Here is a 56,754-nt window from a genome sequence, read left to right as displayed (position 1 = left end):
AGCTTTGACACGCAGTTCACCTTCGCCCAGTCCCTCACCGAGACTGCGAAGGCCGTCCCCGGTGTCCTCGTAGTGATCTCTATTCCGGCTTCCTCCGACGCGGCGACAACGGAGGGCGCCGACGGGGTGAGCGACGAGGAAGTGGGCGGCGACAATGGCCGGGAGGCACTTCGACGTCTTCAGAACGTGGTGCGTCGGACAGCAGACCAATGGCGGGCGGCCAGCGCGGACGAGAGCTTCGAGATCGTGCGACGTCGGTTGTTTGCCACTCCGGACGGCACACAGCTCGGCCAGATCTCGGCAACAGCCGATGCCATGATCGCCTTCTACCGCAAGCATTCTGGAGACTTTCCCAATTCCGTCTCGGACTCGGCCTACGGTGATCGCATCCGACGTTCCTACCCCGTGCACCCGGAGCTTTTCGACCGTCTCTACGAAGACTGGTCCACGCTCGACCGCTTCCAACGCACTCGCGGTGTGCTGCGCCTGATGAACACGGTCGTCGGCCAGCTGTGGCGTGAGGGCGATACGGCCCCGCTCATCATGCCCAGCTCCGTCCCGCTGGATACCGACCAAGTGCTGACTGAAATCTCCCAGTACCTCGACGACAGATGGAAGCCAATCGTCGATGCCGACGTGGACGGCCCCACCTCCGCCCCGGCTCAGGTAGACAACGAACAGCCGTTGCTCGGGGCCCGCCACACCACCCAGCGACTCGCCCGAACCGTCTTCATGGGTGCGACCCCGACTCTTAGCACAGCTCACAAAGGTCTTGACCGAGCGCGGCTCTTCCTCGGCACCGCGCTCCCTGGCGACGTGCCCGGCAACTTTCACTCCGCCCTCAACCACCTGGCCAACCGGGCGACCTACTTCTACAGCTCTGGGGCCGCCTACTGGTACGACACCCAGGCCAACACCACCCGGACTGCTCGCGACTACGCCGAGCGCCTGCATCCCGAGGACGTGTGGGCTGAGGTCAAGCGCAGGCTGGACCCGATCAAGAAAAACTCTCCACGTGGTTTCGCTGCGGTGCACGTGACGCCGGACAGTTCGGCCGACGTTCCCGACACCCCGGACGTGCGGTTGGTGATCGTACCGTGCAAGGAGACGTACGACCGCAAGCAGAAGGACGAGTCACCCGCCGCAGTCTGGGCTCTGAACGTCGCTCAACGGCGCGGCTCCTCCGCCCGAGTACACCAGAACATGGTCGTCTTCCTGGCCGCCGATGCGGCTCGATACCGGGAGCTCGACGAGTCCATTCGGCAGTACCTGGCGTGGAAGTACGTTCGAGACAACGCTGACAAAGCTCTCGGCCTGACCGCTGCGCAACGCGCCCAAGCTGAGGATCGGCGAGACCGTGCCGACCAGACCGTCAAGGACCGGCTGCCGGCCACGTTCCATTGGGCACTCCTGCCGCAGGAACAGCCGGTCACCATCAGGCCCGTTAAGGCCGATGGGACGACGGATGACGTCGCCGAGCGAACGGCGGCCAAGTTGCGCGCGGGCGACGACCTGTCTCTTCAGCGAGCAGCGAATGTTATCCGCCTCGACCTGGACGGCCCGCTTCGTCCTGCCTGGGACAAGCTGGGGCATATCTCTTTCGGGGAGCTCTGGGGCTACTACACGACGTACCCATACCTGGCACGATTGCGCGACCGCTCAGTCCTTGCCGACGGGATCGCATCCGTGGTGGATAGCGAACTTTTCTGGGAACAGACGGGCTTTGCGGTTGCCACGGGCTGGGACGGCGAGCGCTACACAGGTCTCGTGATTCCCGGCACAGAATCACGCCCACCCGAGATCACGGATTCGTTGCTGATAGTGCAGCCAGCCCGGGCAGTGGCGCAACTGCGCGACGACCATGCTCGTCGCGCGGCCGCAACTGCGACAGGAGAGCCTCACGATACGATCGCGGCTACAGGACGGCCTGAAACGACGGACCGTACTTCGATCCCCACTAGTTCCAGTACAGCTGGCGATGGCCCGTCAGGCCCTCACCTCACTTCGAATCCAACTCCCATGACTCGATACTTTGGAGCTAAAGAACTCAGTTCGGAACGATATGCGGGCGACTTCGCCAAGATCGCGCAAGAGATCATAGCGCAACTTGCCGCTGTCGCCGACGTCGAATTGGAAGTTCGAGTAGAAATCAGCGCGCGCGCTCCCGGTGGCTTCGACGAATCCAAGATGCGGACGATCCGGGAGAATGCAACAGTCCTAAAGTTCTCTGACTCTGGATTTGAACAGAGCTGAAACTCGTACGCTTGTCCTCGGAACGCACCAGAATGTCAGGGGTCACCTGCATGCTTGGCACATGACAGAGAGCGATGTGGTGGACGAGCTGGAGAGCCTCGTGGTCGCGACCACCGACGCGATGCTGGCCGAGGGCGGTTTCGTCCCGCCACTGACCATGCACGTGTTTTGCGGGGACCTGGGGCGCCAGCCGTACGCGGGCTACGTCCGCGCGCGGCCGTTCTATCCGGGCAACGACGCGCACAGGGCCGTCGAGACCTTCGGCCTCGTCGCGTCGTTCGTGAACGCGTCGCGACTGGTGCTGGCCTGGGAGCATGCGGACCTACATATCGCATTGCAGCACCCCGGCGAGATGCTACCGACGGGGCTCGTCGTGGCCGACGTGCCGAGGGTCGGTATGCACGTCGTGCGGTGGAACCCGGCCGAGCTGGTGCAGACCGGGACCCGCGCGGATGGCTGTCCGGTCGTGGAGGCGTCGTGGGGTCCGGCGCAGCGGATCCCGGGTGGCCGGTTGCCGGCGCCGGTGGCCGCGGCGTTGGAGCTGTGGCGGTCCCCGCGGGCATGGTCGGCTGTGGAGATTGCCGAGGCGTACCTCGACATGGAGGACGGCGGCTATCACATGGCGTGGCCGGTGCGCCCCGACGACGAGCCGCCGCAAGGGTGGCCGCTGTGGCGGGCTGTCGTCGAGGCGATCGTGACCGATCCGGGTCAGCCCCAGCGGTCGGCGTAGTCGTCCTCGCCGTCCTCGAACTCGTCGGCGTACGGGTCGTCGCGGATTTGGTCGACGTCGCGGGCCTCGGGGGTGTCGAGGCCGGCCTCGTAGACCTCCTGGGCCTGGATCTCGTCCAGGGCCCGGCGGGCGCGGGTGACCGCGTCCTCGGACTCGGCGGTGGTCGGCACTCGGACGTCGTCCTCGTGCCGTTCCCGCAGCTCGGTCGCGGCGGTCTCGCGCAGGTCGGGGACCGCGGTTTCCAGGATCGGGCCTTCGTCGAGCGTCTGGGGCTCGTCGGCCGCGTCGTTGTCGAGGTCGCGCTCAGTGATCGGGCGGTGCTCGTCCTCGGCCCGCATCGCCTCGTCGTGGGCGGTGAGCCACTCGTCGGCGGTGACTCGCTGGTCGGGAGCGTCGCGGTCGCTGTTGCGGTGCGCGAGCGCGATCACCGCGCGGTCGTGCTTGTCCCGATCGATGGCGGTGCGCAGGAGCCAGCGGCCGCGAGCGGCCTCGACCTCCTCCAGCTCGCTGGTGCGCCGGTCCAGCTCGGCGGCGAGCGCAGCGGCGCCGTCGGCGGCCTCGTGCAGCTCGGCGGCGCGGGCCGGGTCCGTGGCGGCGTCGGCTTCGGCGCGGTACAGGGTGGCGGCGCCACAGTGGTGCTCGGCGGCCTGGCGAGTCCCAGCGAGTTCGTTGGCGACGTAGCGGGGCGCCCACGCCTGCTGCCGCTCGTAGGCCCGCACCCGCATCCGCAACGCGCCGTCGGACAGCTCGAACTCCTCCCGATCCGCCCGCGGCCGACCCAACGCCTCCCACCCCGCGCAGTAGGCGGCGTGGTGCTCGACCATCCCCGGCTTCGGCGCGGCACCGAGGACTTCGAGCGCCTCGGCCGGGCCGGACTCGGCGTCGTCGATGTCCTCATGTCCGGTCAGCGCACGGCAGGCCGCGACGGCACCGGCCTTGCGTTCCCACTCGGCGCGGGCCTCGGCGTCGTCTCGGTCGGGGACCTGGCCCAGGATGTCGACGGCCCAGCGCGGCGGCTCAGCGGCGGCCTCCGCGCCCAGGTCGGCGGTGCGCCGGTCCAGGTGCTCGGCGAGCCGATCCAGGTAGCGGGCCATCTGCGGGTCGTCAAGCTGCGGGATCCGGTCGGCCCACGTGCCGACCTGCGGTTCGAACCGTTGCCGGTCGCGCATCCGGGCGTGGATCACGTTGGTTAGGTTCCGCGACCCCGTCAACCGCTGACCGACGATCGTCTCGCGCAGAACGGTGTAGGGGTCGGCGCCGGAGACCTCGGCCCGGCGCAGCGGCCGGGTCAGCGAGGTCGAGGCGTCCTCTGCGGCGAGCTGGCCCCGCTGCTCGACAGTCAAAGCTCCGGTGTCGGTGAGCCGGTCCAGCCACGCGCTGGTGCGGCGGACCGACGCCTGATGCGCGGCGTCGGCGAACAACTCGGCCGCCGTCGCCACCGATCCGGCCCAGTCCGCGGACTCCTCAGCGACGGCGAGCGCGGACCGGTCGGGCTCAGCCAACTCCAGCGCCGTCGTCAGGACGGCCTTCGGCGAGCGGTGCAGCTGGTGGCGGTTGCCGCCGTCCGCGGCGTCGGGCAGCTCGGTGACGGTGGCGACGTAGGCGGTGTTGGCGTCACCGCCGCGGGTCAGGCCGACCAGGGCGGCGGCGTGGTCGGTGCGGTCGGTGATCACCGAGTGGCTGGTCTGCACGGTGGCGCCCTGACCGCAGTAGCGAGTCCCGGCGTAGCCGAGGGCGATGTCGTCGGCGACGAAACGCGCCGAGAGCACCATCCGCTCCCCCACACCCTCACCACCACGGGTGAGGTCGGTGGTGACGTCCAGGCCGCCGTCGTCGCGGACCGCGAGGACGCGGAAGCGTTCGCGGGTGTGCGGGGCGCGGGTGTTGCCCTCGTACCCGGCCAGGTCGTGCCCGATCGCGCGAGCCTCCACGACGTCACCGACCCCGGCGTAGGCACCGGTGCGGCCCAGCCGCACACCGTGCTCGGCGACCAGGCCGAGGTCGACAAGCTGCGCGCGTAGCTCGGAGGACAGGCGGTCGGCCTGGTCGTTGGTGTCGACCAGCAGCAGCGACGCCTTCCCGGCCAGGGTGTCGGCCAGCCACGCCCGCGCCGCCGACGCCTCCGCCGCCTCCCGCGGACCGCAGTCGACCAGACGGCCGTGCCGGTGGTAATCGTCGAGCACCGTGGCATCGCCTTCGCGCAGCCGCAGGGATGCCTCGCGTTCCCAGGCGTGGGTGAAGCGGCGGGCCTCGTTGAGCTCGTAGCGCGCCCCGCCCGCCCGCGAGATCAGGTCCATCCCGCCGCCGGCGCCGATCGCGGCGAGCTGGCGCGGGTCCCCGACCAGCAGAAGCTTCGCCCCCGCCGCGTCCACATGCTGGTGGATGGCGGCTAGTGCGGGGGTGTCGGTCATCGCCGACTCGTCCACCACCACGATGTCCCCGGCGTCTAGTCGGAACCCCAGATCCGTGTCGTCGCGCGGGCGGCCGGCGGTGAGCCGGTCCTGGGTGGCGAGCCAGGCGGCGATGTTGCGCGCGGTGAGGCCCTGCTCGGCCAGCACCGTCGTCGCTGCCTGGGCAGTGGCGAGCCCGAACACCCGCCGCGGCGGGCCACCGCCGGTGATGTCGGGGTCGGTCCAGGCGCGGGCCATCATCCCGACGGTGAACGATTTCCCCGTCCCGGGCGGGCCGACGATGCTCTCGACCCGCGCTCCGGAGCCGAGGACGCCGCGGACGGCGGCCTCCTGCGCGGCGCCGAGGCGGGTGCCGTCGGCGGCCAGTCCGGTCAGGAACCGGTCGATCACGGTGTTGGGCAAGCGCTCGCCGTCGTGGCGGCCTGCGGCTCCGGCGAGGATCCGCTCGGTGTGCACGTGTCCGGTCGTCGCGTAGAGAGTGGCGCCGGGGGCTTCGAATGCGGAGTCGCCGTTGGCGAGCTTGTACTCATCAGGGAGGACGTCGGTCGCGGGGCGCTGGGTCTGCACGCTGGCCAGGTCGGCGCTCATGGCCTCGTCGGCGAGGATGTCGAGCAGCTTCGCGATCTGCGCGCCGTCGCTGATCCCGAGGTGGTCGGGCAGCGCGCTGTTCAGCCCCCGGATGAGATCTGGGCGGGTCCACACGGTCCGGGAGTTCTGGACCTCGGCGAGCGCGACGGAGACGACCTCGGCCGGGGACCACTGCATCGGCGCGACCTCGCCCGGGCGGGCGGCCAGGGCGGCGTCGGCGATCCCGGCCAGGCCACCGGCGATCTCGGCGTCCATCCGAGCCGCGACCCGGTCCAGCAGGTCGCCGCGGGTCTCGCCCTCGTGGGACTTGCGAGCGCGGGTGGCGAGGGTGGCCTGCTGGGCAAGGCGTTCGAGCTGGTAGCCGTTCGGGGCGTGCCCGTAGCGGGTCTCAAACGCCTCGACCAGCTCGGCGGTCTTCGCGGTCACCTTGTGCCGCCGCGTCGAGATCAGGCTCATCGCCTGCTCCGAGACGCCGACGACCTCGCGGGCCTTGCCGTCCGGGCGGGTCGCCATCACCAGTCCGAGCGACGCCGTGATCCGCTCCTCGGTCGTGCGCTCGGCCACCGCGGCCGCGGCCGGGCGCCAGCGGTGCAGGCTCCGTCCGTCGACGGTGCGCCAGATCCCGTCCGGGCCCTCGACGCGGTTGAGGATCGTGTTGTGGATGTGCAGCTGCGGGTCCCGGTCGCGGGAGTCGTGCTGGAAGAACGACGCCACGGTGAACTCGTGGGCGTCGGCGTAGCGGCCGGCGGCGCCGCCGTGGTGCCCGACCCGGGTGTAGCCGGCCTTGTCCTGCAGCAGCTCCAAGGCGGCGTTGTTCCCGGCCCAGATCGCGTCCTCGACCGCCTTGCGGAACTCGCCCCACGCCACGGCGGTGTCCTCGTCCCCGGCCTGGCGGGCGGCGACCTCGCGGGCCTCGAACGCGGTGTGCAGCAGCGTCACCGACTTCTGCACGGAGAACGTGGCGTCGTAGAACGCGACGTTGTGCCGAGCCTTCTGTCCGGCCTCGGTCCGGAGCTGGGCGCGACGTTCCGGTGAGGCGTCCGGCTCGCGTTCCAGCGCGGCGGCGTAGATCTGCTCCTCGGACAGGTACTTGCGTCCGGTGTGTCCCAGCGTTCCAGCGGTGTCCCACCGGGACGGGTCACCGAACGCAGTGTCCCGGGGGTCGAGGAACCGCTCGTAGACCGCGCGCATGTCCTGGGCCTCGACCAGGCCGTGCAGGCCGAGCTTCTCCGCCCCGGCACCCCACCAGCGGCCCGGCGGCTCGCCCTCGGCGACGGCGCCGGTGTAGTAGTTCTCCCGCCCGGTGGCGACCTCCTTCAACAGGTACTCCGGGCTGTAGCCGTTGACGATCCTTAGCACCGCGACCACCTCGCGACGGCCACGGGGCGGACTGCCCAGTGCTCGGCGGCGGGGGTGGGGGTTGCCGGGAGGCCGGAGGCCGGCCCGGCCCCGCGGATCGTGATGCAAGGGTGTGATGGCTTTGATCTTGGGCTCTCGTTGCTCTGTTCGGGGTAGTCGCTCTCGGCTCTGGCGCTCTGCTCAGTCGCGGTCGTCTTCTCGCTGTCGGTGCTCATCGGGTGGTCCTGTTCTGGGGCTCGTCGGGGACGAGGTGCAGGCCGTTCGGAGCCTGTTGCGGGGTGTCGCGGAGCTGCTGGAGGGCGCGGGCGGCAGTACCGCGGCCGACATCGGCCAGCTCCTCCAGCTCGCGGACGGTGGGGAGGGTGCCGTGGTGCTCGCGGTGGGTGAGGGCGGCGGTGCGGGCGCGCTCCCGCGCGCCGGCACCCGACCTGCCCGTCCCACCGGCTGCGGACGGCGCTGGCCGGTCCGGTCGGACGGCGTGGCGCGAGCTTGGGTGGGACATCGGCCGCGGCGGGCCCGGGATCACAGGCCCGTCCAGCGCGGGCGGGACACCCGACCCGCGTCCCACCGTGTCCGGGCGTTCCACCGGTGTCCGGCCGGACCGCGGGACAGTGATCGTCGCCCGGACACGGGCTCCGGACACCTCGCCGGGCGCGGGCTGCGCCCGGCCGGCCTCGGCAGCCGGCGCCTCGGCGGGCCGGGTCTCAGCGAGGAGATAGAGCAGGTGCGCGACGACGGCCGCGGCGATCGCGGGCCACGCCCCGACTCCGAACCGCAACACCGCGTCCGCCTCAACCGGCGGCGCCCCGGGCGACGGGGCGGGCCCGGCGAGGAACACCGCCTGCGCCAGCCCCGACAGCCCGGCGGCGACGATCACCACCGCCCAGGCGTAGCGGGCCGCGCCGCCCTGCAGCCGGGCGGTCGCGGTGTAGGCGACCAGCGCGAGGCCGTCGGTGATCAGCGGGTAGATCCACGCCACCGCGACCGGGACCCGGGCGGCCACCGCGACTTCGAACAGGCCGTGCGCGGTCGCGACCGCAGCGCCGATCGCGACGGCCAGGCCGGGGAGCCAGACCGACGCCCGGCCCCACCGGCCCGCGCGGGACTCGGTGCCGGTCATCGCAGGACCGTCCCGATCGGGCCAGCGCCGACCGTCGGGGCGGGCTCGGGCGGAGCCTGGTCCCGCCGCCCCGCCCACCACCGCGCGATCACCTCGGCGTGGTCGACGCCCGGGACCGGCACCGGCGCACCCGCGGGGGCGCTCCAGCCGGGGCGGGTCTGGTGGCGCTCGATCGAGCACGACCCAGCCTCCTTGCGGAGCCGGTTGACCACCCCGGGGCGCTGCCGGTCGTGCCAGTCCCCCGCCGCGCCGACCGACGCGGCCGGGCCCTGGTAGGCGGCGAGCCAGGCGTGCATCAGCCAGAGCAGCTCCTCGACGACGTCGGGGTGAAACAGCCAGCACTCGGGCAGCACCTTCGCCGCGTCGGGGTAGCGCAGGAACACCGCCTGCGCCCACGCGCACAGCTCGTCGAGCAGTCGCCGCGTCTCGGCGGTGTCGCCCGGGGCCATCAGCCACGACGGCGCGGCTGGGATCCGCCGGCGCGCTGTCACCGCGGCCAGGGCCTCGGAGAGCTGTCCGACGAGCCGGCCTAGCTCCCCGACCTGGTCCGGGATCGGCTCCAGCTCAGCGACCTGACGGCGCAGCGTGTCGACCTGCCCGGCGAGCCGGGCCAACGCCCCACCGTCGGACGACGAGGGGTCGGGGTGAGCGGGGTGCGACGGCGCGGTCACCGCTCCCACCCCGCCCCCTCGGAGTCGGCATCAGCCGACGTGGCCCGGCCCGGAGCGCCGCTCTCGGCGGGGTCGATCTGGTCGGCGACCGCCTCGGCCTGGGAGGTGCGCACCAGGTCGGAGAACCGGCGCACCTCGGCCTCGGTCAGCGGACGGACCTCACCCGCGGCCGACTCGTCCGGGGTGAACCACAGCCCGCCCACGAACGACCCGGGTCCCTCGTCGAGAACTCGCTCACGGTCACCGCGCTCATCCTCGACCGCGTCCCGCGCTGCGGCGGTCTCCATCTCCTCGCGCAGCGCCCGCATCGCGGGGTCGTAGTCCTTGGAAAATCGGGCCCGCCGGCCGCTGTGTCCGAGCGAGGGCGGCCGGTCCGGGGTGTGGTCGCGCTGGTCGTCGTTCGGGGTGGTCATCGGGTCCCCCTCCTCGTGCTGGTCGTGGTCCCGCAGGTCGTGCTCGCGGGCGGGGTGTCCACAGCGGGCCGCGGCTCCCGCCGCCTCGGTCGCGGCCTCGGCAGCCAGGACTCGGGTGTCGTGCGTGGCGGTCGCCTCGCGGTGCGACCGCTCTCGCCCTTCCCGGGCGACGGTCACCAGTCGGGGTTGCGGGTCGCAGGCAGTGGTGTTGCTCAGCTCGTCGAGGCCGACGGAGTGGGCGCGGTAGCCCCACATCTCCGCGTCCGAGTGCAGTCCGGCCAGACGGGCCCGCTCGGTGATCGCCGACGTCCCGCGCGCCTGACGAATCGCCGCGATCGCGGCGGCGTCGGCCCGGGCGCGGGCGGCGGCGACGGTCTCGCCATTCGTGAAGTCGACCCAGCCGAAGCGGGCGCGGGCGTCGTCGAGATCGAACTCATCGAGCAGCCACCCCGACGACGGCCGACCATGCACGCCGGTGGCGTCGCGCAGGTAGGAGGCGACGACCTGCTCGGCGTCGGCCCGCCCGCCGGGCAGCCCGACGGCGAGGCGGTCGACGGCCTGGGCCGGGGTCAGCAGCTCGTAGTGGTCGTTCATCGCTTCCACCGCCCGTCACCGGTCGGGCCGTCGGTCGGCCGCTCGCCGGGGATCGGCTCGACGATCGCCGCCGCGGCGACCTGGTCCGCGTCGTCACCCCCGCGGATAGCGCGCAGTTCGGCGAACATCCGGTTCGACGACCGCACCCTCTCCGCCGACTCCCCGAATCGGTCGGGCCAGCGCGCGGCGAGCATCATCAGGGCCCGTTCGAGCTGGGTGTCGGCCCACACCCGGACCGCCTCGTTGCGTCGGTGGCGGCGGGACTCGGCCTCGACTCGGCGCATCAGCCGAGCGCGGCGGCGGACGTCGGGCCGCTTCCACGCCATCCGGGCCCGGCCGATCACCGGCGCGATCCCCCGCCGGATCACCACCACCCGACCCGCAGGCAGGTTCGCGATCTGCGCCGGCGCCAACACCGACACCTTCCGCACACTGCGCGAGGCGACCCGGCCGTGCTCGTCCGTGGTGGAGACCCGCTCGTCGCGCTCGCCCGCGAGGGTGGACCAGAACTCCAGGTCCGCCTTGTCCCGCGTCCCGCCGAAGATCATCACGGCGGCGGTGTTGTTCAGGATTGTGGCGGCCTTGTGCTCACCCCACCGGGCGAGTAGCTGCGCGCGGGACTGGAACGCACAGAGGATCGTGACTCCCCGACCGCCCATATCGGCGGTCCAGCTCTCCAGCGGGACAGGGCTGATCAGGGCCGCCTCGTCGAGGAACAGCCCGAGCGGCGGGTCCAGCCGCCCCGCAGGCTGGCCCGCGGCCAGTCGGCGCGCCTCACGGGCGATGTGCCCGGTCAGAGCACACACCAGCGGCGCGGTCTGCGCTTCCTCAGCACCGAGCAGGAACACCGTCGCCCGCTCGTCCAGCAGGCGGCCGACGTCGAATCCCTCCCCGGGCTCCGCCGCCGCAGCGGCAGCGGGGTGGGTCAGCCACCCGAGCGCGGGCATGACCGATGAGGTGATCGAGGAGCGGGTGCGCTCGTTGGTGGTGATGAACTGCATCGCGTCCTGCTCGAACGCCGTCACCCCCGAGCGGCGCAGCAGCGCGGGGACCTCGCGGCCGGCGGCATCCGGGTCGGCGACCCACCCGAGCACATCGGCCATCCGACGGCCGCCCAGTGCGGCGGCGTGCAGCAGCGCGGCCAGGACGCGGCGGGCCTGACCGTCCCAGAACTCCCGATCCCCACCCGAACCACTGGCGACGGCGGCGAGCATGTCCGTCGCGCGCTCGGTCGCGGTCACCGGGTCGGTGCAGCCGGTCAGCGGGTCGAACGTGATCGTCGACGTGCGGTCGCCGAGCCCGGCGGGGTTGAACACGAACACCTCACCCCGCGACTGGCGCCGGATCGGCGCGCACAGGTCGAGCAGGTCGGTGCGGGTGGAGGTGACCAGTGCGGCGCCGGGGGCGTCGAGGACGCGTCCGGCGAGCCAGCCGGTCTTACCGGTGCGGGGGCCGCCGACGACGATCACGACGTCCTCGACCAACGCCCACACCCGCAACGCCCCCGTGCGGCACAGCTCGACCGCCGCCTCGGTCGTGGCGAGCCGCCACCGCTGCAGCCGGGGCAGCCCGGCCAGCGACGGGCGGACGGTGCCGGTGCGGCGTCGGACCGCGAGGGTTCCGGCGTGGCGGACGATGTCCAGGCTGGACGCGACGCCGACCTTGCGGCGGGAGCGGGACGCCCACCGCGACACGGTCGCCGAGGAGCGCGACCACCGGTGCCACACGATCACCGCGGCCAGCCCGGCGACCGCGACCAGCGCGGGCCAGGACAGTGCGGTGACGATCGTCGCCGCGGGGAGCAGCGCGATCGCAGCGAGGCCGGCGGACAGGCCCCGGGCCCCGCGCGACCAGGCGAGCAGGGCGCCTCCGGCGAACACGGCGAGGACCAGGGCGGTGGAGCTGAACAGGATCTCCATCACTCGTCCCATCCCGTGCGCTCGGCCCACGCCGCGACGTCCGCCCGGTGGCGGGCGCAGGAGTCGGCGTGACCGGTCTCGTTGTCGGTGGGGTGGGACTCGAACGGCCCGTCATCGGTGATTTGCTGGTCGCAGGTGGTGCAGCGCCAGTACGCCGACGGCGTCCTGAACGACCGGATCCCCTCCCGTTCGGGGTCCGGGACGCGGCCGCAGACCAGCCAGTCGAACGCCGCTTCCCCGACCGGCACTCCGCCGGTGAGCAGGCTGAGGACCGCGCCGATGTCGTCCCACGAGCGGCCCGCGGCCCGCGCGGAGCGGGCGTAGTCGTAGAGCTGGCCTTCGGCGACGCTGCGCATCAGCAGCGCGGCCCGGACCCCGGCGAGCGGGTCGTCGATCTTGCGGTCGGTGAAGATCGTGAACCCGGGGATCGGGACCTCGGTCTCGGTCGTGCCGAACACCTCGACCGCGACCCGGCGGATCAGCTCCCGGATCCGGCCGGCGGCCTGTCCGGACTCGGTGACCCTGAACGTCTCGCTCATCGCCGACCACCTCCGGCGGGGATCGCGAGGGCGGCGGCCCAGCGGTCGACGGTCCGGCGGGTCACGCCCAGCGTGCGGGCGACGTCCCCACGGTCAGCCCCGGCGGTGAGCGCCGTCTGGCCCGCGGCGATGACCGGGGCCCGGTCGGTACGCGGCGACGGGCCGGGCACGACGGCCGAGAGCTCAACGCGGCGAACCTGTCGGGGCGTGATTCGGCGGGCGCGGCGGCGCTCGTCCTCGGTCAACCCGCCGGCGATGCCGTGCGGCTGCTCGACGATCGCCCACGACCGGCAGGCGTTCAGGACCGGGCACACCCGGCACACCGCGAGCGCCCGCCGCTCCTCCGCGACGAGGGTGGCGCCGGTGACGGCGGTCGGGAAGAACAGCTCGGGGTCGACGTCGCGGCAGGCCGCGCGGGCCCGCCAGTCCAGCTCCTCGCCCCGCGCGGGGCTCGGGTCTACGGTGAACATCTCTCCTACCTCCATGTGTTGGTTGGTGAGAGCGGCCCGGCGGTCGTGTTCCGCCAAGATCCCGTCGCCGGGCCGTCCCATCTCGTGGTTCTGCTTCCGGTCGTTCACGGCTGCCCCCGGTCCGGGGCCCGGACGGGTGCGGCGAACAGCCCCGGCAGCCCGTCCTCGATCCGGCGCCGCTCGTCCCGATCCGCCGCGGTGTCGCGGCCGGTGCGCGCCGGGGATCACCTCGGCCAGGTGCGCGAGCCGGACCGGCAGGGGCCGGTTGTCCAGCAGGCACACCGCGACCTGACGTGACGGGCACTCCTGGCGGCGCAGTACCGGCCACCCGCACCCGGGGCACCGGCCCGCATCCGGCACGTAGTGCTCGACCACCACCTGCAGGCGGTCCGTGCGACCGGTCGGGCGCAGCAACCGCGGGTCCAGGTCCTCGGGCCCGGCGGCGCGCTCCGGGACCGTCCACTCCGGCGACGGACGGGCGGTCACGCCGACCACCCGCGCGCCTTGTCCACGGCCGCGGCGGCCCCGGCGTCGGTGAGCCCGTAGCGCAGCGACGCCGCCTCGACCGGCTCCGGCACCCGCCCGACCCCGTCCGGGCACAGCACCGACCCGTCGAGGTGCGAGAACTCCGGGCAGCGGCCGGCGCTCGCGGACCACCCCGAGTGCGGGCCGTCGACCACCGGGCGGGCGCAGCCCGGGCACACCAGATCGGTCACGTCGACAAGGTCGATCGGGTCGTCGTCCAACTCCACGACGGGCGGGCCGGGCAGGAAGATCGCGGTCATGCTGGCCTCCGGAAGGGGTGAGGAGGGTCGGCCGGTCCGGCCCACCGGTGGCGGGCGCTCGCCCCGCCGCCTTGCGCGCAGCGCGCACGGCCTCGGAGGCTCGCCGTCAAGGGCCGGACGGAGTCCGGTCGCGTAGCGACGCGCAGCGCCCTTGATGGGGAGGGAGGCCGGGCCATACTCGGGCCGGACGGCCCTCCGCCTCGCCGCAGGCGGGTCCACCCGGTTCTCGGCCTGCCCGGCCGTGAGGGCGAGGTCTCCCCCGCCAGAACCGGCGGCCGGGCTCACTGACCGCTCCCGCTCGACGCACCCGCACCGTTCAGGGCGGGCGTGGCGGCCTGGTCGAACGCCGAGACGAACGTCGAGATCGCGTCCGGCAGCCCGGCACCAATCGGCGTGGCGATGAACAGCACCAGCGCGATCAGCGAGAACACGACCGCACCCATCGCCACCCGTGCCTTCGCGCAGATCACCGCGCCGAGCACCATGAAGAGGATCAGCACCCCGACGCTGCCCATCAGCCCGCGCTCCCGTGCTGCACCGACACCCAGCCGGAGGCGTCGACGACGGTCTGCTCGGCGATCGCGAGGTCCGCGATGGCCTCGATCGCCTTCGCCGGGACGATCAGCCGACCGCGGATCCGGACCGCCGGGAACTCGCCCGCCGCGATCGCCCGGTACACCGTCATCGGCGACATCCCGAGCAGCTCCGCGACCTTTGCCACGCTGTAGAACCTCGGCGCCACCGGCACCGTCTCCGTCCCTCGGAGATCACTCATCACAACCCCAATCTGTACATGTTAGGTACATGTACTGAACAAGTAAGGCACGAGTGGCGATCGGAGTCAATCGCCGTGGCCTTCCGTGACCTGAGATTGCAGTCGTGAACGGTGTTATCGGGAGATGACGTGGGGTGACGCGAGGTGATGCGACCATCCGCATCAGGGTTGATTTCCCCAGCTCAGCGGGCCACCGTTGATCTCGGGACGAGGGGGCGTCGATGGGCAACCGGCTCGCGCGGGTCCGCGAGGAGCGCGGCTGGAAGAAGGCTCGGCTGCTGCACGAGCTACGTGCCGCAGCGGCCCGACGGGGCGAACAGCTCCCGAAGGACGAGAGTCTCGCGCGCCGCATCGCCGTCTGGGAGAACCAGGGCGGCGTCGTCGGCGACTTCTACCGCGAGCTGCTGTGCGAGGTGTACCGCTGCTCCCCAGTCGAGCTGGGCCTCGTCGAGCCTTCGCCGCCGGAGCAGATCGCCGCGGCGCCGGTCACCGAGCCGCTGGAGCTGCCGGAGTTCACCCGCCTCGACCCCGGTCTGGTCGACCTCCTGCGATCACAGACGCAGGCCATCCGACTGCTGGACCGCCGGCTCGGCGGGGCGACGGTGCACGGCCAGGCCGTCGCGCACGTCGAGACCGTGGAGAGCCTGGTCCGCAACGCCCTGCCCGGGAACGCGCGCGAACAGGCCGCCGACGAACTCGGCCAGGCCGCGGCGCTCGCCGGATGGCAGGCCCTCGACATGGGCCGCCTCCCGGAGGCGTGGCGGCTGCACGAGGCCGCCACCGCGGCGGCACGCGAGAGCGGGCAACCGGCTGGGCTCGGGTACGCGCGGGCGCAGCAGGCGTTCATCCTGCTCGACGCCGGACGGGCCGCAGACGCCCTCGACCTGATCGCCTCGGCCCACGACATCGCCAGCGGACCGGTTCCGCGCGAGCTGCAGGCCTGGCTGCACGCTGCACGGGGCGAGGCACTCGCTGCACTCGGCGACCGGGACGCCGCGCTGCGGTCCCTCGACGCCGCAGCGGGCGCGCTCCCGACGCAGCCGGAGCACGCCCTGCCCTACCTGATGCTCGACGCCGGGCACCTCGCCCGGTGGCGCGGACACTGCCTCGCCCGCCTCGGCGAGACGTCCGCGATCGACGACCTGAGCACCGCCCTGGCCGCGATGCCGGACGGCAAGTACGGACGCGCGGAGGTCAGCCTCCGCGTCGACCTCGCGCTGGCACTGCGGGCGCGTGGGGAAGTCGGCGAGTCACGAGCCCAGGCGGAACGCGCCGGTCGACTGGCCGGCCGGACCGGATCCGAACGACAGCGCCGCCGGATCCGAGAGCTACTCGGCCCGTGACGCCGCCGTTGGCCCGGACAACGCCAGGACGTGGAGTAGCCCGACCAGCGCGCCGGAGTTGCCGACCTTCCCGGTCGCGATCAGATCCGGGACGTCGGCGAGCGGCACCCACCTGAACGTGCCCTCGTTGAGCTCGGTCGGATCGGCGACCCGCTCGGCACCGCGCGCGAGGAAGACGTGGTGCGCGCTACGGACGGTCCCGGCCATCGGCTCGAAGGTCACCAGGTGCTCGACCGTCCGGGGCCGATACCCGGTCTCTTCCTCGACCTCTCGGGCCGCGGTCTCGGCGGGCGACTCGCCGTCGTCGAGCAGGCCACCGGGGAGTTCCCAGTTCCACAGATCCGGCACGAAGCGATGACGCCAGGACAGTAGGACGTTGCTGCCGTCATCGTCCAGAACGACCGTCATGGCCGCTGCGGGCAGCGTGACTGTGTGGTGCTCGAAGCGCTCGCCTGAAGGCTGGGAGATGTCGGCCAGACCGACAGTTACCCAAGCGTTCGCATAGATCGTCCGCTCGCCGTGTACGTCCCATCGTGCAGACTGCCCAACCTCGACCATGCGCCGAAGGTAACAGTTGCCCATGGAACCACTATCACACGCTCACGGCTTTGACTAGCTATCCGCCCATTGGCCTACCGTGGTGGATTCGCACTGCGCGCACCACAAGTAGCGAGAGTTCGATACGATGAGATAGAGAGGCGCCACAGCATGGAGGTCGAACGTTGACGACGCTGACTACTGACTTGAATGCCATGTCTAGCACCCCCACCGTAGGACCGAGACTCAGCCACAGTGCATATCAATCATTCTTTCAGTTTAGCAGTGACTCCATGTCTCAAGAGTATATTCTTGGTCAGCTTGAGACATGGCTCCGCACCCAGAAGAAAATTGACCTAAACACTAGATCGAATATCAGCTTCCAGCAAGAGAACCGAAAGCTAGTCGTAGTCCATAACACCAACCGAAGCGGATCGTCTGTTCGTTGCCGACTTGTAGAGTCGGGCGAGAACACATGGAGGACGGACCTCACCTTTTTCACCCCTGCGCGCCCGGGGACCGGCTGGGTTGACGTAACCATTGCATCAGATTTACGAAGCACTCCGAAGCCGCCCAAATTCTTCGATCGCATCGCGGATGTAATTAATGCACCGCGCGACGGGCAACTGCCGCTTTTGAGTACACCTCCACTCATCAGCCTTTCCAGGTCAGACGAAGTCATCAATTGGATCGCTGACAGCTCGCGACATGCCCTCCTCTTTGTGGCCGGAACCAATGACCAGCTAGACCTGATGGCGTGGCAGAAGAAGGTACAGCTATGGTCACGAGACTTTCGTGGCCTTGCTCAGGCCGTGATTCTTGATCCCGCCACAACCGAGATCGTTAACGATAAGCTTGCCCATTCGCATCAAATTCATCCTTGGACGATCAGGACGTTTCTTCCAGGCGTCAGGTTAGATGAGCCAGCCGATGGGTCCCGTCACAAAATACTTGGATGGCAACGACTGGGCGAGGATACCGACCCCGCCATTCGCGCTCTCCTAGCAAGCATCGCACGACGCCACGCCAGCAGGCGTCCGCGCCCAATCGAAGTAGTCCGCGCAACTCGCGATCTTGACAGAGTAACCAGCGCCCTGTTGCTCGAACAGATTTTCGGAACGAGTGATAACCAGGACCATGAGCCCGACCCAGAAACCACCGCTGACGACTCGACCACTGCCGACGTGGTTGAAACGCGACTCACGACCTCCGATCGCGCATCAGGCGCTATAAACAAGGAAGAGATTGAGCAACTTCGCGACCTTGCATCCGAGCAGAAGTCGCTACTGGCGAGCGTCGCCGGAGTTCTGGGCCTTAAGAGCACCTGGTCGATTGAGGACCTACAGCAAGTAGCGTCTCAGCTTCAGAACGAAAGACAAGCAAGACTTAAGAGCGAGCGCAACCTGGTGATTATGCAACGCTCGCGCACAGAGTTACAGAAGAGCCTCACCGAAGCGGATGACTTGCGCGAGAAGATCGAGCTCCTTCAGCTTGAATTGAGCGAAGAGGAACAAGAGCGCCAACTGGCCGATCTTCTTCGAATCCACGCCGAGGAGGAAAGCCTCTGGCTTCGACGGAAGTTTCGCGAGCTTCGCGAATGGGACCTGGCGTCCGCACGTCTGCCCGCCGATGCCGAGCCAGTCATCCCCGATTCGTTCGACGAGCTAGTGGATCGAATCGGAGAATTCGAGTCATCCAGAATATTCTTCACCGGGAGTGCAACGACCACTAGGAAGTTGTGCGACCTCGACGGCTCGGGAAAAATTGCACGCGCCACATGGGAATGTCTCCTTGTCTTGCAATCATACCTCGCGGCACGCGAGTCCGGCAATCATGACGGGAACGTTCATCACTACCTGGAGTCTACGCCAACAGGCTATCGTGGATATTCGCCTAAGAAACACGCATACAGCGAATCTGAGTCTACGCTCGCCAAGTTCGGAAGCCTCCGAATGTTGCCGGTTCCCAGCGAGTGTAGAGACGAGGGATTTGTCGTAATGGAAGCTCATTTCAAGTTGGGAAAGGTTGGAATCCGTAGTCCGCGAATGCACTACTTCGACGACTACTCAGGAAATCGAGCCATCTATATCGGCTACATTGGGCCGCATCTTCGGACCGTCACAACCAACTAGTCGAAATCCCTGCTAACGTCCTTCTGGTCGATCTAGTACGACTGCCCCAACTCCATGATCGACTCGAATTAGGTGACTTTCGCGCAGCACGTTGTAGGCACGGCGAATCGTGTTGCGCGAGACCCCGTATTGTGCCCGCAACTGAGCCTCGCTTGGAAGGACGGATCCGGCACTAAACTCTCCGGCAAGGAGGCGTCCCTCTAGTTCTCTTGCGATTCGCGCATACGCAGCGATAGGCTCCGCGTCCGGGTTCTCGCCAGCAACCTTCCGACCCACGCCGGGAACTACCTGCACCACTCCCTCAGCGGAAAGAATGCTTAAGGCACTCCGAATGGTTCCGCGAGAAACTCCGTACTTCTCGGCCAACTGTAACTCGGAAGGCAGATGCTGACCTGGCTGCAAGTCGCCACCGCGAATTTGTCGACGAATTTCGTCCGAGATCTTGCGAGATGTACCTCGAGGCGTCACGATGCAACTTCTCCTAGTCCAGAGATTTTTCCTCATGAGCATACCTAGATACCTGAGCGAATTGCGGCAGCACTCTGCGCAGATCAGTAACGAAACACCATCGGTTCGCAGCGCGAAACAGCGAGCGGGGTGACCTCAAGCTCGTAGCGCCCTACCCAAGACTCAGTCGAATCTGTGTTTTCAACGTCTTCTAACCGCGCGATACCGATCAGGTGTTTTCGGAAGGCTCCCGGATCAGCGAGGCTGCCAGCCACGACCCGCGCCGGATAGCGGCGGCCATCTGGCCCACGAACGACGATCGAAAAGAAGGTGTCCGTGGACCTTTTCTCTGAGCCCAACTGCTGATGTATAGCCGGGATTGTCACCGCTGGGTCGCCACCTCGCGCCTGCGGTGCAGCCGTAGGCCGCGCACCTTGGTCGCCAGAGAGCACACCCCACTTCTTTAACAGTTCGAACGCCCGATGCACAGTGCTCGGCGCGAGCCCCTTCTCGGCGGCAAGTACCTTGACCCCCGGCAGATGCCCACCCACCGCCACGGCCCCGGACTCGATCCGCTCCAGCAGCTCGACCGCCAGCCGCTCCCGAGCCGACCGCGGATCCCGCCGCACCCGCTCCATCTCCGACCCAGGACCCGATGGCCGCTCAGGCATCCGTGACCCGAGCCCGCTCGCCGCCCGCTGATCCGCCTCCGATACCCACGCCGCATACACCCGCAGCGTCGTCACCCCACCCCCGGAGTGCCCGAGCCGCCCCGCGACCGTCCGCACGTCCACCCCAGCCGCGATCAGCTCCGTAGCCGAGTAGTGCCGCAGGTTGTGCAGATGCGTGTCCAGCCCCAGCCGCGCCGCCATCCGCGAGTACCGCTGCGTCACCGACCCCGGCACCAGACTCGCCGACCCGTCCGGCGCGAGCGAGAACATGAACGCCTCCGGCCGCAGCTCAACCCCGAGCGCCCGGGCCCGCTCCTCGCACCGCGCCCGGTGGTCACTCAGGACCTCGACCGTCTCGGCGTCCAGCGCGAGGCGGCGCTGCTGGTGGGTCTTCGTGTCCTTCTCCTGCAACGCCCGGCCGTCCTGGGCGATCGCCCGCCGGATCGTCAACGTGCCTGACTCCAGGTCGACGTTCGACCAGCGCAGCGCGCACAACTCGCCGCGGCGAGCGCCGGTGGTCATGAACAACCAGACCAGCGCACCCCAGTCCAGGTCCCGCCACGCCTCATTGAGCAACCGCGCCGCGTCCCCCGCCGACGGCGGTTGCGGGTCCGGCGGCGGCTTCGCGGGCGGCGAGACGAACTCGACCGGGTTGACGGACACCCAGCGCCACCGCACCCCGCGCGAGTACGCCCCGTTCAGCACGAAGTGGATGTGCCGGATCGTCGCCGGCGCGAGCGGCCGGCAGCGGTGCGGACGGCACCGGTCGTCGCACTCGTGCTCCCGCGGCGTCCGGTGGTCGACGCGCTTCGCCGACCCGGAGCAGTGGTCGCGACAGCGGCGCAACTCGGCGTAGAGCGAGTCCAGGGCCTCCGCACCGACGGCGCCGGCCTTCGTCCGCCCCAGGAACGGTCGGACGTGCAGCTCCAGATACCGGGTGTAGGCGCGGTGCGTGGTCGCGCCGACGTCGAGGGTCTCCAGGTACCGGTCGAGCAGTTGGTCCAGCGTCGCGCTCGTGCGGGGGCTGCGCTGCTCGTCGACGGCGTTGAGGAGCCGCGTCCGCGCGGCCTCGGCGCGGGCCTCCTGGCGCGGGCCGGGCTCGATCACCTCGACGAGGGTGTTCCGCTTCCCCGACACCGGGTCCTGACCGCCGTACACGCGGACACGCAGGGCACCGCTCGGCAGCCTGTCGATCGTCCCGCGCTGCCTCCGGCGACCGGCCTTCGCCCGTGTCATGAGCCGAGGATACGAGCCCTTCGTGTCACGAAACGTGTCACGTGGACTAGCTGGCGATCTTGCCGGGAGGAAAACCCCTGGTCAGATGCGTGGGCGCGGCAGGGTTCGAACCTGCGACCGCTCGGGTGTAAACCGAGTGCTCTCCCGCTGAGCTACGCGCCCGGGACGCACACAGTTTCACACGACCCCGAGCACCCGCCGCCACCCGTCCTGGTCCCGCGGCTCCCCCGGCTGGTTCACCTCGGCGAACCCCACCCGCCCGTCCGGACGCACCAGGAACGTCCCGCGCAGGGCCATCCCCTTGTCCGCGTTGAACACCCCGTACGAGTCCGCGACCGCCCCGTGCGGCCAGAAGTCGGACAGCAGCGGGAAGGTGAATCCCGCCGAGGCCGCCCAGGCCGCGAGCGCGAAGGTCGGGTCGCAGGAGACGGCGAGGATCTGCACCCGCTCGTTCTGGAAGTCGTCCAGCGAGTCCTGCACGGCCTGCAGCTCGCCGCCGCAGATCCCGGAGAACGCGAACGGGTAGAACACGATCAGCGCGCTGCGCCCCCCGGCGAGCACCGAGCCGAGCGACACGGGCTGCCGCTGCGCGTCCGGCAGGGTGAACGCGGGCGCCGTCCCGCCGATCTCCGGGGCCATCCCGGCACCGTATCGGGACGCCCGATCACTGGTCTCCCGGGACGTCCGGTGGCGACGCTCCCCGCCATGACGATGACCGATCTGCCCCATCCGACCGTCGACCGCTCCCGGCTGCTCCGCACGGCGGGCGCCGGCGCGCTGCTCGCCGGGCTCTCCTACGCCCTGATGCCCGTGCTGGTGTTCACCCTGCTCGCCGAGGAGAACCCGGACGTCGCCGCCGGGAAGCTCGCCGTGCAGTGGGTCGGCGCCGTCGAGCTCGCGGTGTTCGCCGGGCTGGCCGCCGGCACCGCGATCCTGGTGCTGAGCGTGGACGCGCTGCTCCGGCACCCGTTCCTGCGGGCGACCGGCCTGCTGTCGGCGGCGGCCTGGCTGTTCGTCGGCGGCCAGACGTTCGCGAACGCCGCGTCCGGCGCGAACCTCGCCGAGGCCGCGCCGGCCCTGGCCGACCAGCAGGTCGCGGACCATGCGGTGAGCGTCGTGATCACCGGTTCGGTGGCCGTGGCGGCGCTGACCGCCGCCGGCTGGCTGCTCGGGCTGGCCACCGCCGGCCGCAACGCGGGGATCGTCGGGCTCCCCGGAACGGTCGTCGCGGTCGCCGCGACGGTCGTCATGATCGGCCCGATCGTGGCCTGGCAGGTGCCCTTCGGCGCCGTCGCGCTCATCCCGGCGTACCTGGTGCTGGGCGTGATCCTGCTGCGCCGCGCCCGGACGGCGGCTCGACGCGCCGACCTCACCACCGGATGATTCCCGCACCATGACCGGCGTCCCCGTCCTCGTCGAGCAGGTGACCGTGCTCGCGGTGACCGTGCCGCTGGTCGTGCTGCTCGCCGTCACCGCACGCGGGCGGCCGCGCCGCGAGCTGCTGCCGCGGGCGGCCGTCGCGGTGCTGCTGCTGGAGTCGGTGGCGAGCGCCTTCCTGCCCGACGACGGCCGGATCGGCGCCGCCTGGTTCGCCGCGTTCCCGCTGCTCATGGCCACCTACCCGGACGGTCGCGTCGTCCCGCGCTGGTTCGTCGTCCCGGTGGTCGCGTCGTTCGTGCCCGCGGTCGCGGTCGTCGTCACCCACGGCGCCGTCACCGACACCGCATGGTTCGCGCCGTGGATCGGGATCGCGCAGACCCTGCTGGTGGTCGGCCAGATCCACCGCTACCGGCGGCGCGCGTCCACCGCCGAACGCGAGCGGGTCCGCTGGGGGCTGCTGGGCGTGCTCGTCTGCGTCGGCACCTTCCAGCTGATCATGCTGGTCGAGGGCGGCACGATCGGCGCCGCCGGCCCGTGGTCGGAGCTGGCCGCGGCACTCGCCGTGCTCCCGGCCACCGCCGGGCTGGCGGTCGGGCTGATCTCCCCCCGGGTGTACGACGTCGACGTCGCACTCCGCGCGGTCGTCGCGGCCTGGCTCGCGGTGCCGGTCCTCGTCGGTCTGCACCTGGCGGTCCTCGCGGTGCCCGGCGCGGTGGCCTGGTGGGCGGCCGCCACGGTCGCGGTGGCCGCCGTCCCGGTGCTGCGGCTGGCCGGCGCCCTGGCGGACCTGCTGGTGTTCCGCGGGCGCCGGGACCCGGCCGCCGCGACGGCCGAGCTGGCGCGCCGGCTCGCCGCCGAGCCGGACCCGGCCCGGGTGCCCGGCGTCGTGCTCGGCACCGTCGTGGACGCTCTCCGGCTGGACGGCGCCGCCCTGCACGACCGCACCGCGGCCCCCGGTGAGCCGGGGCCGCTGTCGGCGGTGATCGGCACGGTCACCGGACCGACCACCGACCGGCCGGTCCGCCATCTCGGCGAGGAGCTCGCGACCCTGGTCGTCCCGGCGCGGCGCGGCGAGTCCGGTCCGACCCGCCGGGACCGGGACGTCCTCGAACGGCTCGCCCTGCACGCCGGCCCGGCCCTGCACGGCGCCCGTGCGCTGGCCGATCTCGCGCACGCGCACACCCGGACGTTGCACGCCCGCGAGGAGGAACGCCGCCGGCTGCGCCGTGACCTGCACGACGACCTCTCCCCCACGCTCGCCGGGCTGCGGCTCGGGGCCGCCGCGCTAGCCCGCCGGGCCGGCGACGATCCGGCGCTGGCCGCGGACGCCGAGCACCTCGCCGACGGCATCCGGGCCGCCGCCGGGCAGGCCCGGGAGATCGCGCACGACCTGCGCCCACCCGTCCTCGACGACGCCGGGCTGGCCGAGGCGATCCGGCTGCGCGTGCACGGGTCGCGGGCCGACACCCTCGACGTGCGGGTGCACGCCCCGGCGGAACGGCTCGCGCTGCCCGCCGCGGTGGACCTGGCCGCGCTGCGGATCGTGCAGGAGGCGGTGGCGAACGTCCGGCGGCACGCCGGGGCCCGGCAGTGCACGGTCACCCTCGCCACCGCCGGCGACGAACTGCTGGTCACCGTCGACGACGACGGCGCCGGCCTCCCGGAGCGGGTCCCGCCCGGTCTCGGGCTGGCCTCCATCCGGGAGCGCGCGACCGAGCTGGGCGGGCGCGCCGGGATCGGCCCGCGCCCCGGCGGCGGCACCCGGGTCCGGGTCCGGCTGCCCTTCCGCCCCGCGACGTCCGGGCCCCCGGAACCGACCCCCGGAGCCCCGGACACGCGGGCACCGCAACCGCACCCGGTCCCGCCAGTCCCGGATGCACCGGAACCGGCACCGCAGCCGATCCCCGGGGCCCCGGCGTGACCCGCCTGGTCGTCGTCGACGACCACCCGGTGTTCCGCCGCGGCCTGGTCTCGCTGCTCACCGCGAGCGGCCTGACCGTCGTCGCCGAGGCCGCCACCGGCGACGAGGCCGTACAGGTCTGCGCAGCCGACCCACCGGACGTCGTGCTGATGGATCTCGGGATGCCCGGGCTGGGCGGCGTCGCGGCCACCGAGCGGATCGTCGCGGCGCACCCGCGGACCGCGGTGGTCGTGGTCACCCTGTTCGACGACGAGAGCTCGGTCCGCGCCGCACTCGACGCCGGCGCGTCCGGCTACGTGGTGAAGGAGGCCGATCCGGACCAGATCGTCGCCGCCGTCCGGGCGGCCGCGATGGGCGCGCTCTGGCTGGGCACCGGCGTCCCCCGGCCGCTCGCCGCGATCGACGCGCGCGGCCCGGAGCCGCTGCCCGGGCTCAGCCCACGCGAGGGCGCGGTCGCCGAGCTGCTCGGCCGGGGCCTCACCAACGCGGCGATCGCGGCCCGGCTCGGCCTGTCCGGCAAGACCGTCGCCAACTACGTGAGCACGGTGCTCACCCGCCTCGGCGCGGCGGACCGGGCCGAGGCGGTGCGGATCGTGCGGGAACGCCGCTGAGCCCTAGCGTTTCCCCTTGCCCTGCTTCGGCGGGACCAGCTTCGACCCCACCCAGTCCTCGCCGAGTGTGGCGTTGCTCGTCTGCGACAGCCCCGCCGTGGGGGCCGCCTCCGCGATCTCGGACGGTTGGAGGTGGCCGTCGCGACCGGTCTTGGGCGTCAGCACCCAGACCACCCCGTCGTCGGCCAGCGGGGTGCGGGCGTCGACCAGTGTGTCGACCAGATCGCCGTCCCCGTCGCGGAACCACAGGAGGACGACGTCGATGACCTCCTGGGCGTCCTCGTCCAGCAGTTCCTCACCGATGACTGCCTCGACGGCCTCTCTGACCTGCTCGTCGACGTCGGTGTCGTATCCCAGCTCCTGGACGATCTGGCCCGGCTCGATGCCGAGCCTCCCCGCGATGTCGGACGCACCGGCATCTGCCGCGGTCACCACTCGGTCCCCTTTCACGCTGCTCACGCAGTCCATCGTTCTCGGTTCCGCGCGCAGGCGCCACCGTTGACACGAAATCGGATGCGGCATCCGAACACGCGGGCGGGACCCTGCGCAACCGGCCGTCACCGGTTGGGAACCGAGAGCACGGTGCCGCGCACGTCACCTCACCGTCCGTTCAGTTACGTCGGAGTAGTACCTATCCTCGCCCGGACGTCCCGCAACAGCTCCCCGTGCACGGGGAGCTGAGTTTCGGGCCCGCGCCGGAACAGGCACGATGGGTGCTGGACACGCCCATCGCGCCGGTCGGCAGAACCGCACCTGCCATCCCGTCGACCCGGGAACCGGTGTGGTGAGCGGACGTGAGGAATACAGGGCCGGGCGGACCCCGGCCACCGACTGATCAGGCAGGGAGAACCCTTGACCGCGCAGAGCAGCAGGGCGGGCAGCAACGACGGCGAGGAGCCACGCCGCGTCAACGTGATCCGGGGCGGGCTGGCGGCCCACCTGCCGGACATCGACCCGGAGGAGACGGCCGAGTGGCTGGAGTCCTTCGACGCGGTCCTGGACAACGCCGGGCAGCAGCGCGCCCGTTACCTGATGCTGACGATGCTGCAGCGTGCGCGCGAGAAGCACGTCGGTGTCCCGTCGCTGACCACCACCGACTACGTCAACACGATCCCGACCGACCAGGAGCCCTGGTTCCCGGGTGACGAGGACGTCGAGCGGACCTACCGGCGCTGGCTGCGCTGGAACGCCGCGATGACCGTGCACCGCGCGCAGCGGCCCGGCATCGGCGTCGGCGGGCACATCTCGTCCTACGCCTCGTCGGCGACGCTCTACGAGGTCGGGTTCAACCACTTCTTCCGCGGCAAGGACCACCCCGGCGGGGGTGACCAGATCTACATCCAGGGGCACGCCTCCCCCGGCATCTACGCCCGCGCGTTCCTCGAGGGCAGGCTGTCCGAGGACCGGCTCGACGGGTTCCGCCAGGAGCTCAGCCACGCCGGCCCGGGCGGCGGGCTGCCGTCCTACCCGCACCCGCGGCTGATGCCGGACTTCTGGGAGTTCCCCACCGTCTCGATGGGCATCGGCCCGATGAACGCGATCATGCAGGCCCGGTTCAACCGGTACCTGGGCGACCGCGGCTTCTCCGACACCCGCGACCAGCACGTCTGGGCCTTCCTCGGCGACGGCGAGATGGACGAGCCGGAGTCCCGCGGCATGATCCACGTCGCGGCGAACGAGGGCCTCGACAACCTGACCTTCGTGGTGAACTGCAACCTGCAGCGCCTCGACGGCCCGGTCCGCGGCAACGGCAAGATCATCCAGGAGCTCGAGGCGTTCTTCCGGGGCGCCGGCTGGAACGTCATCAAGGTCATCTGGGGCCGCGAGTGGGACTCGCTGCTGCACGCCGACCGCGACGGCGCGCTGATCAACCTGATGAACACCACGCCGGACGGCGACTACCAGACCTACAAGGCCAACGACGGCGCCTACGTCCGCGACCACTTCTTCGGCCGCGACCCGCGCACCAAGTCGCTGGTCGAGCCGATGTCGGACGCCGAGATCTGGAAGCTCAAGCGGGGCGGCCACGACTACCGCAAGGTGCACGCCGCCTACGCCGCGGCGACCGCGCACCACGGCCAGCCGACCGTCATCCTGGCGAAGACGATCAAGGGGTACGGCCTGGGCACGCACTTCGCCGGCCGCAACGCCACCCACCAGATGAAGAAGCTGACGCTCGACGACCTCAAGCAGTTCCGCGACGAGCAGCGCATCCCGATCAGCGACGCCCAGCTCGAGGCCGACCCGTACCTGCCGCCGTACTACCACCCCGGCGACGACGACCCGGCCATCCAGTACCTCAAGGAGCGGCGCCGCCAGCTGGGCGGGCCGCTGCCCTCCCGGCGCACCACGTCGAAGCCGCTGGTGCTGCCCGGCGACAAGGTCTACGACTTCATCAAGAAGGGCTCCGGCAAGCAGGAGGTCGCCACCACGATGGCGTTCGTCCGGCTGCTCCGCGAGCTGATCAAGGACAAGGAGATCGGCGACCGCTTCGTCCCGATCATCCCGGACGAGGCCCGTACCTTCGGTATGGACTCGATGTTCCCGACCCAGAAGATCTACAACCCGCACGGGCAGAACTACACCTCGGTCGACGCCGAGCTGATGCTGGCCTACAAGGAGTCCGAGCAGGGCCAGATCCTGCACGAGGGCATCAACGAGGCGGGCTCGGTCGGGTCCTTCACCGCGGCCGGCACCTCGTACGCCACGCACGGCGAGCCGATGATCCCGGTCTACATCTTCTACTCGATGTTCGGCTTCCAGCGGACCGGCGACTCGATCTGGGCCGCCGCCGACCAGATGGCCCGCGGCTTCCTGGTCGGTGCCACCGCCGGGCGCACCACGCTGACCGGGGAGGGCCTGCAGCACAACGACGGCCACTCGCTGCTGCTGGCCGCCACCAACCCGGCCGTGGTCGCCTACGATCCGGCGTTCTCGTTCGAGGTCGCGCACATCGTGCAGGACGGCCTGCGCCGGATGGTCGGCGAGGACCCGGAGAACGTCATCTACTACCTGACGGTCTACAACGAGCCCTACGTCCAGCCGGCCCAGCCCGCCGACCTGGACACCGAGGGCGTGCTGCGCGGCATGTACCGCTACGCCGCCGCCCCCGAGGGCAGCGGGCCCGTGGTGCGGCTGCTCGCCTCCGGCGTCTCGGTGCCGTGGGCGGTCACCGCGCAGCAGATGCTGGCCGACGAGTGGGACGTCCGCGCCGAGGTCTGGTCGGTCACCTCCTGGGGCGAGCTGCGCCGCGACGGCGTCGACGCCGAGCGCCGCAACCTGCTCGCCCCCGGCGACGACCCGGTGGTGCCCTACGTGACGACGAAGCTGGGCGAGGGCGACCACGCCGACGCGCCCGTCGTCGCGGTGTCGGACTGGATGCGGTCCGTGCCGGACCAGATCCGGCAGTGGTCCCCGGCGCCGTTCCTGTCGCTGGGCACCGACGGGTTCGGCCTGTCCGACACCCGGCCCGCGGTGCGCAGGCACTTCGCCGTCGACGCCGAGTCCATCGTGGTCGGCGCCCTCTCGGCGCTGGCCGGTCAGGGCCAGATCAAGCGGGAGACCGCGGCCGAGGCCGCGGCCGGCTACAAGATCGACGACCCGCGGGCGGCCGGCCCGCAGACCAGCGACTCCGGCGCCGCCTGAACCACGGCGCCGCAGCGGCGGCCCGTCGTGACCCGGCCCGGGGTGCGGCGGGCCGCCGTCGGCTTTTCGCCCCTCCCCGGGCGGCGCAGATCACGATAAGCTCCGCCCGACGGTGCGTGTGGTGATCACTCGTCGCCCGGCAGCACCGTCCTGACCAGGGCGTGGACCGTGTGCGTCGCTGGCCGGCGGCAACGGGACGAGGTGTCCCGGGCCGATGAACGAGGGAGCAGGAATGGCAGAGGGCACCGTCAAGTGGTTCAACAGCGAGAAGGGCTACGGCTTCCTCGCTCCCGACGGTGGTGGCGCGGACGTGTTCGTGCACTACTCGGCGATCCAGACGAACGGCTACAAGACGCTCGACGAGGGCCAGCGCGTCGCGTTCGACATCGAGCAGGGTCAGAAGGGACCGCAGGCCAGCGCGGTCACGCCGCTCTGAGCGGCGTCCCCGGAGCGGACCGCCGGTAACCGGCGGCCGACCTCCGCACATCCGGTCCGGAGCACGCCAGCCGGACCGCGACATTCGCTGCCCCGCACCCGGCAGGGTGCCGGGGCGGAGCCGGTGCGCGGCGCCCGGATCCGCCCGATGTCGCAGACGCCCCGGGCGTCGCGGTCTGCTCAGCCGTCCAGGCTGGGCCCCGGCCCGAGCGCTCCGTGCATCTCCCACACCAGGATCTCGGCCCCGTCCGGCCCGGCGGTGATCCGCCGGCCGCCGCCGTCGTCGACGATCCTGGCCGCATCGCCGGTACCCAGGGGGCCGGCGCCGGTCGCGGACGTCGCCGCCTCCAGGTCGGCACTGCCGCGCGCGACGAAGGCGTGCAGGTAGGGCGCCGCGGGCAGCGGCGTGCCGGCCCCCGGCTGCAGCCGCACCACGGTGAGCGCCGCCCGCCGCTGCCGCAGCGCCAGCAGCGAGCTGCCGCGGTGCCGTTCCAGCCCGGACGCCAGCACCACCGGCTCCCCGGTCGCGGTCGCGTCCCGCACCTCGTACTCGGGCGCCCCGCCCGGCCCGTCCGGCACCACCCACATCTGTACGAACCGGACACCGGCCTGCGGGGTCGCGTGCTCGGAGTGCCGCACCCCGGAGCCGGCGCCGAGCCGCTGCACCTGCCCGGGCGCGACCCGCTCGGTGCGGCCGCTGCCGGTGTCCCGGTGCTCCAGCTCCCCCTCCAGCACCCAGGTGAGGATCTCGGTGTCCCGGTGCGGGTGCTCGTCGTAGCCCCGCCCGGGCAGCACCCGGTCCTCGTTGTGCAGCAGGAGCAGCCCGAAGTGGGTGTTCGACGGGTCGTAGTGCGCACCGGCGGAGAAGCTGTGCCGGGAGTCCAGCCAGCCGGTCCGGGTGCGGAATCGTCCGCCCGCGCGGTGCAGGGTGACGCGCGGGCCGTGCTCTGCGGTGCTCATCGTCGTGTCATGCTGCCCGACGTGCGCCACCCTCCGATCGCGAGCGCGACGTTGCGCCGCCTGGAACTGGCCTCCGCGCCGCTCGCGGCGGCCTGCCTCGCCGAGATGGAGCGCACCCGTCCCTGGTTCGCCGAGCTGCCCGCCGACCAGCGGGCCGGGGTCGCGCTGGTCACCCAGACCGGCGTCGCGAACTTCGTGTCCTGGCTGCGCGAGCCGGACCGCACCACCCCGCTCACCGCCGAGGCGTTCCGGATCGCGCCGCGCGACCTGGCCCGGCGGATCAGCCTGCGGCAGACCGTGGAGCTGGTGCGGATCGCCGCCGACGTGTTCGAGGAGCACCTGCCCCCGCTCGCCGGGGACGCCACCGAGCAGCACGAGCTGACCGAGGCGGTGCTGCGCTTCGGCCGGGAGATCGCGTTCGCCGCGGCGACCGTCTACGCCGGCGCCGCCGAGTCCCGCGGCGCCTGGGACGCCCGGCTGGAGGCGCTGGTCGTCGACGCGGTGCTGCGCGGCGACGACGACGGCGCGCTCGTCTCCCGGGCCGCCGCCCTCGGCTGGAACCCGGCGGCGCCGGTGCACTGCCTGGTCGGCCGGGTGCCCGGCAGCGGATCGGAGTCCCCGCAGCTGATCGTGGAGCTGCGCAAGCTCGCCGCGCGGCTGCACCACGACGTCCTCGTCGGCGTCCAGGGCCGCAGGCTGGTCGTGCTGCTGCACCCCACCGGCCGGGTCGCGGCCGGCACGACCGCACCGGTGCTCGGCGAGATCGCCGCCCGCTTCGGGCCGGGGCCGGTCGTCGCGGGCGAGCCGAGCGCCGATCTCGCCGGGGCCGGCGCGTCGGTCGCCGAGGCGATCGCCGGGCTGGCCGCCGCGCCCGGCTACCCGGACGCGCCGCGGCCGGTCGCGACCCGCGACCTGCTCCCCGAGCGGGCGCTGTGCGGCGACCCGACGGCCCGGCGGCGGCTCGCCGAGGAGGTCCTCGCCCCGCTGCACGACGCGGGCGGCGAGCTGCTCCGCACGCTCGCCGCGTACCTGGAGGGCGGCGCGAGCCTGGAGGGCTGCGCGCGGGCCCTCTACGTGCACCCGAACACCGTGCGCTACCGGCTGCGCCGGATCGCCGAGCTGGTCGGCCTGTCCCCGACCGATCCGCGCCAGGCGTTCGTGTTGCGCACCGCGCTCGTGGCGGACCGCACCGGCGGAGTCCGGGAGAGCGGGGCCGGCACCGAACCGCTGACCCCGCTCGACGACGCCCGGCCGACCGGGATCGGCTCGGGCGCAACAGCCGAGGTGATGTCGTGAACCCTACAAACAGAGACCCGTACGGGAGGGTAACGAGGGCTCGGTCACACTCCCGTATTGGAGGATTCCTCCAACTACGGTGGGCCGAAGTTCGTCGTAACCGATATCCCGCCGCCGACCCCGTGAGGTGTGTGATGTCCCGGTGATCGCCCTGCTCGCGCCCGGCCAGGGGGCCCAGACCCCCGGCATGCTCGCTCCGTGGCTGGCGGACCCCGCCGCCGAGAAGCTCGTCGCCGGCTGGTCCGACGCGGTCGGTCTCGATCTCGTCCGGCTGGGCACCACCGCGGACGCGGCGGAGATCACCGACACCGCGGTCACCCAGCCGCTGATCGTCAGCCTCGGCCTGCTGGCGGCCCGCCGGCTGCGCGAGACGGTGGAGCTGCCCGCGGACACGGTCGTCGCGGGCCACTCGATCGGCGAGCTCACCGCCGCGGCGATCGCCGGGGTGCTCGACGACGACGCCGCGGTCGCGCTGGCCGGGGTGCGTGGCCGGGAGATGGCGGCCGCCTGCGCGGTCGCCCCGACCTCGATGGCCGCCGTGCTCGGCGGCGACCCGGACGTGGTGCTGGCCCGGCTCGCCGAGCTCGGCCTGGACCCGGCCAACCGCAACGGCGCGGGCCAGATCGTCGCGGCCGGCGCGAAGGAGGCCGTCACCGAGCTGGTCGCCGGTCCGCCGGAGGGCGCCCGGGTCAAGGAGCTCCCGGTCGCCGGGGCCTTCCACACCGCGCACATGGAGCCCGCCCGGGCCGCGCTGGCCGAGCACGCGTCGTCGGTGACGGTCGCCGATCCCGGACTGACCCTGCTGTCCAACGCCGACGGCGGTGTCGTCGGCTCCGGCACCGAGGCCCTCGAACGGCTGGTCGCCCAGGTGACCCGCCCGGTCCGCTGGGACTCCTGCATGCAGACCCTGGCCGAGCGGTCGGTCGGCGCGACCCTCGAGCTGCCCCCGGGCGCGACGCTGACCGGGCTGGTCAAGCGGGCGGTCAAGGGCACCCCGACGCTCGCCCTGAAGACGCCCGAGCAGCTCGACGCCGCCGCACAACTCATCGAGGAGCACCGGAAGTGACCCGGATCCGCCTGGCCGAGCCGACCGTCGGGGCGCGCGTACTGGGCCTGGGCAGCGCGCAGCCCGAACACGTCGTCACCAACGACGACCTGGCCCGCCGGGTCGAGACCGACGACGCCTGGATCCGCTCGCGGGTCGGCATCGCCGAACGCCGGATCGCCGACGACGCGACCTCGCTGCCGGACCTGGCCGTCGACGCCGGGCTGGCCGCGCTCAAGGACGCCGGGCTCGACGCGGCCGGGCCGGGCGCGGTGATCGTCGCCACCTGCACGATGCCCAACCCGATCCCGAACGCCGCCGCCCAGGTCGCCACCCGGCTCGGCGCAAACGGGGTCCCCGCGTTCGACCTGAACGCGGCCTGCGCCGGCTTCTCCTACGCGCTCGGTGTCGCCGCGGACATGGTCCGCGGCGGCAGCGTGCCGAACGTGCTGGTGATCGGCGCCGAGAAGCTCTCCGACTGGATGGACTGGGACGACCGCTCGACCAGCATCATCTTCGCCGACGGCGCGGGTGCCGCGCTGGTCGGACCGGCGACCGCGCAGGACGGCGTCGGGATCGGGCCGGTCGCCTGGGGCAGCTCCGGGGACCAGGCGTCGGCGATCCGGATCCTCGGCGAGTCGACGAACAAGCTGCACCAGGAGGGCCAGGCGGTGTTCCGCTGGGCCACCACCGCGGTGGCGCCGGTCGCGCTGGACGCGATCGAGCGGGCCGGGCTGGCCCCCGCCGACATCGACGTGCTGATCCCGCACCAGGCCAACCTGCGGATCGTCGAGGCGATCGCCCGCAAGCTGCGCTCCAAGGGCGCCCGGGACGATCTCGTCGTCGCCGACGACATCGTGCACTCCGGCAACACCTCGTCCGCGTCCATCCCGCTGGCGCTGGACCACATGCGCAGTGCCGGCCGGGTACGGTCCGGCGACGTACTGCTGCTCGTAGGCTTCGGCGCAGGACTGTCCTACGCCGGACAGGTCGTCGTCTGTCCGTGAGACGGTCGGCCCTGGCACACCGCACCACCCCGTACGACCGACCCCCACCCATCGGAGGAGAACCGAACGTGGCTGACAACGCTGAGATCCTGTCCGGGCTTGCCGAGATCGTCGAGGAGGTCGCCGGCATCGACACCGCCGAGGTGACCCCCGAGAAGTCGTTCGTCGACGACCTGGACATCGACTCGCTGTCCATGGTGGAGATCGCCGTGCAGGCCGAGGACAAGTTCGGCGCGAAGATCCCGGACGACCAGCTGGCCGAGCTGAAGACCGTCGGCGACGCCGTCGACTTCATCGCCAAGCACCAGTGAGCCGAACCGGCGAGCGCTGTCGTCTCGTCGGGGAAAAGGAGACGTCATGACCGACGGAGTGGTCGTCACCGGTTTCGGGGCCACCACCCCGCTCGGCGGGGACGCCGCCTCCACCTGGGAGGCACTGCTCGCCGGGAAGTCCGGCGTGAGCACCGTCGAGGCGGAGTGGACCGAACGCTTCGACCTCCCGGTGCAGATCGCGGCTCAGCTCGCGGTCGAGCCCACCGAGGTCATCCCGCGGGTGCAGGCCCGCCGGATGGACCGGTGCGAGCAGGTCGCGATGGTCGCCGCCAAGGAGGCCTGGGCGCACTCCGGTCTCGGCGCGGTCCCCGGCGAGGACGGCGCGGCCGTGGAGGCCGAGCGGCTCGCCGTCGTGATCGGGGCCGGCATCGGCGGGGCGCCGACCCTGCTCGCGCAGGACGACCTGCTCGAGGAGCACGGCCTGCGCAAGGTCTCGCCGCTGACGGTGCCGATGCTGATGCCCAACGGGCCGGCCGCGATGGTCAGCCTGGAGTACAAGGCCAAGGGCGGGGTGCACTCCCCCGCGTCGGCGTGCGCGACCGGCGCCGAGGCGCTCGCCTGGGCCTACCGGCTGCTGCAGGCCGGCGAGGTCGACGTGGTGCTGGCCGGCGGCGCCGAGTCCTGCATCGTGCCGATCACCGTGGCCGGGTTCGTGCAGGCCAGGACCCTGTCCACCCGCAACGACGACCCGGAGCGCGCCTCCCGGCCGTTCGACACCGGGCGCGACGGGTTCGTCCTCGGCGAGGGCGCCGGCGTGCTGGTGCTCGAGCGGGAGGAGTTCGCGCGGGCCCGCGGGGCGACCGTGCACGGCAGGCTCGCCGGGATCGGGATGACCTCGGACGCCTACCACATCACCGGGCCCGACCCGGAGGGCGAGGGCCAGGTCCGCGCCATGCGGAAGGCCGTCGCCAGCGCCGGGCTGGAGGTCTCCGACGTCACCCACGTCAACTGCCACGCCACCTCCACGGTGGTCGGCGACGTCGGCGAGTCGGTGGCCGTGCGCAAGGCGCTCGGCGACCACCCGGTGCTCACCGCGCCCAAGTCGGCGCTCGGGCACCTGGTCGGCGGGGCCGGTGCGGTGGAGGGGATCGTCGCGCTGCTGTCGGTGCGCGACGACGTCATCCCGGCCACCCTGAACCTCGAGGACAAGGACCCGAAGGTCGAGCTCGACGTGGTCGCCGGGGAGCCCCGGAAGGTCACCGTCGACGCGGCCCTGAACAACTCGTTCGGGTTCGGCGGGCACAACGCCTCGCTGCTGTTCACGAAGGTCTGACCCGCGGTCACGTCCACGGCGGCGGTCCCGGACCCGGGACCGCCGCCGTCGTCGTTGTGGGGCGCGCTCAGCAGGGGGCGCCGAGCACGCCGCCCGCGTCACCGACCAGCATCCGCGGCGGCGACCCGGCCATCGGGTACGCCGCCTGCCAGCAGATCCGGCCGACCTGCAGCCCCGGCGGCCCGTCGGACGGGTCCTGGACGCTGACGAAGCGCACCAGCGCGACCACCCCGCCGCCCGGCGCCGGATCGATCCGGTCCACCCGGATGGTGCCGTCGATCGTGGAGCCGACGCCGTCCAGCCACACCTCGCGCGGCTGCTGCTCGGCGCGTTCCGGGCTGACCACCCGCGCCCACGTCTCGTGATCGCGGCCGTTGACCGCGTCGAAGTAGAGCTGGACCCGTTCGAGCACCAGCCGGGCCGCCGGATGGCCCGCCGCGCCGGCGCTGATCGTCACGGTCCCGTCGCCGGCGCCGTCCTGCGGGAGGCGTGGCGGAGCCGCCCCGGGGGCGACGCCGCGCGGCGCGGCACCGGCCGCGGTCCACGCCGTCCCACCGATCGCGACCAGCGCGACCACCATCCCGGCGGCGACCGCCGCCGCCCGGGCGCTCATCCCTGCCTCCTGCACACATCGGACAGTGTGCCGGGGCCGGGTGCGGTCAGCCGACCCGGTGGTTCAGCCAGGTGACCGCGGCGCCGTCGCCGGCGAAGCGGAAGGACTCGAGCTCGTCGTCCCAGGCCGTGCCGAGCAGCTGGTCCAGCCGCCGGGACAGGCCCGAGCCGCCGTTCTCCGCCATCACCGCCCGGAGCTGGTCCTCGGGCAGCACGACGTCGCCGTTCGCGCTGGTGCGCCCGTGCCACATGCCCAGGCCCGGCACGTGCATGAACCGCTCGCCGTCCATGCCAGGGCTCGGTTCCTCGGTCACCTCGAACCGCAGCATCGACCAGGCCCGCAACGCGCTCGCGAGGGCGGACCCGCTCCCGGCGGGACCGCTCCACGAGCACTCGGCCCGCATCTGCCCGGACGCGACCGGCTGCGCGGACCACTCGAGGGAGACCCGCGTTCCGAGAACGCCCGAGAGCGCCCACTCGACGTGCGGACAGACCGCAGTCGGCGACGAGTGGACGAACACCACTCCGCGTGTGCTCACTGCCAACCTCCGCTGTCGTCGACGAGGATCGTCTTCCCCTACGTCCTCGGGACTCTGCGGTGTGTGGCGCGGCGACCGTGCGCTGGTGTCGTGTGCTGGTTCGTGTGCTGCGTGGGGCTCGGGGAGACCTCCGTTGCGGGTGGTGAATCCGGTGGTGTCACTGTGCCGTATTCCGGCTTCGGCGGCCACCCCGACACGTCCACCGGGTGAACGACCACCGGCGTGTCGCGGCCCGCCGCGCGGATCAGGCGGTGTAGGTGGCGAGCGGCGCGCCGGTCCCCGGGTCGTCGGTCTCGGTGCGGGTGAGCTCGCCCAGATCGGCGAGCACGTCGAGGTGCGCCACCGTCTCCAGCACGGCCAGCATCCGGTTGAACAGGTTCATGTCGTCGAACCGGTGCTCGCGGCGGGTCCAGCGCAGCACCCGAGCCACCTCCCAGGCGGTCGGGTTGCCGGCGGCGACCGCGTCCCGGCACTGCGCGAGCCGGACGTCGTGGTGCGCCAGCAGCTCCTCGACGCGGGCGTGCACCCGGCCGCCGACCGGCCCGTGCGCGGGCAGCAGATCGGCGTCCGGCCGGGCCCGGACCAGCCGCAGCGAGTCCAGGAACTGGCCGAGCGGGCTCGCCACCGGCGCCGGCTGCAGCCCGATCGACGGGGTGATCCGGGGCAGCACGTGGTCACCGGCGAACAGCAGCTCGTGCGCGTCGTCGGCGAACACCAGGTGGCCGCGGGTGTGCCCGGGGGTCTCGACGGCGGTGAGCGACCGGACGTCCGCCTGCTCCCCCAGCGTGATCACCGCCCGGTCGGCGATCCACTCGTCCGGCGCCTGCCACTCCTCCGGCTCCGGCCGGGGCCACGGGCCGCTGCGGCCGATCTCCTCGACCAGCGCCGCCGCGCCGCAGCGCAGCAGCCGGGTCCGGTCGGGTTCCCGGGCGGGGCGGGCCGGATCGGCGACGACGTCCAGGTTCGGCTTCTCCCCGGCACCGAGCAGCACCCGGGTGCCGTACTCGCGGCGCAGCACCGACGCCAGCGTGTAGTGGTCGCGATGGGCGTGGGTGATGAGGAACCGGCGGACGTCGCCCAGCCCGGAGCCGAGCGCGGCGAGCGACTTCTCCAGCAGGTCCCGGGCCTCGTCGATGGCCCATCCGGAGTCGACCATGGTCCAGCCGCCGGCGTCGGCGACCGCGTAGACGTTCACCGCCCGCAGGCCGTCGTTGGGCAGCGGCAGCGGGATCCGGTAGACGCCCGGGGCGCTGCGGAACACCCCCGCCGCCGTCCAGTCGCCGCTCGGATCGTCGTCGGTCACGGTCGGGAGGCTCACCCACAGCACGATAGATCGTGTGCAGTGCTATCGGGCTCGCCGGGCTCGCCGGGCCGCCGGGTCCGGCGGGCTACCGGGTGAAGGCGTCCCGGCCGGTCGACGGCGTCGCGAACATCGACTCGCCGTAGAGCTCCCGGAAGGTGGCGAGCACGTCGTCCAGCGGGAGATCGTGGAAGGTGCCGCGGTCGTGCTCGTAGCTCATGTAGCGCGCACCGGAGCCGTCGAACTCGTGCATCAGCGCGTCCGCCGTCCCGTCGAACGCGATCGGCTCGACGCCGAACCGGGCGCACAGCTCGGCGTTGAACGCGGGCGTCGCCTTGACCCACCGGCCGTCCAGCCACAGCGCGCTGTAGCCGTGCCAGGCGAACAGGTCGGCGCCGCCCATCCGGGCCCGCAGTCGCGGGGTGTTGAGATGGTTGCGGACATCGGCGAACCCGAGCCGGGCCGGGATCCCGGCCGCGCGGGCGGCGGCGGTGAGCAGTACCGCCTTCGGCACGCACCAGGCCGCCGTCCGCTCGGCGACCCGGCTCGCCCGGTAGTCGCCGGGATCGGTGACCACCCCGAACGGGTCGTACCAGATGCCGTCGCGGACGGCGTCGAACAGCGCCACCGCCCGCTCGACGGGATCGCCGCGGCCCACCGTGACCCGCTCGGCGAACGCGCGCACGGCGGGCGCGTCGGAGTCGGTGAACCAGCCTGGCTCCAGGTCGGACCCGGTCGGTACGGACATGTCGCCCTCCTTCGACGTGACCCCGTCTCGCACGCCCGAGGATCACCATACGTGCACCCTTGGTGACACAGCGCCGATATCGCTCGCCGAGTACACCCGAGGGTGGGACATGCTCGCACCCGGAGGAGGCCGGAATCCGCGCTACCGTCCCTGCGTTCGGTGATCACGATGGTCGGGGCCCTGTGCGGTGCCCGATCCGGGGAGGGGCGCAACGATGGGGGCAGGGATCCCGGAGCAACGGTCCGGGCAGGACGCGCCGTTCCTCACCGTGGCCGAGGTGGCCGAGCGGATGCGGGTGTCGCGGATGACGGTGTACCGGCTGGTGCACTCGGGGGAGCTGCCGGCGGTCCGGTTCGGCCGCTCGTTCCGGGTGCCGCCGGAGTCGGTCGAGTCGTTGATCGAGTCCGCCCGCTACACGGGGAGCTGAGGCGGGCCCGATGGTGCCGACCGATGCCGCGAGCGCACGGCGGGTGGCCGGCACCTACGACACGGCGGAGGCGGGCGCCGAGCGCGCCCGGACGCTCGCCCTGCTGGCCGCGCGGCCGGGCGAGCGGGTGCTGGTGATCGGGAGCGGCCCCGGGCAGCTCCTCGCCGAGCTGGCCGACGCGGTCGGGCCCGGTGTGTACGGGATCGACCCGGATCCGGTGATGGTCACCCTGGCCCGGCGCCGCTGCCGTACCCGTGCGGTCGTCGAGCAGCGGGCGCTCGGCGGGCCCGGCTCGCTGCCGGACGGACCGTTCGACGCCGTCGCCTGCCTGCAGGTGCTGGAGTTCCTGCCCGATCCCGGTCCGGCCCCGGCCGAGCTGCACCGGGTGCTGCGCCCGGGCGGGCGGCTGCTCGTGCTCGACACCGACTGGACGTCGCTGCACTGGCCCGGCCCCGGGCAGGACCGGCACCGCCGGATCCGGGACGCGTGGTGCACCACGGTGCCGCGGCCGCGGTTGCCGCACGAGCTGGGGCCGATGCTGCGCGCCGCCGGGTTCACCGGCGAGTGGTCCGAGCGGGCGCCGATGCGCGGACCGGCGTCACACGGCTACGGGCTCGCGCTGCGCGAGATGGTGGCCGCCGCGGCGCCCGGCCGGTGCGGGCTGAACCGCGCCGAGGTGGACGCCTGGGTGTCCGGCGTCGCGGCCTGCGGGGACGAGCCGTTCTCGGTGGACCGGTGGTTCCTCGGCGCGACCAGGCGGTGAACCGGGCACCGGGCCGGGGTGCGTCAGCCGAAGCCGTGGCTGCGGATCGCGGCCGGGCCGCCGTCGCGCAGCGCCTCCAGGACGGCCCGCTCGTGCGGCACCGTCGCCGCCGGGAGCGCGGTCAGCAGGAACCAGTCCAGCCCGGCCGTCTTGCCGGCCTCGGCCGCCCGCGGTTCGCCGGTCCAGCCGCGGCAGGTGAAGAAGAAGTCGACCCGCTCGTCGATCGGCCTGCCGTTGCCGTGGGTGCGATGGACCGCGGTCAGCGGGACCAGGTCGTCCCGGGCGATCGTCAGGCCGAGCTCCTCGCGGGCCTCGCGGACGGCGGCGGCCGGCGGGTCCTCCCCCTGCTCGACGTGCCCGGCCGCGGCGGCCGCCCAGTGGCCGTCCATGTAGCCGGTGTTCGCGCGCAGCTGCAGCAGCACCTCGGTGCGCTCGCCGGTGCCGCGCAGCAGCAGCACGTAGGACGCGGGGACCACCTGGTAACGATCGGTCACCACCCGACCCTAGGCCGTGCCGGGGCGCGGACGGTCGCCCGGTGCGGTGTCCCGGTGCGCTCCCGGTGCGCGATCCGTCGGTGCAACACCGGGGTAACGCGGCGGCACTACCGTCGGCGGATGGCGGTCCACACCTCCCGGCCGGTCCGGGTCGACGACCGGCTGGGCGTCGTGCCGCCGCGGGGCTCGGAGCTGCGGTTCCGGACCGTGCACGGCTACCGGCGGGCGTTCCGGGTCGCCGGGTCCGGCCCGGCGGTGGTGCTGGTGCACGGCATCGGTGACAGCTCCGCGACCTGGGAGGCCGTGCTGCCCGCGCTCGCGCGCAAGCACCTGGTGATCGCGCCCGACCTGCTCGGGCACGGCAACTCGGAGAAGCCGCGGGCCGACTACTCGGTGGCCGCCTACGCCAACGGCATCCGCGACCTGCTCGGCGTGCTGGGCGTGCAGCGGGCCACCCTGGTCGGGCACTCGCTGGGTGGCGGCGTCGCCATGCAGTTCGCCTACCAGTTCCCGGAGCGGACCGAACGGCTCGTGCTCGTCGGCACCGGCGGGGCCGGTCCGGACGTGACGCCGCTGCTGCGCGCGGTGAGCATGCCCGGCGCGCAGGCCCTGCTCGCCGCGCTGCAGCTGCCGCCGCTGCGCTGGCAGGCCGGCCTGGTGATCGACGCGCTGCGGCTGCTCGGCACCGATCTCGGCCGCGACGCCGACGACCTGATCCGGGTGATCGACGCGCTGCCCGACGCCACCGCCCGGGCGGCGTTCATCCGGACCCTGCGCGCCGTCGTCGACTGGCGCGGCCAGGTCGTGACGATGCTCGACCGCTGCTACCTCACCCGCGGGATGCCGACGCTGCTCGTGTGGGGCGAGCGGGACGCGGTGGTACCCGTCGAGCACGCCTACACCGCGCACCGGGCGATGCCGGGGAGCCGGTTGGAGATCTTCGGCGACACCGGGCACTTCCCGTTCCACTCCGATCCGGCCCGCTTCGTCGGCCTGCTGGAGGAGTTCCTCGCCTCGACCGAACCGGCCCGCTGGAGTGCCGAGCAGTGGCGCCAGCTGCTGCGCTGCCCGCCCGCCGCGACCGGGGCCCGGCCGGGGCCGGTCTCGGCGACCTGACCGGCGCGCTCACCCGAGCACGCCGAGCCACTGCGCGGCGCAGTCCGGGCAGACGCCGGTGGTCGGGTCGGTGCGGTGCACCTGGCGCAGGCAGACCACGCAGTGCGCGAGCCGGCGGCGGGCCCGGCGGACCAGCCCGTCCCGGATCTCGCGGACCAGCAGCATCGCCTCGCTCTCCGGGTCGGCGCAGTCCTCGATCGCCGCGATCTCCTGCACGTCGGCCGGCTCGAGCGCACCGGTGGGCGGTCCCGGTTCGGGACGGGCGAGCAGCGGCGGTCCGTGCGGCGCGATGCCGAGCATCAGCTGCGCGGGCTCCCCCGCCAGGAACCACTCGACGGGCTCCGGCCCGGCCCCGGGCGGGGTCAGGCCCGCGGTGCGCAGGTCGGTGTCGGTCCAGCCGCCGGCGCGCAGCTCGGCGGGGCTCAGCCCGAAGTGCCGCAGGCCCTCCGCCGGGAGGCCCAGCTCCCCCAGCTCGGACGGGGACGGGACGCCGACGTACATCCGGCCGCGGCCGTCCGTTCCCGGACCGGCCCCGGGGCCCGGACCGGTGCCCTGTGCCGGACCGGCGGCCCGTGCCGGACCGGCGCCGGGACGGGGGTCGCCGCCGGCGTCGGTTCCGGGGGCGGCGGGGCCACGGCCCGGATCGGGGACGGGTACTCCGGTCCCACCGGTCCCACCGTCGGCCGGGCCGCCACCGGTCCCACCGTCAGCAGGGCCGCCGCCGGTCGCGCGGCGCCAGGGGGCGCCGAGGACCAGGGCGAGGATCCTCGGGTCGGTCCGCAGTCGCTCGGCGATCTCCACCGTCCGGTCGGTCCGGTCGGTCAGGTCGGGCACGGCCACCCCCTCCTCGCTCGCTCACGTCCGTTCCGGCGACCGGGCTTGCCGGCGCCGGGTTCACCGGCGTCCGGGCTCACCGGCGTCCGGGCTCACCGGCACCGGGCTCACCGGCACCGGGCTCACCGGCACCGGGCTCACCGGCACCGGGCTCACCGGCACCGCGCGGCCCCCGGGAACGGCAGCCGGGGCCGAGACCGGTGGCCGGGGCCGATGACCGGCCGGGCGCCGGCGGACGTCACCGATGGCGCCGCCCGGACCGGGACGCACCGCGGGGCGGCACCGGAGTCCGGTACCGCCCCGCGGGTGAAACGTCAGCTGCAACCGCTGGTGGAGCCGCAGCCCTCGCAGAGGTAGCAGGATCCGGCGGGCCGCATCTTCGTCCCGCAGGTCATGCACAGCGGGGCGTCGGCAGCCTTGCCCAGCCGCAGCTCGAGCAGCTCGGTCGAGCTGCCGACCTCGACCGGGGCCGGTTCGACGGCCGGGTCCTTCTTCTCGGTGGTGGTGGGCACCGACGAGCGGAACTCGTCGAGGTCCAGGTTCTCCCCCGAGCCGTACTCGTTCTCGACCTGGGCCGACCGCTCGTCCGAGGAGAAGATGCCCAGCTGGGCCCGCTTCTCGTAGGGCAGGTGGTCCAGCGCGAGCCGGCGGAACAGGTAGTCCAGCACCGAGGTGGCGATCCGGACGTCCGGGTCGTCGGTCATGCCGGCCGGCTCGAAGCGCAGGTTGGAGAACTTCGAGACGTAGAACTCCAGCGGGATGCCGTACTGCAGGCCGACCGAGATCGACATGGAGAACGCGTCCATCACGCCGGCCAGGGTGGAGCCCTGCTTGCCGAGCTTGACGAAGATCTCGCCGAGCCCGTCGTCGGGGTAGCTGCCCGCGGTGAGGTAGCCCTCGGCGCCGCCGACGGTGAACGACACCGTCTCGCTCGGGCGCTTCTTGGGGAGCCGCTTGCGGATCGGCCGCTGCTCGACGACGACCGTCGGCGCCGACTCGGCCTCCGCGGACTTCTCGCCCGAGCTGCCCTTGCCCGCCGACAGCGGCTGCCCGACCTTGCAGTTGTCCCGGTAGATGGCGAGGGCCTTGAGGCCGAGCCGCCAGCCCTCGAGGTAGATCCGCTCGACGTCCTCCACGGTGGCCCGCTCGGGCATGTTCACCGTCTTGGAGATCGCGCCGGACAGGAACGGCTGCGCGGCCGCCATCATCCGGACGTGCCCCATCGGGGCGATCGACCGCTCCCCCATGGCGCAGTCGAACACCTCGTAGTGCTCGGGCTTCATGCCCGGGGCGTCGATGACGTGGCCGTGCTCGGCGACGTACTCGACGATGGCCTCGGCCTGCTCGGCCTGGTAGCCGAGGTTGTCCAGGGCCCGGCGCACGGTCTGGTTGACGATCTGCATGGAGCCGCCGCCGACCAGCTTCTTGAACTTGACCAGCGCCAGGTCCGGCTCGATGCCGGTCGTGTCGCAGTCCATCATCAGGCCGATCGTGCCGGTCGGGGCCAGCACGGACGCCTGCGCGTTGCGCCAGCCGTTCGCCTCGCCGATCTCCTGGCACTTCTTCCAGGTCTGCGACGCGAGCTGCTGGACCGGGTTGGACGCCGGGAAGCTGCGGATCCCGTCGTTCGCCGCGGCGTGCTTGCGGATCACCCGCTGGTGGGCCTCGGCGTTGCGGGCGTAGCCCTCGTAGGGGCCGACGACCCCGGCGAGCTCGGCGGAGCGCTTGTAGGCGGCGCCGGTCATCAGCGAGGTGATCGCCCCGGCGAGTGCCCGGCCGCCCTCGGAGTCGTAGGCGTGCCCGGTCGCCATGAGCAGCGCGCCCAGGTTCGCGTAGCCGATGCCGAGCTGCCGGAAACGCCGGGTGGTGTCGGCGATCGGGTCGGTCGGGAAGTCCGCGAAGCAGATGGAGATGTCCATCGCGGTGATGATCAGCTCGACGGCCTTGGCGAAGGTCTCGGCGTCGAACCGGTCGTCGGCGTCGAGGAACTTGAGCAGGTTCAGCGACGCGAGGTTGCAGCTGGAGTTGTCCAGGTGCATGTACTCCGAGCACGGGTTCGACGCGGTGATCCGCCCCGACTCCGGCGTGGTGTGCCAGTCGTTGATCGTGCCGTCGTACTGGATGCCGGGGTCGGCGCAGTTCCAGGCGGCCTCGGCGATGCCGCGGAAGAGCTTCCGCGCGTCGGTGCGGTCGATGATCTCGCCGGTCATCCGGGCGCGGAGGCCGAAGTCGGTGCCCTCCTCGACCGCGCGCATGAACTCGTCGGTCACCCGGACCGAGTTGTTCGCGTTCTGGTACTGCACCGACGTGATGTCGGAGCCGCCCAGGTCCATGTCGAACCCGGCGTCGCGCAGCACCCGGACCTTGGCCTCCTCCTTGGCCTTGGTCTCGACGAACTCCTCGATGTCGGGGTGGTCGACGTCGAGCACGACCATCTTCGCCGCCCGGCGGGTCGCGCCGCCCGACTTGATGGTGCCGGCGGAGGCGTCCGCGCCGCGCATGAAGGAGACCGGGCCGGACGCGGTGCCGCCGGAGGACAGCAGCTCACGCGAGGAGCGGATCCGGGACAGGTTGAGGCCGGCGCCGGAGCCGCCCTTGAAGATCAGGCCCTCCTCCCGGTACCAGTTCAGGATCGACTCCATGGTGTCGTCGACCGAGAGGATGAAGCAGGCGCTGACCTGCTGCGGGCTGGCGGTGCCCACGTTGAACCAGACCGGCGAGTTGAAGCTGAACACCTGGTGCAGCAGCATCCAGGTCAGCTCGTGGTCGAAGATCTCGGCGTCGGCCTCGGTGGCGAAGTAGCCGTGCTCGACGCCGGCCCGCCGGTAGGTGCCGACCACCCGGTCGATGAGCTGGCGCAGGCTCGACTCGCGGGTCTCGCTGCCGACGGCGCCACGGAAGTACTTGCTGGTGACGATGTTGGTGGCGTTCACCGACCAGGCCCGCGGGAACTCGACGCCGCGCTGCTCGAAGTTCACCGTGCCGTCCCGCCAGTTCGTCATGACGACGTCCCGGCGCTCCCACTCGACCTGCTCGTACGGGTGCACACCCTCGGTCGTGAAGACCCGCTGCACGGGCAGCCCGGCGCGCTGCCTGGCGCCCGCCTTCCCGCGGCCGCGCGCCTTCGCGGGCGCGTCGCCGTTCTGGGCCGTGTTCTGGGTCGTGCTCCCGGTGCCTGTCGCCGGGCCCCCGACGGTCTCGGTCATGAACTGCCTCCGCATCCGACGTTCCTCTCCCGCGCGCTGGGGTGCGCGGGCACCCGAGGCGGTGCTGGGACACCGCCCCCGTTCCCGGTCCGGCCGATCAGTGCCGGTCCGCCGCCGGTGGATGCGCCCCCTGCGCGCCCGCACCGGTACCGGCGGATCGGCGTCAGCCGTCCCGGTTGCCGGCCCCGTCGTCGGCTGCTTCCCCGGCAGCCGCCGAACGGAGGTCGGCGATCTCCTTCTCGAAGTCCTCGATGGAGGAGAAGGATCGGTAGACGCTCGCGAACCGCAGGTACGCGACCTCGTCGAGCTCGCGCAGCGGTCCGAGGATCGCCAGCCCCACCTCGTGGCTGGGAATCTCGGCCGCACCGCGGGCCCGCACCGTCTCCTCGACCCGGTGGGCGAGCTGCTGCAGGTCGTCCTCGTCGACCGGCCGGCCCTGACACGCCCGGCGAACCCCGCCGACAACCTTCTGCCGGCTGAAGGGCTCGCTCACCCCACTGCGCTTGACGACGGCGAGCACGGTCTCCTCGACCGTGGTGAACCGGCGACCGCAGGCGGTGCAGGACCGGCGGCGGCGGGTGCAGGTCCCGTCGTCGGCGGTCCGGGAGTCGATCACCCGCGAATCCGGGTGGCGGCAGAACGGGCAACGCACGTCGGCACTCCCCTTCTCCCGTGACCCGGCGGGAATTCTCCGCCCCGCACCGCGATGTACCGCGGTGACGGCTCCCCCAACCAGTGGGAGAACGACACCAATGTAACCCCTACATATTGGGGTGCGCCATCCCCGGGTCCGGTATGGCGCCGAGCTTCGCCCGATCGGGAACGAGGGTCGCACACGGCCCCCGCGCGGCCGCCGGAGCACACGGATCATGAACCTGCACATCCGCCCTGATCAGCGCGCGTGACGCGATCCCGGGGTCCGTCCGGCGCCCCGGGCGGACCGCGACGGACGGTGTCGCGGGTCGGGGACACGCCATCCCGACGCGCCGGGCGGCAAGGCTCCTGTCACGCGCGGCGACCGTGCCCGATGTGGTCTCCGGTCGGGCGGGCGACGCCCGGCACGGCTGCTGGTCGGTCGGATCGCATGCGGCGCGGACCCCGCTCGGCCCGGCAGCGCACGGCACGGCCGCCGACCAGTTCGCATCGCATACGGCGCGGACCCCGGTCGGCCCGCCGCAGCGCACGGCACGGCGGCCGACCGGTCGGATCGCATGCGGCGCGGTCCCCGGTCGGCCCCTGCGGGTACCCGGCGCGCCCGGCGTCACGGAGCGGCCGGAGCCGTCGCCGCCGGCCCGGGTGCCGGGGCGACCTCGGCGTTCCATCCGGCCGCCGCATCCCCGAGCAGCCCCAGGACCACGACCACCGTGGCCGAGCAGACCACCGTGGCGACCCCGGCCAGCAGTCGCTCACCCCGTGAGCGACGTCGCACCACCGGACGGTGCAGCCGGGCAGGTGCCACGCAGTGGCGCCCCGGTGGGCGGACAGCGCGGACCCGCGCAGTCGCGTGCCCGGCCGGAGCCGCCCCGGGATACCGGGTGAAGGCCACGCCGGACCCGGCGACCCGGGACGCCGTGGACGCAGCAGGGCACGCCACGCTCGATGCCATGGCCGGGGCCGCGCCGGACGCCGCTCCCGGGCCGGCGGGCGATGTGCGCGGACCGGAGGTCCGGGCGGCCGCACCGGCGACCGGACCGGCGACCGGACCGGAGCCCCACTCGGAGGCACCGGCGGCCGGACCGGAGGCCCGCTCGGGGGCACCGGCGGCCGGACCGGAGGCCCGCTCGGGGGCACCGGAGGTCCGCTCGGGGGCACCGGGCACGGGAGCGGAGGCCCTCCGGGGCGCGCCGAACGCCGGACCGGAGGCCCGCTCGGGCACCTCGGATCCGGGGACGGGCATGTCCCACCGGGCGGCGGCCCGGGCCGCCGCGGATCCGCGGGCCGGACGCCGCGCCCCGGCACAGCGCACCGCATGGGCGGCCCCCGCACGCACCCGCTCGCGCACCCCGGCAGCGCCGGACCACTGCGGCGCATTCGCGGCCGCCGCCCGGCCCGGCCGACCGGTCCGTGGCCGCGGTGCCACCTCACGCACGTCGAGCTCTCGCATGGCTCCTCCTGCTCCTCGAGGACCACCCGCCTGCTGCGGCGGAACGGTCACCGTCGACGCCGGCCACACCCGGCCACGCGTCCTGCCCATCCCGCCCGGCCCTTCCCCGGGGCCGGTCGAACGGGCGTGCGAGCTGTGTAGCACCGGGCACCGACAGGAATCGGATCGCCGCTGCTCAGCCCGCTCCGGCCGGGCTCAGTGGCCGGCCGGCAGCACGCTCTGGACGACCACCGACGGCGGTGTCGACACCGGCGCCACCACCGCTGCCGAGACCTCCGCGAGCAGACCCAGCCCGATCACCGTCGCCGCCGAGGCGAGCCCGATCCCCAGTCCCTGGACGGCCCGCCGCAGCACGCCACCGGGTGCCGCCACACCCCGCGCCCGGGCGACCGGCCACCCCGCTCGCGCCGGCCGCACCGACCGCACCGGCCGCGCCGACCACGCCGACCGCACCGGCTGCACCGGCCGCGCCCGTTGCGCTGACCGCGTCGGCTGCATCGGCCGCCTCGACTGCTCAGTTCGCCCCGGGCTCGCCGGCGGCACGGATCGCGCCTGCCGCCCGACCTCCCACGGCCGGACCTCGGTCACCACACCCATGCCGCTCGCCTCCCTGCCCGCACGGGACGCCCGCCCCGGACACCCCGGCGCTCGAATCGATGTTCGATCGAACGCCTGTGCGATGTTGTACCACCGGTGCCCGACGGAATCCACGACACGCGGGTGACGAACTTCGAACGCATGTTTGGCGGACCGGCCGAAGGCGGCTAGTGTCCGTGCCGGTACATCCTCGAGGAGGCGAATGCGATGGCAGCGGACGAGTCCGGAGGCGGTGCGTCCCCCGGGCGGGGTTCCGCCGACGTCCGGGAGTTCCCCGAGCCCCCGGCCGACACGCGCGGTCTGACCCCGCGGCAGCGGAAGGTCCTGGCGGTGATCCGGGACTGGGTCGACCGCTACGGCTACCCGCCGAGCGTGCGGGAGATCGGCGACGCGGTGGGGCTGACCTCCACGTCGTCGGTGCACCACCAGCTGCGGACCCTGGAGCGCAAGGGATTCCTGCGCCGGGACCCGAACCGGACCCGTGCGGTCGACGTGCGCAGCCCCGACCAGACCGCCGCGGGCGACGGGACCGACGCCGACACCGAGGCAGGGCGCTCGGAGCGTCCGGCACCCGCGTTCGTGCCGCTGCTCGGCGACATCGCCGCCGGTGGGCCGATCCTGGCCGAGCAGGCCGTGCAGGAAGTGTTCCCGCTCCCCCGCGAGATCGTCGGCGAGGGCACCCTGTTCCTGCTGAACGTCAAGGGTGACTCCATGGTGGACGCGGCGATCACCGACGGGGACTGGGTCGTCGTCCGGCAGCAGCCGGTCGCGGAACAGGGCGAGGTGGTCGCGGCGATGATCGACGGCGAGGCGACCGTCAAGACGTTCCGGCGCCGGGACGGTCACATCTGGCTGATGCCGGCCAACGACGCCTACGAGCCGATCCCGGGTGACGAGGCGTCGATCCTGGGCCGGGTCGTCGCGGTGCTGCGCCGGCTCTGAGCCGACCCCCGGGCCGGGGCACGGTGCCGACCCCCGGCGGGGGCACGGTGCCGATCCCGGGCCGGGGCGCGGTGCCGATCCCGGGCCGGGCCACGGTGCCGATCCCGAGCCGGGCCACGGTGCCGATCCCGAGCCGGGGCGCGGTGCCGATCCCGGACCGGGGCACGGTCACCGCCTGCGGCGGCCGTGCAGCGCCATCGCCCCGACCCCGGCGAGCAGCACCGCGACGACGACCGCCATCCCGGCCGCGGCGGGCAGCCACGGCGGGAAGGACCGGACGTCGGGCGCCTCCGCCGGCTGGGCCGCGACCGGCGCGGCCGGTGCCGTCGCGGCGGCAACCGCACCGGCGACCGACCGGATCGCGGCCGGGGACAGGCCCCGCGCCTCGGTGGCGGAGTGCAGCGTCCCGCGGCCGTCCAGAGCCACCGCCTCGCCCTGCGGCTCACCGGGCAGCGGCACCTGCAGCGGGGCCCCGCCCAGCGCCCCGACCAGGACATCCCCGGTCACCGGGCCGTCGGGCAGCGGGAACAGCCAGGCGTCGGTGTAGGTGCGCAGGGCCGCGGCCCGCCCGCCGTCCGCCGCGACCGGTCCGACGGCGCCGCCGGTGATCGTCCGCGTGCCGACCGCGCCCAGCGGGCCGCCGGTGGTCGCCGAGTACGGCAGGACGACGTCGGCCACCCGTTCCAGCGCCACCGCCGAGTCCTCGGTGAGCGGCCCCGCGGGCCGGTACAGCCCGGCCGCCCCGGTGGTCTTGTCCACGATCAGCGGGGTCCCGTCGTCGGCGAGGAGCACCGCCTCGGCGTCCCGCGGACCGTCCGGGTAGACGAGGTCGTAGCTGCGGGGCGGTCCGTCGACCGGCAGCACGACCAGGCGCACCGACTCGCGGCGCGCCGTGTTGTCACCGATGTCGGCGAGCCAGAGCCCGCCGTCCGGTGTGCGGCCGAGATCCTCGACGTCGGTGACCCGCACCGGGGCGTCCCGTTGGGCCGTCACCGTGCAACCCACCGGATCGAGGGTGAACACCTCGGCGGTGCCGCCGCCGTCGACGATCGCGTGAAAGTGCTGCGGCGGCTCCCCCGGTGCGCCGTCGGTGACGAGCCCGGAGATCTCGGCCAGTCGCGGATCCTCGATCGTGCAGACCGGGCGCGGCTCGTCCAGGGACGACGGGTCGGCGTCAGGCGGCGGGACGACCGGGTGCGCGGCCGGCGGCGGCGCCCCAGGCATTCCGGGCGCTCCGGCCGTCCCGACGGCAGGCGGCCCGGCGGCCGCCACTGCGCAGGCCGGCCCGAGGGTCACGAGGACCAGAGCCAGGGCGGCCCGCCACAGCGTGCCCAGGGCGGCCCGCCGCCGCGTTCCCAGGGCGGCCCGCCGCCGTGTCGCCCGGACGCGGCCGCCCGGCCCGCCCCTCGATCCGGCCCGGACCGCCCGGGTCAGCGCCCCGCCGCCGTCGCCGGCAGGTCGGGATCGGACCCGCTGCCGGTACCGGCCGGACCGCCCGCCACCGCGAACGGCAGGACCGCGGTGCCCAGCTCCGGCCCGACCCTGGCCCGGACCCGGGTGCCCTCGGGGGTGTGCTCCTCGGCGAGGACCTCGCCCTCGTCGTGCAGGCGGGCGACCAGCGCGCCCTCGGTGTAGGGCAGCAGCAGGTCGACGTCGTACTCCGGGCGGGGCAGCAGGCCGGCGATCCGGTCCCGGAGCAGGTCGATGCCGTCGCCGCGGTGCGCGGAGACGAACACCGCGTCGGGCTGGGCGTGCCGGAGCCGGGCGAGCGCCAGGTCGCCGGCGGCGTCGGTCTTGTTGACCACGAGCAGCTCGGTCGGCATGCTGCCGCCCTGCTCCTCGCCGATCTCGACCAGCACCTTCCGGACGGCGGCGATCTGGTCGCCGGGCAGCGGATCGGAGCCGTCGACCACGTGCACCAGCAGGTCCGCGTGGGCGGCCTCCTCCAGCGTCGACCGGAACGCCTCGATCAGCTGGTGCGGTAGGTGCCGGACGAAGCCGACGGTGTCGGTGAGGGTGTAGACCCGCCCGTCCGGCGTCTCGGTCCGGCGGGTGGTCGGGTCGAGGGTGGCGAACAGCGCGTCCTCGACCAGCACGCCGGCGTCGGTGAGCTGGTTGAGCAGGCTGGACTTGCCGGCGTTGGTGTAGCCGACGATCGCGACGGACGGGACCTCGTTGCGCCTGCGGTTGCCGCGCTGGGTCTCCCGGACCTGACGCATCGCGCCGATCTCGCGGCGCAGCTTCGACATGCGCGCACGGATCCGGCGGCGGTCGAGCTCGATCTTCGTCTCACCCGGGCCGCGGCCGCCGATCCCGACGCCGCCCGCGGCACGACCGCCGACCTGGCGGGACAGCGCCTCACCCCAGCCGCGCAGCCGGGGCAGCAGGTAGGACAGCTGGGCCAGCTCGACCTGCGCCTTGCCGTCCCGCGAGCGGGCGTGCTGGGCGAAGATGTCGAGGATCAGCGCGGTCCGGTCGATCACCTTGACCTTGAGCCGCTCCTCGAGCTGACGGAGCTGACCGGGCGACAGCTCGCCGTCGCAGATCACCGTGTCGGCCTCCGCGGCGCGCACGGCGACGCCGAGCTCGTCGACCTTGCCGGAGCCGATGAAGGTCGCCGGATCGGGTGTCGACCGGCGCTGGACCAGGCCGTCGAGCACCTCGGAGCCCGCCGTCTCGGCCAGCCGGGCCAGCTCGGCGAGCGAGGCCTCCGCCTGCTCGGCGGATCCCTCGGTCCAGACGCCGACCAGCACCACCCGCTCCAGGCGCAGGCGGCGGTACTCGACCTCGGTGACGTCGGTGAGCTCGGTCGACAGGCCGCCGATGCGGCGGAGCGACGAGCGCTCCTCGAGTTCGAGTTCCCCGGTGGACGGGCTGGCGGGCGTGTGGGCTTCAGTCATCTTGCCCCCGAGTGTCCCACGTTCCCCGAGCCGCTGTCCGGTCCGTTTCGCCGGGCGGGTCACCCGGGTAGAGCGCCAGGTACACGGCGAGCGGCTCGGCGGCCGGCAGCACCGGCTCGGCGGCGTAGCGCCCCAGCAGCTCGTCCAGCTCGGCGCGCAGTGCCGCGACGCGCTCCGGTGGCAGGCGCAGCACGAGGCGGGTCTGATCCAGCGCGGCCGGGCCGACGTCGGCGACCTCGCCGAGGAACGCCTCCAGTCCCGCCTCGGCCACCGGTTCGTGCCTGCCCGCGTCGTCGAGCGACCAGGACAGCCCGGTGCTCCGGTACGGGATCTCCCGGGATCCGCGGGCACCGCGGCGGGCCGGCTGGGCCACCAGGAAGCCGTGCGCGACCAGCCTGCGCACATGGTGCAGCGTCGTCGCCGGATCACGGCCCAGCCGGGCGGCGAGCTCGGCGTTGGTCAGCGCGTCCACGTGGGTCAGCCGGATGATCCGCAGCCGGACGGCCGAGGACAGCGCGGCGATCTCGGCCTCGGTGGCGGGTCGGCGGGCAGGCATCGTCGCAGGTTAACTGATTGACGTTTTCCAATCAGTGGGCGCATGCTCGGTCCATGCCCCGATCCGCGACCGGCGCGCTGTGGCGGCACCGGGACTTCCTGCTGCTGTGGGGCGGGGAGACGACGAGTCAGGTCGGCACCCGGATCGGTCAGCTGGCGGCGCCGCTGCTCGCGGTCACCGCGCTCGGTGCGACGCCGTGGCAGATGGGTCTGCTCACCGCAGCGCAGACCGCAGGGTTCCTGCTGATCGGGCTGCCCGCCGGGGTGGTGATCGACCGGGTGCGGCGGGTGCCGGTGCTGGTCGCCGCCGATCTGGTCCGGTTCGCGCTCCTCGTCACGGTGCCGATCGCCTGGTGGTACGAGGTGCTGGGGTTCGGCCACCTGCTGCTCGTGACCTTCCTCGCCGGTCTCGCGACGGTGTTCTTCGACGTCGCCTACCAGTCGGTGCTGCCGTCCCTGGTCGGCCGGGAGCATCTGGTGGAGGGCAACGGCAAGCTGGAGTCGACGCGGGCGGCCGCGGAGGCCGGTGGGCCCGCCCTCGGTGGTGGGCTGGTGCAACTCGTCGGCGGGGCGATCGCGATCGCCGCGCAGGCGGCCGGCCACCTGGTGTCGGCGATCGCGATCTCCCGGATCCGGACCACCGAACCGGCACCCGCCCGCACCGGGACGACGGTGCGGGCCGAGATCGTCGAAGGTCTCCGGTTCGTCGTCGGACACCGGTTGCTGCGGCCGATCGTGCTGTGCACCGCGTCGTCGAACCTGGCCGGCGGGATCCTCCTCGCGGTCCTGGTGCTGTTCCTGGTGGACGACCTGGGCCTGCCCGAGGTCGGGGTCGGTGCCGCCGTGGCCGCCGTCGGCGTCGGCGGGCTCGCCGGTGCGCTCACCGCCGGAGCGTGGACGCGACGGCTCGGGCAGGCCCGCACGATCGTCGTCTCGCTGCTCGTGACGACGCCGTTCGTGCTGCTGATCCCGCTCGGCGGACCGGGCCCACTGATCCTGCTGACCGCGGTGGGCCTGTTCGCCGACGGCTACGGCGGTGTCGTCTACAACGTGGCGCAGGTCAGCTTCCGGCAGGCGATCTGCCCGGACCGGCTGCTCGGGCGGATGAACGCCGGCGTCCGGTTCCTGGTCTGGGGGACGATCCCGGTCGGCGGCCTGATCGGGGGCGGGCTGGGTGAGCTCCTCGGCCCGCGCGGCGCGCTGCTGGTGGCCTGCTGCGCGCAGCTGCTGTCCCTGCTGCCGCTGCTGCTCTCCCCGCTGCGCCGGCTGCGGGACCTGCCCGGGCAGTGAATCCCGCCGTGATCAACGTATAGCGCGACCCGGGTCTTGCGGCAAGCCCCCGGTCCCGGCGGAGGATCTGCGCCGACCACAACACGCGGACACGGAACGGGGTCGACCATGACGGGCACACACGACGGCGCGAACGGGCCGACGCCGTTCGAGGTCTTCCGCCCGGGGACGCTGCTGCACGGCACCCGGGCCGATCTCGCGGTCGGCGACCTGCTGCTGCCCGGACGGTTCTCCAACTTCGAGCCGGGACGCGTGATGAACCACGTCTACCTGACCGAGACGCTCGACACCGCGGCCTGGGGCGCCGAGCTCGCGGCCGGCGACGGGCCCGGTCGCATCTACCTGGTCGAGCCCACCGGCGACGTCGAGGACGACCCGAACGTCACCGACACGAAGTTCCCCGGCAACCCGACCCGGTCCTACCGGACCCGCGAACCCGTCCGCGTCGTCGGCGAGCTCGAGGACTGGACCGGTCACACCGCCGAGCAGGTGCAGGCGATGCGGGACGGCCTCGCCGACCTCCGGCGGCGCGGCGTCGCCGTCATCCACGACTGACGCCGGCGACCGGTCAGGCCGGGGACTCCCACCAGCCGCGGTCCAGCTCGCCGGTGGCGAGCAGCACGGCGGGGCCGTGCAGGACGGTGGCGCCGGTGCGATCCGCCGATCCGGCCTCGACGGTGACCCGCAGCTCGCCGCCGGGGGTGTCGACCCGCACGTCGCCCGCGGCGTGCCCGGCGGCGCGCAGCGCGGCGACGACGGCGGCGACCGTGCCGGTGCCGCAGGCCCTGGTCTCCCCCACGCCGCGCTCGTGCACCCGCATCCGGATCCGGCCGCCGACGGCGGGACCGTCGAGCGGGGTCAGGAACTCGACGTTGACGCCGCGCGGGAACACGTCCGGATCGTGCGCCGGGGCGCGGGTCAGGTCCAGCGCGTCCGGGTCGGCGGAGACGACGCAGGCCAGGTGCGGATTGCCGACGTCGAGCACCAGCCCGTCGAACCGGGCGGTCCCGCTGGTCGCGACCGACGCCGGACCGATCGTGACCGGCCCCATCTCCACCGACACGCCCTCGCCGGTGACGGTCGCGGTGCGCACCCCGGCCCGGGTGCCGATCGCACCCCCGCCCGGCGACCAGCCGCGCTCGTGCAGGTAGCGGGCGAAGACCCGCACGCCGTTGCCGCACATCTCGGCGATCGAGCCGTCGCCGTTGCGGTAGTCCATGAACCACTCGACGCCGGGGACCGGCTCCGGGACCGTCTCGTCGCCGGCCAGCTTCGCCCAGCGCACCACCCGCAGCACGCCGTCGGCGCCGAGACCGCGATGCCGGTCGCAGAGCGCCGCGACCCGCTCCGGGGTCAGGTCGAGCGCGGCATCCGGGTCGGGCAGCACGACGAAGTCGTTCTGCGTGCCGTGCCCCTTGGTGAACGCGATCCCACCGGTCATGACACCAGCCTACGAGCCAGCACCGCCAGCGCGTCCGCGGCCGGATCGTCGGCGGCCCCGTCGATCCAGTGGATCCGCCGGTCCCGGCGGAACCAGGCCCGCTGGCGGCGGACGAACCGCCGGGTGGCCTGCACCGTCTCCGCGCGGACCCGCTCCCGCTCGTCCGGGCCGGGCTCGGTGCCCGCCCGGTCGAACGCGTCGAGCACCTGGCGGTAGCCCAGCGCCCGGGACGCGGTGCGGCCGCGGGCGAGCCCGGCCGGGAGCAGCCGCCGGGTCTCCTCGACCAGGCCGTCGTCGAGCATCCGGTCCACCCGCCGGGCGACCCGCTCGTCGAGCTCGTCGACACCGCGGTCGACGCCGAGCAGGACGGCGCCGTAGCGCGGCGGGCCGGTGGTCGGCAGCGTCGCCCGGAACGGGCGCCCGGTCAGCGCGATCACCTCGAGTGCGCGGACGATCCGGCGCCCGTTCGACGGCAGCACCTCGGCCGCGGCCGCCGGGTCCACCTCGGCCAGCCTGCGGTGCAGGGCGGCGGGGCCGAGCCGGTCCAGCTCCTCCTGCAGCCCGGCGCGCAGGTCCGGATCGGTGCCCGGGAACTCCAGCTCGTCGATCACCGCCTGCACGTACAGCCCGGACCCGCCGACCAGCACCGGGGTGCGGCCCGCGGCGCGCAGCCGCTCGATCACCGCGCGGGCCTCCCGCTGGTAGGCGGCGACCGACGCGGACTCGTCGACGTCGAGCACGTCGAGCTGGTGGTGCGGGACGCCGCGGCGCTCGGCCGGGGACAGCTTCGCGGTGCCGATGTCGAGCCCCCGGTAGAGCTGCATCGCGTCGGCGTTGACCACCTCGCCGTCGAGCGCGAGCGCGATCTCCAGCCCCAGGTCGGACTTGCCGGTCGCGGTGGGCCCGACCACGGCCACCAGGTCCGGCGTCACGACGGCGCCCAGAACGCGACGTGGTAGGCGACGCCGTAGGGCGCGCCGGTGTGCCGGTGGGTCGCCGACCAGCTGCGGCCCGCCGCGGCACCGGCCAGCACCTGCCACGGCGCGCGGCCGGCCGCCCACAGCTGCGCGGCCGCCGCCGGGTCGAGCCCGGCCAGCGCGTCCGGGTCGGCCCGGTCCAGCGCGTCGGCGACGACGGCGTCGAACGCCTCGGCCCGCTCGTCGAACCCGCCGGGGGCGGTCGCCGTGTGCTTGGCGGCGCCGTCGCCGACGACCAGCAGCCCGGCATCGCACACGGCGAGCTCGGCGCCCAGGGCGAGGCAGTCGGCGACCGGCGCGTCCGGCGCGACGAGCTCGCCGCGCACCGAGCGCACCCCCGACCCGGCGGCCGCCCATCCGGCGACCAGCAGCGGCAGCGGCAGCTCCGCGCCCTCGTCCGGCCCGTCGTCGCCGGGCAGCGCGACCGGCACGTCCCGGCCGTACCCGGCGAACGTCCCCCGGGCACCGGCGGGCACCGACCGCCGCCCGCCCGGGTCGGCCCCGACCGCGATCCACTCCGGGGCGACGGCGGCCAGCGCGGCGACGACCTCCCGGACCGCCGCCCGGACCGCCTCGGTCCCGGCGGCGGTGTCCCCGCTCAGCTCCGGGACGAGCAGCGGCGGCTGGGGGATGACGGCGATCGCGGCGGGCACGACGTCCGAGCCTAACGACCCGCCCGCGGCCACCGGCCCGTGGGCGGTGTCGCCGCCGGTCGTCACCGGGCAGGGGCTCTGCGGTTCCCCCGGAGGCGGTTCACCTGCTTGAATCGCGTTTCCGACTCCCGCCGCGGCGCGGAGTTCGGCGCGCGCACGGCCCCGGCCGGACACGGACGGGGCGCCCGCCGGTGATCCGGTGGGCCGAACGAGGAGGACACACCGGTGCCCGAGACCAACGCCGCCACACCCGGACGACCGGGCCCGCCACCGGCCGGGCCCGCACCGAAGCCGGGCCCCCGGCCCGGACCGCCACCGGGCGCCCGCCCGGGGCCGCCGCCCGCCGCGGCCGGCTCAC

Annotated in this window: 52 protein-coding genes and 1 tRNA gene (1 of these 53 only partly in view); 20 read left to right on the top strand and 33 right to left on the bottom strand. The window is 73.2% G+C overall.

Annotated elements, in window-relative coordinates; all coding sequences use genetic code 11:
• Positions 1–2,253: the 3' portion of a Swt1 family HEPN domain-containing protein gene (locus ABD160_RS27475; protein ID WP_344027614.1), read on the top strand. Its footprint begins 1,155 nt before the window's first position; only the last 2,253 of its 3,408 coding nucleotides appear in the window; the start codon falls outside the window, past its left edge; its stop codon occupies positions 2,251–2,253.
• A 61-nt stretch (positions 2,254–2,314) separates the two neighbouring features.
• Positions 2,315–2,983, top strand: coding sequence for a hypothetical protein (locus ABD160_RS27470; RefSeq protein WP_344027612.1), 669 nt, complete (start codon positions 2,315–2,317; stop codon positions 2,981–2,983).
• Here the strand turns inward: ABD160_RS27470 and mobF are convergent.
• From mobF to ABD160_RS27420, 10 genes are all read right to left on the bottom strand, one after another.
• Positions 2,962–7,341, bottom strand: coding sequence for a MobF family relaxase (mobF, locus tag ABD160_RS27465; RefSeq protein ID WP_344027610.1), 4,380 nt, complete (start codon positions 7,339–7,341; stop codon positions 2,962–2,964). The two genes, ABD160_RS27470 and mobF, sit on opposite strands and share 22 nt — an antisense overlap.
• Positions 7,342–7,552: 211 nt before the next feature.
• The gene (locus tag ABD160_RS27460; protein ID WP_344027609.1) at positions 7,553–8,461 is read right to left on the bottom strand and encodes a hypothetical protein; all 909 of its coding nucleotides are present in this window, start codon (positions 8,459–8,461) and stop codon (positions 7,553–7,555) included.
• Entirely contained in the window at positions 8,458–9,075 is a 618-nt protein-coding gene (locus ABD160_RS27455) for a hypothetical protein (protein ID WP_344027607.1), read from the bottom strand. Before ABD160_RS27455 ends, ABD160_RS27460 begins: the two co-directional genes overlap by 4 nt.
• Before the next feature lie 53 nt (positions 9,076–9,128).
• Positions 9,129–10,139: a hypothetical protein gene (locus ABD160_RS27450; protein WP_344027606.1), complete on the bottom strand. Its 1,011-nt coding sequence runs from the start codon at positions 10,137–10,139 to the stop codon at positions 9,129–9,131.
• Complete coding sequence (locus ABD160_RS27445; RefSeq protein WP_344027604.1) at positions 10,136–12,070, bottom strand: type IV secretory system conjugative DNA transfer family protein; 1,935 nt, start codon at positions 12,068–12,070, stop codon at positions 10,136–10,138. The genes ABD160_RS27450 and ABD160_RS27445 overlap by 4 nt, the downstream gene beginning before the upstream one ends.
• On the bottom strand, positions 12,058–12,597 hold the full coding sequence (locus ABD160_RS27440) for a hypothetical protein (protein WP_344027602.1): 540 nt from the start codon (positions 12,595–12,597) through the stop codon (positions 12,058–12,060). Before ABD160_RS27440 ends, ABD160_RS27445 begins: the two co-directional genes overlap by 13 nt.
• The gene (locus ABD160_RS33415) at positions 12,594–13,067 is read right to left on the bottom strand and encodes a WhiB family transcriptional regulator (RefSeq protein ID WP_425563671.1); all 474 of its coding nucleotides are present in this window, start codon (positions 13,065–13,067) and stop codon (positions 12,594–12,596) included. The genes ABD160_RS27440 and ABD160_RS33415 overlap by 4 nt, the downstream gene beginning before the upstream one ends.
• A gap of 482 nt (positions 13,068–13,549) precedes the next feature.
• Positions 13,550–13,852: a hypothetical protein gene (locus tag ABD160_RS27430; protein WP_344027600.1), complete on the bottom strand. Its 303-nt coding sequence runs from the start codon at positions 13,850–13,852 to the stop codon at positions 13,550–13,552.
• A 281-nt stretch (positions 13,853–14,133) separates the two neighbouring features.
• On the bottom strand, positions 14,134–14,367 hold the full coding sequence (locus tag ABD160_RS27425; protein WP_344027598.1) for a hypothetical protein: 234 nt from the start codon (positions 14,365–14,367) through the stop codon (positions 14,134–14,136).
• Positions 14,367–14,573: a helix-turn-helix domain-containing protein gene (locus ABD160_RS27420; RefSeq protein WP_344027596.1), complete on the bottom strand. Its 207-nt coding sequence runs from the start codon at positions 14,571–14,573 to the stop codon at positions 14,367–14,369. Before ABD160_RS27420 ends, ABD160_RS27425 begins: the two co-directional genes overlap by 1 nt.
• Positions 14,574–14,848: 275 nt before the next feature.
• On the opposite strand from ABD160_RS27420, the gene ABD160_RS27415 reads away from it, so the two are divergent.
• Positions 14,849–15,970: an NsdA family TPR-like regulatory protein gene (locus tag ABD160_RS27415; RefSeq protein WP_344027594.1), complete on the top strand. Its 1,122-nt coding sequence runs from the start codon at positions 14,849–14,851 to the stop codon at positions 15,968–15,970.
• Here ABD160_RS27415 and ABD160_RS27410 read toward each other — a convergent pair.
• Positions 15,956–16,528 carry an NUDIX hydrolase gene (locus tag ABD160_RS27410; protein WP_344027592.1) on the bottom strand — a complete coding sequence of 191 codons (573 nt, stop codon included), beginning with the start codon at positions 16,526–16,528 and terminating at the stop codon, positions 15,956–15,958. The two genes, ABD160_RS27415 and ABD160_RS27410, sit on opposite strands and share 15 nt — an antisense overlap.
• Before the next feature lie 272 nt (positions 16,529–16,800).
• Between ABD160_RS27410 and ABD160_RS27405 the strand changes: the two genes are divergently transcribed.
• Entirely contained in the window at positions 16,801–18,639 is a 1,839-nt protein-coding gene (locus tag ABD160_RS27405) for a hypothetical protein (RefSeq protein ID WP_344027590.1), read from the top strand.
• A gap of 12 nt (positions 18,640–18,651) precedes the next feature.
• Here ABD160_RS27405 and ABD160_RS33410 read toward each other — a convergent pair whose 3' ends face one another.
• From ABD160_RS33410 to ABD160_RS27390, 4 genes are all read right to left on the bottom strand, one after another.
• Complete coding sequence (locus tag ABD160_RS33410; protein ID WP_425563670.1) at positions 18,652–19,143, bottom strand: winged helix-turn-helix domain-containing protein; 492 nt, start codon at positions 19,141–19,143, stop codon at positions 18,652–18,654.
• A 47-nt stretch (positions 19,144–19,190) separates the two neighbouring features.
• Positions 19,191–20,993, bottom strand: coding sequence for a tyrosine-type recombinase/integrase (locus ABD160_RS27400; protein WP_344027588.1), 1,803 nt, complete (start codon positions 20,991–20,993; stop codon positions 19,191–19,193).
• 90 nt (positions 20,994–21,083) lie between these two features.
• Positions 21,084–21,155 (bottom strand) — tRNA-Val (locus ABD160_RS27395).
• Positions 21,156–21,170: 15 nt separating this feature from the next.
• Entirely contained in the window at positions 21,171–21,632 is a 462-nt protein-coding gene (locus tag ABD160_RS27390) for a redoxin domain-containing protein (RefSeq protein WP_344027586.1), read from the bottom strand.
• Positions 21,633–21,698: 66 nt separating this feature from the next.
• On the opposite strand from ABD160_RS27390, the gene ABD160_RS27385 reads away from it, so the two are divergent.
• Genes ABD160_RS27385 through ABD160_RS27375 form a run of 3 tightly spaced genes read left to right on the top strand, consistent with a single transcriptional unit; the run spans position 21,699 to position 24,905 of the window.
• Positions 21,699–22,376 carry a hypothetical protein gene (locus ABD160_RS27385; RefSeq protein ID WP_344027584.1) on the top strand — a complete coding sequence of 226 codons (678 nt, stop codon included), beginning with the start codon at positions 21,699–21,701 and terminating at the stop codon, positions 22,374–22,376.
• A 10-nt stretch (positions 22,377–22,386) separates the two neighbouring features.
• A complete protein-coding gene (locus ABD160_RS27380; protein ID WP_344027582.1) occupies positions 22,387–24,294 on the top strand; it encodes a sensor histidine kinase in 1,908 nt (635 codons plus the stop codon).
• Positions 24,291–24,905 (top strand): response regulator transcription factor, encoded by a 615-nt coding sequence (locus tag ABD160_RS27375; RefSeq protein WP_344027580.1) that lies wholly within the window; start codon positions 24,291–24,293, stop codon positions 24,903–24,905. Before ABD160_RS27380 ends, ABD160_RS27375 begins: the two co-directional genes overlap by 4 nt.
• A 3-nt stretch (positions 24,906–24,908) precedes the next feature.
• Here the strand turns inward: ABD160_RS27375 and ABD160_RS27370 are convergent, their stop codons facing one another.
• Positions 24,909–25,340 (bottom strand): DUF3052 domain-containing protein, encoded by a 432-nt coding sequence (locus ABD160_RS27370; RefSeq protein WP_344027656.1) that lies wholly within the window; start codon positions 25,338–25,340, stop codon positions 24,909–24,911.
• 417 nt (positions 25,341–25,757) lie between these two features.
• Here ABD160_RS27370 and aceE point away from each other — a divergent pair, with 417 nt between their 5' ends.
• Entirely contained in the window at positions 25,758–28,550 is a 2,793-nt protein-coding gene (gene aceE / locus ABD160_RS27365) for a pyruvate dehydrogenase (acetyl-transferring), homodimeric type (RefSeq protein WP_344027578.1), read from the top strand.
• Between the two features lie 232 nt (positions 28,551–28,782).
• A complete protein-coding gene (locus ABD160_RS27360; protein WP_085915279.1) occupies positions 28,783–28,986 on the top strand; it encodes a cold-shock protein in 204 nt (67 codons plus the stop codon).
• A 179-nt stretch (positions 28,987–29,165) separates the two neighbouring features.
• On the opposite strand, the gene ABD160_RS27355 is transcribed toward ABD160_RS27360, so the two are convergent.
• Positions 29,166–29,945 carry a pirin family protein gene (locus tag ABD160_RS27355; protein WP_344027574.1) on the bottom strand — a complete coding sequence of 260 codons (780 nt, stop codon included), beginning with the start codon at positions 29,943–29,945 and terminating at the stop codon, positions 29,166–29,168.
• A 9-nt stretch (positions 29,946–29,954) separates the two neighbouring features.
• On the opposite strand from ABD160_RS27355, the gene ABD160_RS27350 reads away from it, so the two are divergent.
• From ABD160_RS27350 to ABD160_RS27330, 5 genes are all read left to right on the top strand, one after another.
• A complete protein-coding gene (locus tag ABD160_RS27350) occupies positions 29,955–31,241 on the top strand; it encodes a PucR family transcriptional regulator (protein WP_344027572.1) in 1,287 nt (428 codons plus the stop codon).
• A 142-nt stretch (positions 31,242–31,383) separates the two neighbouring features.
• Positions 31,384–32,307, top strand: a complete 924-nt coding sequence (locus ABD160_RS27345; RefSeq protein WP_344027570.1) for an ACP S-malonyltransferase — start codon at positions 31,384–31,386, stop codon at positions 32,305–32,307.
• Positions 32,304–33,293: a beta-ketoacyl-ACP synthase III gene (locus ABD160_RS27340; protein ID WP_344027568.1), complete on the top strand. Its 990-nt coding sequence runs from the start codon at positions 32,304–32,306 to the stop codon at positions 33,291–33,293. Before ABD160_RS27345 ends, ABD160_RS27340 begins: the two co-directional genes overlap by 4 nt.
• Before the next feature lie 68 nt (positions 33,294–33,361).
• Positions 33,362–33,604 (top strand): acyl carrier protein, encoded by a 243-nt coding sequence (locus ABD160_RS27335; RefSeq protein ID WP_010231572.1) that lies wholly within the window; start codon positions 33,362–33,364, stop codon positions 33,602–33,604.
• A gap of 46 nt (positions 33,605–33,650) precedes the next feature.
• On the top strand, positions 33,651–34,898 hold the full coding sequence (locus tag ABD160_RS27330) for a beta-ketoacyl-[acyl-carrier-protein] synthase family protein (protein ID WP_344027559.1): 1,248 nt from the start codon (positions 33,651–33,653) through the stop codon (positions 34,896–34,898).
• Between the two features lie 67 nt (positions 34,899–34,965).
• Here ABD160_RS27330 and ABD160_RS27325 read toward each other — a convergent pair whose 3' ends face one another.
• From ABD160_RS27325 to ABD160_RS27310, 4 genes are all read right to left on the bottom strand, one after another.
• On the bottom strand, positions 34,966–35,511 hold the full coding sequence (locus tag ABD160_RS27325) for a hypothetical protein (protein ID WP_344027557.1): 546 nt from the start codon (positions 35,509–35,511) through the stop codon (positions 34,966–34,968).
• Positions 35,512–35,557: 46 nt separating this feature from the next.
• Positions 35,558–36,049 (bottom strand): DUF3145 domain-containing protein, encoded by a 492-nt coding sequence (locus tag ABD160_RS27320; protein WP_344027555.1) that lies wholly within the window; start codon positions 36,047–36,049, stop codon positions 35,558–35,560.
• Between the two features lie 244 nt (positions 36,050–36,293).
• Entirely contained in the window at positions 36,294–37,367 is a 1,074-nt protein-coding gene (locus tag ABD160_RS27315; protein WP_344027553.1) for an MBL fold metallo-hydrolase, read from the bottom strand.
• A gap of 70 nt (positions 37,368–37,437) precedes the next feature.
• Positions 37,438–38,097 (bottom strand): transglutaminase-like domain-containing protein, encoded by a 660-nt coding sequence (locus ABD160_RS27310; protein ID WP_344027552.1) that lies wholly within the window; start codon positions 38,095–38,097, stop codon positions 37,438–37,440.
• Between the two features lie 214 nt (positions 38,098–38,311).
• Here ABD160_RS27310 and ABD160_RS27305 point away from each other — a divergent pair, with 214 nt between their 5' ends.
• Both ABD160_RS27305 and ABD160_RS27300 read left to right on the top strand, forming a co-directional pair.
• Positions 38,312–38,524: a helix-turn-helix domain-containing protein gene (locus ABD160_RS27305; protein WP_344027551.1), complete on the top strand. Its 213-nt coding sequence runs from the start codon at positions 38,312–38,314 to the stop codon at positions 38,522–38,524.
• A 10-nt stretch (positions 38,525–38,534) separates the two neighbouring features.
• Positions 38,535–39,287, top strand: a complete 753-nt coding sequence (locus ABD160_RS27300; protein ID WP_344027550.1) for a methyltransferase domain-containing protein — start codon at positions 38,535–38,537, stop codon at positions 39,285–39,287.
• A 23-nt stretch (positions 39,288–39,310) separates the two neighbouring features.
• Here the strand turns inward: ABD160_RS27300 and ABD160_RS27295 are convergent, their stop codons facing one another.
• On the bottom strand, positions 39,311–39,781 hold the full coding sequence (locus tag ABD160_RS27295; protein ID WP_344027549.1) for an NUDIX hydrolase: 471 nt from the start codon (positions 39,779–39,781) through the stop codon (positions 39,311–39,313).
• 120 nt (positions 39,782–39,901) lie between these two features.
• Between ABD160_RS27295 and ABD160_RS27290 the strand changes: the two genes are divergently transcribed.
• Complete coding sequence (locus tag ABD160_RS27290; RefSeq protein ID WP_344027547.1) at positions 39,902–40,897, top strand: alpha/beta fold hydrolase; 996 nt, start codon at positions 39,902–39,904, stop codon at positions 40,895–40,897.
• Between the two features lie 9 nt (positions 40,898–40,906).
• On the opposite strand, the gene ABD160_RS27285 is transcribed toward ABD160_RS27290, so the two are convergent.
• The 5 genes from ABD160_RS27285 to ABD160_RS27265 form a co-directional block, all read right to left on the bottom strand.
• Positions 40,907–41,731: a hypothetical protein gene (locus ABD160_RS27285; RefSeq protein WP_344027544.1), complete on the bottom strand. Its 825-nt coding sequence runs from the start codon at positions 41,729–41,731 to the stop codon at positions 40,907–40,909.
• A 314-nt stretch (positions 41,732–42,045) separates the two neighbouring features.
• The gene (locus ABD160_RS27280) at positions 42,046–44,937 is read right to left on the bottom strand and encodes a vitamin B12-dependent ribonucleotide reductase (RefSeq protein ID WP_344027542.1); all 2,892 of its coding nucleotides are present in this window, start codon (positions 44,935–44,937) and stop codon (positions 42,046–42,048) included.
• Positions 44,938–45,100: 163 nt separating this feature from the next.
• Entirely contained in the window at positions 45,101–45,589 is a 489-nt protein-coding gene (gene nrdR / locus ABD160_RS27275) for a transcriptional regulator NrdR (protein ID WP_344027540.1), read from the bottom strand.
• Positions 45,590–46,198: 609 nt separating this feature from the next.
• On the bottom strand, positions 46,199–46,366 hold the full coding sequence (locus tag ABD160_RS27270; protein ID WP_344027538.1) for a hypothetical protein: 168 nt from the start codon (positions 46,364–46,366) through the stop codon (positions 46,199–46,201).
• An 870-nt stretch (positions 46,367–47,236) separates the two neighbouring features.
• Entirely contained in the window at positions 47,237–47,413 is a 177-nt protein-coding gene (locus tag ABD160_RS27265; RefSeq protein WP_344027536.1) for a hypothetical protein, read from the bottom strand.
• Positions 47,414–47,845: 432 nt separating this feature from the next.
• On the opposite strand from ABD160_RS27265, the gene lexA reads away from it, so the two are divergent.
• Positions 47,846–48,580 carry a transcriptional repressor LexA gene (gene lexA / locus ABD160_RS27260; protein WP_344027534.1) on the top strand — a complete coding sequence of 245 codons (735 nt, stop codon included), beginning with the start codon at positions 47,846–47,848 and terminating at the stop codon, positions 48,578–48,580.
• A 168-nt stretch (positions 48,581–48,748) separates the two neighbouring features.
• On the opposite strand, the gene ABD160_RS27255 is transcribed toward lexA, so the two are convergent.
• From ABD160_RS27255 to ABD160_RS27245, 3 genes are all read right to left on the bottom strand, one after another.
• The gene (locus ABD160_RS27255) at positions 48,749–49,804 is read right to left on the bottom strand and encodes a hypothetical protein (protein WP_344027532.1); all 1,056 of its coding nucleotides are present in this window, start codon (positions 49,802–49,804) and stop codon (positions 48,749–48,751) included.
• 206 nt (positions 49,805–50,010) lie between these two features.
• Complete coding sequence (gene hflX / locus ABD160_RS27250; RefSeq protein WP_344027530.1) at positions 50,011–51,480, bottom strand: GTPase HflX; 1,470 nt, start codon at positions 51,478–51,480, stop codon at positions 50,011–50,013.
• Positions 51,473–52,036, bottom strand: a complete 564-nt coding sequence (locus tag ABD160_RS27245; protein WP_344027528.1) for an ArsR/SmtB family transcription factor — start codon at positions 52,034–52,036, stop codon at positions 51,473–51,475. Before ABD160_RS27245 ends, hflX begins: the two co-directional genes overlap by 8 nt.
• Positions 52,037–52,089: 53 nt before the next feature.
• Here ABD160_RS27245 and ABD160_RS27240 point away from each other — a divergent pair, with 53 nt between their 5' ends.
• A complete protein-coding gene (locus tag ABD160_RS27240; RefSeq protein ID WP_344027526.1) occupies positions 52,090–53,325 on the top strand; it encodes an MFS transporter in 1,236 nt (411 codons plus the stop codon).
• A gap of 108 nt (positions 53,326–53,433) precedes the next feature.
• Positions 53,434–53,880, top strand: coding sequence for an NAD(+)--rifampin ADP-ribosyltransferase (arr, locus tag ABD160_RS27235; RefSeq protein ID WP_344027524.1), 447 nt, complete (start codon positions 53,434–53,436; stop codon positions 53,878–53,880).
• A gap of 13 nt (positions 53,881–53,893) precedes the next feature.
• Here the strand turns inward: arr and dapF are convergent, their stop codons facing one another.
• From dapF to ABD160_RS27220, 3 genes are read right to left on the bottom strand one after another with little or no spacing between them, the layout of a single operon-like run.
• The gene (gene dapF, locus ABD160_RS27230; RefSeq protein ID WP_344027522.1) at positions 53,894–54,766 is read right to left on the bottom strand and encodes a diaminopimelate epimerase; all 873 of its coding nucleotides are present in this window, start codon (positions 54,764–54,766) and stop codon (positions 53,894–53,896) included.
• Positions 54,763–55,698, bottom strand: coding sequence for a tRNA (adenosine(37)-N6)-dimethylallyltransferase MiaA (gene miaA / locus ABD160_RS27225; RefSeq protein WP_344027520.1), 936 nt, complete (start codon positions 55,696–55,698; stop codon positions 54,763–54,765). Before miaA ends, dapF begins: the two co-directional genes overlap by 4 nt.
• Entirely contained in the window at positions 55,695–56,396 is a 702-nt protein-coding gene (locus ABD160_RS27220; RefSeq protein ID WP_344027518.1) for a class III extradiol ring-cleavage dioxygenase family protein, read from the bottom strand. Before ABD160_RS27220 ends, miaA begins: the two co-directional genes overlap by 4 nt.
• Positions 56,397–56,754 lie beyond the last annotated feature (358 nt).

The organism is Pseudonocardia kongjuensis (genome assembly GCF_039526905.1).
GTDB classification, from domain to species: domain Bacteria; phylum Actinomycetota; class Actinomycetes; order Mycobacteriales; family Pseudonocardiaceae; genus Pseudonocardia; species Pseudonocardia kongjuensis.
This window is presented reverse-complemented; position numbering and strand designations above follow the sequence as displayed.

Bases quoted from the DNA above. Each gene is read 5' to 3' on its own strand.
- ABD160_RS27385 (WP_344027584.1), top strand. From the start codon at position 21,699: ATGACGATGACCGATCTGCCCCATCCGACCGTCGACCGCTCCCGGCTG.
- ABD160_RS27400 (WP_344027588.1), bottom strand. From the start codon at position 20,993: ATGACACGGGCGAAGGCCGGTCGCCGGAGGCAGCGCGGGACGATCGAC.
- ABD160_RS27330 (WP_344027559.1), top strand. From the start codon at position 33,651: ATGACCGACGGAGTGGTCGTCACCGGTTTCGGGGCCACCACCCCGCTC.
- ABD160_RS27240 (WP_344027526.1), top strand. From the start codon at position 52,090: ATGCCCCGATCCGCGACCGGCGCGCTGTGGCGGCACCGGGACTTCCTG.
- ABD160_RS27425 (WP_344027598.1), bottom strand. From the start codon at position 14,367: ATGGGCAGCGTCGGGGTGCTGATCCTCTTCATGGTGCTCGGCGCGGTG.
- ABD160_RS27280 (WP_344027542.1), bottom strand. From the start codon at position 44,937: ATGACCGAGACCGTCGGGGGCCCGGCGACAGGCACCGGGAGCACGACC.
- ABD160_RS27405 (WP_344027590.1), top strand. From the start codon at position 16,801: ATGTCTCAAGAGTATATTCTTGGTCAGCTTGAGACATGGCTCCGCACC.
- arr (WP_344027524.1), top strand. From the start codon at position 53,434: ATGACGGGCACACACGACGGCGCGAACGGGCCGACGCCGTTCGAGGTC.
- ABD160_RS27245 (WP_344027528.1), bottom strand. From the start codon at position 52,036: ATGCCTGCCCGCCGACCCGCCACCGAGGCCGAGATCGCCGCGCTGTCC.
- ABD160_RS33410 (WP_425563670.1), bottom strand. From the start codon at position 19,143: ATGAGGAAAAATCTCTGGACTAGGAGAAGTTGCATCGTGACGCCTCGA.
- dapF (WP_344027522.1), bottom strand. From the start codon at position 54,766: ATGACCGGTGGGATCGCGTTCACCAAGGGGCACGGCACGCAGAACGAC.
- ABD160_RS27445 (WP_344027604.1), bottom strand. From the start codon at position 12,070: ATGGGACGAGTGATGGAGATCCTGTTCAGCTCCACCGCCCTGGTCCTC.
- ABD160_RS27305 (WP_344027551.1), top strand. From the start codon at position 38,312: ATGGGGGCAGGGATCCCGGAGCAACGGTCCGGGCAGGACGCGCCGTTC.
- ABD160_RS27470 (WP_344027612.1), top strand. From the start codon at position 2,315: ATGACAGAGAGCGATGTGGTGGACGAGCTGGAGAGCCTCGTGGTCGCG.
- ABD160_RS27430 (WP_344027600.1), bottom strand. From the start codon at position 13,852: ATGACCGCGATCTTCCTGCCCGGCCCGCCCGTCGTGGAGTTGGACGAC.
- ABD160_RS33415 (WP_425563671.1), bottom strand. From the start codon at position 13,067: ATGTTCACCGTAGACCCGAGCCCCGCGCGGGGCGAGGAGCTGGACTGG.
- ABD160_RS27255 (WP_344027532.1), bottom strand. From the start codon at position 49,804: ATGCCTGGGGCGCCGCCGCCGGCCGCGCACCCGGTCGTCCCGCCGCCT.
- ABD160_RS27290 (WP_344027547.1), top strand. From the start codon at position 39,902: ATGGCGGTCCACACCTCCCGGCCGGTCCGGGTCGACGACCGGCTGGGC.
- lexA (WP_344027534.1), top strand. From the start codon at position 47,846: ATGGCAGCGGACGAGTCCGGAGGCGGTGCGTCCCCCGGGCGGGGTTCC.
- ABD160_RS27350 (WP_344027572.1), top strand. From the start codon at position 29,955: ATGCTGCCCGACGTGCGCCACCCTCCGATCGCGAGCGCGACGTTGCGC.
- ABD160_RS27360 (WP_085915279.1), top strand. From the start codon at position 28,783: ATGGCAGAGGGCACCGTCAAGTGGTTCAACAGCGAGAAGGGCTACGGC.
- ABD160_RS27355 (WP_344027574.1), bottom strand. From the start codon at position 29,945: ATGAGCACCGCAGAGCACGGCCCGCGCGTCACCCTGCACCGCGCGGGC.
- ABD160_RS27300 (WP_344027550.1), top strand. From the start codon at position 38,535: ATGGTGCCGACCGATGCCGCGAGCGCACGGCGGGTGGCCGGCACCTAC.
- ABD160_RS27460 (WP_344027609.1), bottom strand. From the start codon at position 8,461: ATGACCGGCACCGAGTCCCGCGCGGGCCGGTGGGGCCGGGCGTCGGTC.
- ABD160_RS27380 (WP_344027582.1), top strand. From the start codon at position 22,387: ATGACCGGCGTCCCCGTCCTCGTCGAGCAGGTGACCGTGCTCGCGGTG.
- ABD160_RS27410 (WP_344027592.1), bottom strand. From the start codon at position 16,528: ATGGTCGAGGTTGGGCAGTCTGCACGATGGGACGTACACGGCGAGCGG.
- hflX (WP_344027530.1), bottom strand. From the start codon at position 51,480: ATGACTGAAGCCCACACGCCCGCCAGCCCGTCCACCGGGGAACTCGAA.
- ABD160_RS27415 (WP_344027594.1), top strand. From the start codon at position 14,849: ATGGGCAACCGGCTCGCGCGGGTCCGCGAGGAGCGCGGCTGGAAGAAG.
- ABD160_RS27440 (WP_344027602.1), bottom strand. From the start codon at position 12,597: ATGAGCGAGACGTTCAGGGTCACCGAGTCCGGACAGGCCGCCGGCCGG.
- ABD160_RS27450 (WP_344027606.1), bottom strand. From the start codon at position 10,139: ATGAACGACCACTACGAGCTGCTGACCCCGGCCCAGGCCGTCGACCGC.
- ABD160_RS27390 (WP_344027586.1), bottom strand. From the start codon at position 21,632: ATGGCCCCGGAGATCGGCGGGACGGCGCCCGCGTTCACCCTGCCGGAC.
- ABD160_RS27325 (WP_344027557.1), bottom strand. From the start codon at position 35,511: ATGAGCGCCCGGGCGGCGGCGGTCGCCGCCGGGATGGTGGTCGCGCTG.
- ABD160_RS27310 (WP_344027552.1), bottom strand. From the start codon at position 38,097: ATGTCCGTACCGACCGGGTCCGACCTGGAGCCAGGCTGGTTCACCGAC.